Source organism: Qipengyuania sp. YIM B01966, assembly GCF_016461955.1.
Classification (GTDB): domain Bacteria; phylum Pseudomonadota; class Alphaproteobacteria; order Sphingomonadales; family Sphingomonadaceae; genus QFOP01.
In genome coordinates, this window is record NZ_JADMNM010000004.1 from 110,757 (window position 1) to 166,527 (window position 55,771).

Annotated in this window: 55 protein-coding genes and 2 tRNA genes (2 of these 57 only partly in view); 31 read left to right on the top strand and 26 right to left on the bottom strand. The window is 67.1% G+C overall.

Annotated features, from left to right (window positions below):
* The 6 genes in view from ILT46_RS06725 to ILT46_RS06750 are tightly spaced (at most 49 nt apart) and all read right to left on the bottom strand, a layout consistent with a single transcriptional unit that may run on beyond the window.
* Nucleotides 1-598 carry the 5' portion of a dipeptidase gene (locus ILT46_RS06725; protein WP_199503863.1) on the bottom strand. The gene continues 569 nt to the left of window position 1, outside the view, so the window shows 598 of its 1,167 coding nt (coding positions 1-598); its start codon is at nucleotides 596-598; its stop codon lies beyond the left edge, outside the window.
* Complete coding sequence (locus ILT46_RS06730) at nucleotides 595-1,110, bottom strand: dihydrofolate reductase (protein WP_199503864.1); 516 nt, start codon at nucleotides 1,108-1,110, stop codon at nucleotides 595-597. Before ILT46_RS06730 ends, ILT46_RS06725 begins: the two co-directional genes overlap by 4 nt.
* A complete protein-coding gene (locus tag ILT46_RS06735) occupies nucleotides 1,107-2,162 on the bottom strand; it encodes a 5-(carboxyamino)imidazole ribonucleotide synthase (protein WP_199503865.1) in 1,056 nt (351 codons plus the stop codon). The genes ILT46_RS06730 and ILT46_RS06735 overlap by 4 nt, the downstream gene beginning before the upstream one ends.
* 6 nt (nucleotides 2,163-2,168) lie before the next feature.
* Nucleotides 2,169-2,660, bottom strand: coding sequence for a 5-(carboxyamino)imidazole ribonucleotide mutase (gene purE, locus ILT46_RS06740; protein WP_370592366.1), 492 nt, complete (start codon nucleotides 2,658-2,660; stop codon nucleotides 2,169-2,171).
* Between the two features lies 1 nt (nucleotide 2,661).
* The gene (gene gpmA, locus ILT46_RS06745) at nucleotides 2,662-3,348 is read right to left on the bottom strand and encodes a 2,3-diphosphoglycerate-dependent phosphoglycerate mutase (protein WP_199503960.1); all 687 of its coding nucleotides are present in this window, start codon (nucleotides 3,346-3,348) and stop codon (nucleotides 2,662-2,664) included.
* Nucleotides 3,349-3,397: 49 nt separating this feature from the next.
* A complete protein-coding gene (locus ILT46_RS06750; protein WP_199503866.1) occupies nucleotides 3,398-3,562 on the bottom strand; it encodes a hypothetical protein in 165 nt (54 codons plus the stop codon).
* Between the two features lie 106 nt (nucleotides 3,563-3,668).
* Here ILT46_RS06750 and ILT46_RS06755 point away from each other — a divergent pair.
* Nucleotides 3,669-3,743, top strand: a tRNA-Thr gene (locus ILT46_RS06755).
* A 61-nt stretch (nucleotides 3,744-3,804) separates the two neighbouring features.
* Nucleotides 3,805-4,626, top strand: coding sequence for an FAS1-like dehydratase domain-containing protein (locus tag ILT46_RS06760; RefSeq protein WP_199503867.1), 822 nt, complete (start codon nucleotides 3,805-3,807; stop codon nucleotides 4,624-4,626).
* A 3-nt stretch (nucleotides 4,627-4,629) separates the two neighbouring features.
* Here the strand turns inward: ILT46_RS06760 and ILT46_RS06765 are convergent, their stop codons facing one another.
* Nucleotides 4,630-4,926: a GNAT family N-acetyltransferase gene (locus tag ILT46_RS06765; protein WP_370592367.1), complete on the bottom strand. Its 297-nt coding sequence runs from the start codon at nucleotides 4,924-4,926 to the stop codon at nucleotides 4,630-4,632.
* Nucleotides 4,927-4,975: 49 nt separating this feature from the next.
* On the opposite strand from ILT46_RS06765, the gene ILT46_RS06770 reads away from it, so the two are divergent.
* The gene (locus ILT46_RS06770; RefSeq protein ID WP_199503869.1) at nucleotides 4,976-5,971 is read left to right on the top strand and encodes a threonine aldolase family protein; all 996 of its coding nucleotides are present in this window, start codon (nucleotides 4,976-4,978) and stop codon (nucleotides 5,969-5,971) included.
* Entirely contained in the window at nucleotides 5,968-6,888 is a 921-nt protein-coding gene (locus ILT46_RS06775) for a DMT family transporter (RefSeq protein ID WP_199503870.1), read from the top strand. Before ILT46_RS06770 ends, ILT46_RS06775 begins: the two co-directional genes overlap by 4 nt.
* Here the strand turns inward: ILT46_RS06775 and ILT46_RS06780 are convergent.
* Complete coding sequence (locus ILT46_RS06780; protein WP_199503871.1) at nucleotides 6,885-7,670, bottom strand: SDR family NAD(P)-dependent oxidoreductase; 786 nt, start codon at nucleotides 7,668-7,670, stop codon at nucleotides 6,885-6,887. The two genes, ILT46_RS06775 and ILT46_RS06780, sit on opposite strands and share 4 nt — an antisense overlap.
* Nucleotides 7,671-7,723: 53 nt before the next feature.
* On the opposite strand from ILT46_RS06780, the gene pepN reads away from it, so the two are divergent.
* From pepN to ILT46_RS06830, 10 genes are all read left to right on the top strand, one after another.
* Entirely contained in the window at nucleotides 7,724-10,366 is a 2,643-nt protein-coding gene (gene pepN, locus ILT46_RS06785) for an aminopeptidase N (protein ID WP_199503872.1), read from the top strand.
* Nucleotides 10,359-11,117 (top strand): peptidoglycan editing factor PgeF, encoded by a 759-nt coding sequence (pgeF, locus tag ILT46_RS06790; protein ID WP_233397066.1) that lies wholly within the window; start codon nucleotides 10,359-10,361, stop codon nucleotides 11,115-11,117. The genes pepN and pgeF overlap by 8 nt, the downstream gene beginning before the upstream one ends.
* A 202-nt stretch (nucleotides 11,118-11,319) precedes the next feature.
* Nucleotides 11,320-11,961 (top strand): ubiquinol-cytochrome c reductase iron-sulfur subunit, encoded by a 642-nt coding sequence (gene petA, locus ILT46_RS06795; protein ID WP_199503873.1) that lies wholly within the window; start codon nucleotides 11,320-11,322, stop codon nucleotides 11,959-11,961.
* Between the two features lie 17 nt (nucleotides 11,962-11,978).
* A complete protein-coding gene (locus ILT46_RS06800; protein WP_199503874.1) occupies nucleotides 11,979-13,298 on the top strand; it encodes a cytochrome b in 1,320 nt (439 codons plus the stop codon).
* Between the two features lie 28 nt (nucleotides 13,299-13,326).
* Nucleotides 13,327-14,190: a cytochrome c1 gene (locus tag ILT46_RS06805; RefSeq protein ID WP_199503875.1), complete on the top strand. Its 864-nt coding sequence runs from the start codon at nucleotides 13,327-13,329 to the stop codon at nucleotides 14,188-14,190.
* Between the two features lie 39 nt (nucleotides 14,191-14,229).
* A complete protein-coding gene (locus tag ILT46_RS06810; RefSeq protein ID WP_199503876.1) occupies nucleotides 14,230-14,766 on the top strand; it encodes an adenine phosphoribosyltransferase in 537 nt (178 codons plus the stop codon).
* A gap of 90 nt (nucleotides 14,767-14,856) precedes the next feature.
* A tRNA-Gly gene (locus ILT46_RS06815) sits at nucleotides 14,857-14,930 on the top strand.
* Between the two features lie 28 nt (nucleotides 14,931-14,958).
* Entirely contained in the window at nucleotides 14,959-17,874 is a 2,916-nt protein-coding gene (gene ileS / locus ILT46_RS06820) for an isoleucine--tRNA ligase (protein WP_199503877.1), read from the top strand.
* Nucleotides 17,871-18,404, top strand: a complete 534-nt coding sequence (lspA, locus tag ILT46_RS06825; protein ID WP_199503878.1) for a signal peptidase II — start codon at nucleotides 17,871-17,873, stop codon at nucleotides 18,402-18,404. Before ileS ends, lspA begins: the two co-directional genes overlap by 4 nt.
* A gap of 3 nt (nucleotides 18,405-18,407) precedes the next feature.
* A complete protein-coding gene (locus tag ILT46_RS06830) occupies nucleotides 18,408-18,812 on the top strand; it encodes a DUF3035 domain-containing protein (protein ID WP_199503879.1) in 405 nt (134 codons plus the stop codon).
* Nucleotides 18,813-18,842: 30 nt separating this feature from the next.
* Here the strand turns inward: ILT46_RS06830 and ILT46_RS06835 are convergent, their stop codons facing one another.
* Nucleotides 18,843-20,147, bottom strand: coding sequence for a hemolysin family protein (locus ILT46_RS06835; RefSeq protein ID WP_199503880.1), 1,305 nt, complete (start codon nucleotides 20,145-20,147; stop codon nucleotides 18,843-18,845).
* 173 nt (nucleotides 20,148-20,320) lie between these two features.
* Between ILT46_RS06835 and ILT46_RS06840 the strand changes: the two genes are divergently transcribed.
* On the top strand, nucleotides 20,321-21,004 hold the full coding sequence (locus tag ILT46_RS06840; RefSeq protein ID WP_199503881.1) for an OmpA family protein: 684 nt from the start codon (nucleotides 20,321-20,323) through the stop codon (nucleotides 21,002-21,004).
* Between the two features lie 79 nt (nucleotides 21,005-21,083).
* On the opposite strand, the gene ILT46_RS06845 is transcribed toward ILT46_RS06840, so the two are convergent.
* On the bottom strand, nucleotides 21,084-21,863 hold the full coding sequence (locus ILT46_RS06845) for a 3'(2'),5'-bisphosphate nucleotidase CysQ (protein ID WP_199503882.1): 780 nt from the start codon (nucleotides 21,861-21,863) through the stop codon (nucleotides 21,084-21,086).
* Between ILT46_RS06845 and sucC the strand changes: the two genes are divergently transcribed.
* From sucC to ILT46_RS06865, 4 genes are all read left to right on the top strand, one after another.
* A complete protein-coding gene (gene sucC, locus ILT46_RS06850; protein WP_255528359.1) occupies nucleotides 21,783-23,162 on the top strand; it encodes an ADP-forming succinate--CoA ligase subunit beta in 1,380 nt (459 codons plus the stop codon). The two genes, ILT46_RS06845 and sucC, sit on opposite strands and share 81 nt — an antisense overlap.
* A gap of 62 nt (nucleotides 23,163-23,224) precedes the next feature.
* Nucleotides 23,225-23,983 (top strand): electron transfer flavoprotein subunit beta/FixA family protein, encoded by a 759-nt coding sequence (locus ILT46_RS06855; RefSeq protein ID WP_199503884.1) that lies wholly within the window; start codon nucleotides 23,225-23,227, stop codon nucleotides 23,981-23,983.
* 29 nt (nucleotides 23,984-24,012) lie between these two features.
* A complete protein-coding gene (locus ILT46_RS06860) occupies nucleotides 24,013-24,942 on the top strand; it encodes an electron transfer flavoprotein subunit alpha/FixB family protein (protein ID WP_199503885.1) in 930 nt (309 codons plus the stop codon).
* A 95-nt stretch (nucleotides 24,943-25,037) separates the two neighbouring features.
* Complete coding sequence (locus tag ILT46_RS06865) at nucleotides 25,038-25,952, top strand: energy transducer TonB (protein ID WP_199503886.1); 915 nt, start codon at nucleotides 25,038-25,040, stop codon at nucleotides 25,950-25,952.
* A gap of 17 nt (nucleotides 25,953-25,969) precedes the next feature.
* On the opposite strand, the gene ILT46_RS06870 is transcribed toward ILT46_RS06865, so the two are convergent.
* The 5 genes from ILT46_RS06870 to ILT46_RS06890 form a co-directional block, all read right to left on the bottom strand.
* A complete protein-coding gene (locus ILT46_RS06870) occupies nucleotides 25,970-27,340 on the bottom strand; it encodes a sugar transferase (RefSeq protein WP_370592368.1) in 1,371 nt (456 codons plus the stop codon).
* Nucleotides 27,341-27,404: 64 nt separating this feature from the next.
* A complete protein-coding gene (gene holA, locus ILT46_RS06875) occupies nucleotides 27,405-28,460 on the bottom strand; it encodes a DNA polymerase III subunit delta (protein ID WP_199503887.1) in 1,056 nt (351 codons plus the stop codon).
* On the bottom strand, nucleotides 28,457-28,981 hold the full coding sequence (lptE, locus tag ILT46_RS06880) for an LPS assembly lipoprotein LptE (protein WP_199503888.1): 525 nt from the start codon (nucleotides 28,979-28,981) through the stop codon (nucleotides 28,457-28,459). The genes holA and lptE overlap by 4 nt, the downstream gene beginning before the upstream one ends.
* The gene (leuS, locus tag ILT46_RS06885; RefSeq protein WP_199503889.1) at nucleotides 28,978-31,491 is read right to left on the bottom strand and encodes a leucine--tRNA ligase; all 2,514 of its coding nucleotides are present in this window, start codon (nucleotides 31,489-31,491) and stop codon (nucleotides 28,978-28,980) included. Before leuS ends, lptE begins: the two co-directional genes overlap by 4 nt.
* A gap of 27 nt (nucleotides 31,492-31,518) precedes the next feature.
* A complete protein-coding gene (locus ILT46_RS06890; protein ID WP_199503890.1) occupies nucleotides 31,519-31,974 on the bottom strand; it encodes a DUF3576 domain-containing protein in 456 nt (151 codons plus the stop codon).
* Between the two features lie 253 nt (nucleotides 31,975-32,227).
* Here ILT46_RS06890 and ILT46_RS06895 point away from each other — a divergent pair, with 253 nt between their 5' ends.
* The 3 genes from ILT46_RS06895 to fumC all read left to right on the top strand — a co-directional run bounded on the left by ILT46_RS06895 (nucleotide 32,228) and on the right by fumC (nucleotide 35,447).
* A complete protein-coding gene (locus ILT46_RS06895; protein ID WP_233397068.1) occupies nucleotides 32,228-33,001 on the top strand; it encodes a hypothetical protein in 774 nt (257 codons plus the stop codon).
* Nucleotides 33,002-33,123: 122 nt separating this feature from the next.
* A complete protein-coding gene (gene phbB, locus ILT46_RS06900) occupies nucleotides 33,124-33,846 on the top strand; it encodes an acetoacetyl-CoA reductase (protein ID WP_199503891.1) in 723 nt (240 codons plus the stop codon).
* Between the two features lie 209 nt (nucleotides 33,847-34,055).
* Entirely contained in the window at nucleotides 34,056-35,447 is a 1,392-nt protein-coding gene (gene fumC / locus ILT46_RS06905) for a class II fumarate hydratase (protein WP_199503892.1), read from the top strand.
* A gap of 11 nt (nucleotides 35,448-35,458) precedes the next feature.
* Here the strand turns inward: fumC and ILT46_RS12385 are convergent, their stop codons facing one another.
* A complete protein-coding gene (locus ILT46_RS12385; RefSeq protein WP_370592374.1) occupies nucleotides 35,459-36,181 on the bottom strand; it encodes a helix-turn-helix domain-containing protein in 723 nt (240 codons plus the stop codon).
* Between the two features lie 71 nt (nucleotides 36,182-36,252).
* Between ILT46_RS12385 and ILT46_RS06915 the strand changes: the two genes are divergently transcribed.
* Nucleotides 36,253-36,504 (top strand): ribbon-helix-helix domain-containing protein, encoded by a 252-nt coding sequence (locus ILT46_RS06915; protein ID WP_199503894.1) that lies wholly within the window; start codon nucleotides 36,253-36,255, stop codon nucleotides 36,502-36,504.
* Here ILT46_RS06915 and ILT46_RS06920 read toward each other — a convergent pair.
* Nucleotides 36,498-36,728 (bottom strand): hypothetical protein, encoded by a 231-nt coding sequence (locus ILT46_RS06920; RefSeq protein ID WP_199503895.1) that lies wholly within the window; start codon nucleotides 36,726-36,728, stop codon nucleotides 36,498-36,500. The two genes, ILT46_RS06915 and ILT46_RS06920, sit on opposite strands and share 7 nt — an antisense overlap.
* A gap of 67 nt (nucleotides 36,729-36,795) precedes the next feature.
* Nucleotides 36,796-38,079 carry a UDP-N-acetylglucosamine 1-carboxyvinyltransferase gene (gene murA, locus ILT46_RS06925; protein ID WP_199503896.1) on the bottom strand — a complete coding sequence of 428 codons (1,284 nt, stop codon included), beginning with the start codon at nucleotides 38,077-38,079 and terminating at the stop codon, nucleotides 36,796-36,798.
* Between the two features lie 110 nt (nucleotides 38,080-38,189).
* Here murA and galU point away from each other — a divergent pair, with 110 nt between their 5' ends.
* Nucleotides 38,190-39,065 carry a UTP--glucose-1-phosphate uridylyltransferase GalU gene (gene galU / locus ILT46_RS06930; protein WP_199503897.1) on the top strand — a complete coding sequence of 292 codons (876 nt, stop codon included), beginning with the start codon at nucleotides 38,190-38,192 and terminating at the stop codon, nucleotides 39,063-39,065.
* Here galU and ILT46_RS06935 read toward each other — a convergent pair.
* The 6 genes from ILT46_RS06935 to ILT46_RS06960 form a co-directional block, all read right to left on the bottom strand.
* Entirely contained in the window at nucleotides 39,062-40,348 is a 1,287-nt protein-coding gene (locus ILT46_RS06935) for a cytochrome P450 (RefSeq protein WP_199503898.1), read from the bottom strand. The two genes, galU and ILT46_RS06935, sit on opposite strands and share 4 nt — an antisense overlap.
* Nucleotides 40,348-41,895: an acyl-CoA synthetase gene (locus tag ILT46_RS06940; RefSeq protein ID WP_199503899.1), complete on the bottom strand. Its 1,548-nt coding sequence runs from the start codon at nucleotides 41,893-41,895 to the stop codon at nucleotides 40,348-40,350. The genes ILT46_RS06935 and ILT46_RS06940 overlap by 1 nt, the downstream gene beginning before the upstream one ends.
* Nucleotides 41,896-42,061: 166 nt before the next feature.
* Nucleotides 42,062-42,835 (bottom strand): M23 family metallopeptidase, encoded by a 774-nt coding sequence (locus ILT46_RS06945; protein WP_199503900.1) that lies wholly within the window; start codon nucleotides 42,833-42,835, stop codon nucleotides 42,062-42,064.
* A gap of 93 nt (nucleotides 42,836-42,928) precedes the next feature.
* Nucleotides 42,929-43,732 carry a ferritin-like domain-containing protein gene (locus ILT46_RS06950; RefSeq protein WP_199503901.1) on the bottom strand — a complete coding sequence of 268 codons (804 nt, stop codon included), beginning with the start codon at nucleotides 43,730-43,732 and terminating at the stop codon, nucleotides 42,929-42,931.
* Complete coding sequence (locus tag ILT46_RS06955) at nucleotides 43,729-44,193, bottom strand: peroxiredoxin (RefSeq protein ID WP_199503902.1); 465 nt, start codon at nucleotides 44,191-44,193, stop codon at nucleotides 43,729-43,731. The genes ILT46_RS06950 and ILT46_RS06955 overlap by 4 nt, the downstream gene beginning before the upstream one ends.
* Nucleotides 44,193-46,886, bottom strand: coding sequence for a bifunctional [glutamine synthetase] adenylyltransferase/[glutamine synthetase]-adenylyl-L-tyrosine phosphorylase (locus tag ILT46_RS06960; protein ID WP_199503903.1), 2,694 nt, complete (start codon nucleotides 46,884-46,886; stop codon nucleotides 44,193-44,195). The genes ILT46_RS06955 and ILT46_RS06960 overlap by 1 nt, the downstream gene beginning before the upstream one ends.
* A 108-nt stretch (nucleotides 46,887-46,994) precedes the next feature.
* On the opposite strand from ILT46_RS06960, the gene ILT46_RS06965 reads away from it, so the two are divergent.
* Genes ILT46_RS06965 through ILT46_RS12295 form a run of 3 tightly spaced genes read left to right on the top strand, consistent with a single transcriptional unit; the run spans nucleotide 46,995 to nucleotide 49,830 of the window.
* Nucleotides 46,995-48,662: a M28 family metallopeptidase gene (locus tag ILT46_RS06965; protein ID WP_199503904.1), complete on the top strand. Its 1,668-nt coding sequence runs from the start codon at nucleotides 46,995-46,997 to the stop codon at nucleotides 48,660-48,662.
* 8 nt (nucleotides 48,663-48,670) lie between these two features.
* Entirely contained in the window at nucleotides 48,671-49,663 is a 993-nt protein-coding gene (locus tag ILT46_RS06970; RefSeq protein ID WP_199503905.1) for an agmatine deiminase family protein, read from the top strand.
* A 35-nt stretch (nucleotides 49,664-49,698) separates the two neighbouring features.
* Nucleotides 49,699-49,830: a hypothetical protein gene (locus ILT46_RS12295; RefSeq protein ID WP_255528360.1), complete on the top strand. Its 132-nt coding sequence runs from the start codon at nucleotides 49,699-49,701 to the stop codon at nucleotides 49,828-49,830.
* A 7-nt stretch (nucleotides 49,831-49,837) separates the two neighbouring features.
* Here ILT46_RS12295 and copM read toward each other — a convergent pair whose 3' ends face one another.
* Together copM and thrS are read right to left on the bottom strand one after the other, a co-directional pair.
* A complete protein-coding gene (gene copM, locus ILT46_RS06975; RefSeq protein WP_199503906.1) occupies nucleotides 49,838-50,110 on the bottom strand; it encodes a CopM family metallochaperone in 273 nt (90 codons plus the stop codon).
* Between the two features lie 153 nt (nucleotides 50,111-50,263).
* On the bottom strand, nucleotides 50,264-52,279 hold the full coding sequence (gene thrS / locus ILT46_RS06980; protein WP_199503907.1) for a threonine--tRNA ligase: 2,016 nt from the start codon (nucleotides 52,277-52,279) through the stop codon (nucleotides 50,264-50,266).
* Between the two features lie 81 nt (nucleotides 52,280-52,360).
* On the opposite strand from thrS, the gene ILT46_RS06985 reads away from it, so the two are divergent.
* The 4 genes from ILT46_RS06985 to ILT46_RS07000 all read left to right on the top strand — a co-directional run.
* Nucleotides 52,361-53,116, top strand: a complete 756-nt coding sequence (locus ILT46_RS06985; protein WP_199503908.1) for an alpha/beta fold hydrolase — start codon at nucleotides 52,361-52,363, stop codon at nucleotides 53,114-53,116.
* Complete coding sequence (locus tag ILT46_RS06990) at nucleotides 53,113-53,949, top strand: hypothetical protein (RefSeq protein WP_199503909.1); 837 nt, start codon at nucleotides 53,113-53,115, stop codon at nucleotides 53,947-53,949. The genes ILT46_RS06985 and ILT46_RS06990 overlap by 4 nt, the downstream gene beginning before the upstream one ends.
* 7 nt (nucleotides 53,950-53,956) lie before the next feature.
* Nucleotides 53,957-54,952: an LLM class flavin-dependent oxidoreductase gene (locus tag ILT46_RS06995; RefSeq protein WP_199503910.1), complete on the top strand. Its 996-nt coding sequence runs from the start codon at nucleotides 53,957-53,959 to the stop codon at nucleotides 54,950-54,952.
* Nucleotides 54,953-55,089: 137 nt separating this feature from the next.
* Nucleotides 55,090-55,771 carry the start of an NAD-glutamate dehydrogenase gene (locus ILT46_RS07000; protein WP_199503911.1) on the top strand. Its footprint extends 4,076 nt past the window's final position, so only the first 682 of its 4,758 coding nucleotides appear in the window; the start codon lies at nucleotides 55,090-55,092; the stop codon falls past the right edge of the window.

Sequence of the window (55,771 nt, forward strand, 5' to 3'; positions counted from 1 at the left end):
GCAGCCGGTCGAGATTGGCCGGATCGCCCTCGAGATTGTGCAGCCCCTCGATGCTTAGCAGCGCGCCGATCCCATTGCCCTTGATCGCCCGCCGACCCGCCAGGGCGTCGATGTCGTCCGGCTTGACGACCGGCAGCAACTGGTTGTTCGAGCCGGCCATCGCCCGGCGCAACTTCTCGGCGTGCCACAGCGAGCGTTCGAGCAGCGAGGTCCAGGTGCGCGGCGGCTGCAACTGGCCGATCACCAGCGGGGTGATGTTGTCGGTATCGCCGCTATTGCCGTCATAATTCATGCCCCTCGGGGTCTTGGTCACGCTGGAGAACACCTGCAGCGTGACATTGCCATCCTTCAGACGCGGCAGGTCCATATGGCCGCTCACCCGGTCGGACAGCAGGCTGCGCTGCCACATCAGCGTATCGGAATGGAGGTCGACGATGGTCAGCGTGGCGTGAAGCGCCCTCGCCCGCTCGCTGACCGGGATCAGAGGCAGCCCGTCGATCCTGTTCATTGGGTGCTCGGCAATGCGGGGGCCGAATGCGAAGAACCCGGCCAATGCGGCGAGCAGCAAGCCGAGGATGATCCATGCCGCGCGCTTCATCGCCGCACCAGCGTGACGAAGGAAAACGCGGGCTGCGCCCCCCTGGCGGGACGATCCGCGCGCGCCGTTTCCTGCCATTGAGCGCCCAGTGCGGGCATGGTCACATCGCCAATGTAGTCGCGGTGGATCTCAGTCAGTTCGACCCGCTCGGCCAGGGGCAGGGCGGCGGTGAACACGCCTGCCCCGCCGATCACCGCAATCGGGCCATCAGCCGCATGGCCGGCGGCAAGCGCCAGCGCGGCGGGCAGGCTGGCGGCCGTCTCGACCCCCTCGGCCTGCCACTCGGGATCGCGGGTCAATACGATATGTGGCCGGCCCGGCAACAGGCCGGGAAGCGATTCGAAGGTGCGGCGGCCCATCACCATCGGGTGGCCCATCGTCAGCCGCTTGAAATGGGCGAGGTCGGCCGGGATATGCCACGGCAGCGTGCCATCGGCGCCGATCACACCATTGGCGGCGCGGGCATAGATCAGGAACACACCACGCGGCGCGTTGGCGGCGGGGGCACTCATGCCAGCGTGATCCGCGTCACATGGCCCATCTTGCGCCCCTCGCGCGCCTCGTGCTTGCCGTAGAGATGCAGATGCGCGCCCGGCTCTGCCAGCACGACTTGCGCGTCAAGGGCGGCCGGGCCGATCAGATTGGTCATCACGACGGCGCGCGCGGTGGTTGTCGTATCACCCAGCGGCAGGCCGCAGATCGCGCGGATGTGGTTTTCGAACTGGCTGGTGACCGCACCCTCGATCGTCCAGTGCCCCGAATTGTGCACCCGCGGGGCCATTTCGTTGAACACCGGCCCGTAATCGGTGGCAAAGAACTCGAGCGTCAGCACCCCGACATAGCCGAGCGCGGCGGCAACCTTGGCCGCCAGCTCGCGCGCAGCGGGCACCTGCTCGACGATCAGCGGCGCCGCCGGCAGGCGCGAGGTGGCAAGGATGCCGTCCTGATGGTGGTTCTCGGCGCTGTCCCAGAACCGCACCGCGCCATCGCGCCCGCGCACCAGAATGACCGAAAATTCATGCGCGAACCGGACCAGGCCTTCATAGATCGCCGGCTGATCGGGCAGGCGCAATCCGTCTGCCTCATGCGCGCTGGCGATGCGCCATTGCCCCTTGCCGTCATAGCCCTCGCGCCGGGTCTTGAGGATGCCCGGCGCGCCGATCCGCTCGAGCGCGGCGGCAAGATCCTCGGCATCGTCGACCGCCGCCCACGGCGCGGGCTGGCCGCCCAGATCGGCGACGAACGCTTTTTCGTTCAGCCGGTCCTGCGCCACGGTCAGCGCGCGGGGATGCGGGGCGAGCTTGGCCTCAAACGGCGCGAGCGGCGCGGCGGGCACATTCTCGAATTCCAGCGTGATGATTTCGCACTCGGCCGCAAACGCCGCCAGCTTTTCGCAGTCGTCCCACGGTGCCACGGTGCAGCTTGCGGCCACTTCGGCGGCGACGCTATCGCCCTCGGGCGTATAGATATGGCAGCGATAGCCGAGCGGCGCGGCGGCCAGCGCCAGCATCCGGCCAAGCTGCCCGCCGCCCAGGATGCCGATCGTGCTGCCGGGTGAGAGCATCGCGGGTCAGGCTGGCCGTTCGGCTACCGCGCCCGTCTGCGCCGCGCGCCAGGCCTTCAGCCGCCCAGCCAGCGCCGGATCGCCGAGCGCCAGGATCGCGGCGGCAAACAGCCCCGCATTGGCCGCCCCCGCTTCGCCAATGGCGAAGGTCGCGGTGGGCACACCGGCGGGCATCTGGACGATCGAGAGCAGGCTGTCCTGCCCCGACAAAGCCTTGGACTGCACCGGCACGCCCAGCACCGGCAGATGGGTCAGCGCCGAGAGCATTCCCGGCAGATGCGCCGCCCCGCCCGCACCGGCGATGATGACCGCAAGGCCCGCGCCTTCCGCCTCGCGCGCAAAGGCATACATCCGGTCAGGCGTGCGGTGGGCCGAGACGATCCGCGCCTCGTAAGCCACCCCCAGCGCGTCGAGCATGGCGCCAGCGCGCTGCATGGTCGGCCAGTCGGACTGGCTGCCCATGACGATAGCGACCTTGGGCGCGGGCTGGGGCGGCACGTCAGAGATCCTTGAGATAGACCCGCTCGCCCGGCACCAGCGCCGCGTCGAACCGGTAGAGGATCGGCTGCCCGGTAGGGATTTCCAGCTCGGCAATCGCTTCGTCCGAAATGCCCGACAGATGCTTCACCAGCGCGCGCAGCGAATTGCCGTGGGCCGAGACGATCACCGTGCGCCCTTCGCCCAATGCCGGGCGGATCGCCGCCTCCCAATAAGGCAGCACGCGCTCGATCGTCAGCTTGAGGCTTTCAGCCGCAGGTACCGCCACCCCGGCATAGCGCGGATCGGCGCTGAGATCATACGCGCTGCCCGCTTCCAGCGCGGGCGGCGGGGTGTCGAAACTGCGGCGCCAGATATGCACCTGGTCATCGCCATGCCGGTCGCGGGTCTGCTGCTTGTCGAGCCCGGTCAGCCCGCCATAATGGCGTTCATTCAGCCGCCAGTCCTTGATTTCGGGAATCCACAGACGGCCGCATTCTTCCAGCGCATAATGCAGCGTCTTAATCGCGCGGGTCTGGAGCGAGGTGAAGGCGATATCGGGCAGCACGCCCTTATCCTTCAGCAATTGACCAGCAGCCTTCGCCTCGGCCACGCCCTTGTCGGTCAGATCGACATCCCACCAGCCGGTAAAGCGGTTTTCCAGGTTCCAGGCACTCTGGCCGTGGCGGACGAGGATCAGGTCGGGCAAGGTCAAGGCTCCGTCTATGGCCGGCCGTTCGAGGCGGGAGCACGCGCGGTTAGCTGTCCGGCGCGGCTTTGGGAAGGGCGGTGGCGGGATCGGCGGGCGCCCCTACGCCGGCTTCTTCCCCAGTTGCATCAAACGCGCGGGCCTGCGCCTTGCGGCGGCGCAGGTTCTCGCGCAGCTTGGCCGCCAGCCGTTCCTCGCGTGTCGCATTGCTCATGGGGGGATGTTTGGCGCACGCCCGGCAGCGGTGCAAGCGGCTTGACTTTACGCGGCCCCGCGCCAATAGCGCGCCCGCCCTCGCGCAGATTGGCGCGCGGCACGCTGCTGCTGTAGCTCAGTGGTAGAGCGCACCCTTGGTAAGGGTGAGGTCGGGAGTTCAATCCTCCCCAGCAGCACCATTTCTCCGCTTTGCCCCGACTGTCTTTGTGCCTAGGCCGCGTTGGCGAGGAGGCGGCGCATATGGCGGGCGAATGGGATCGGTGGATCGGCGGTGAGGCCGAGGGGTCGGACCTGTTGACGCAGGGACTGATCGACGGGTTTTGTGCCACGCTCGATCTCGACCATAGCGGCACGGTGGCTCCGCCCGGCCTCCACTGGTGCCTCGCCCCTGGTGCGGTGCCAACGGCGGCACTCGGGCCCGATGGCCACCCGCCCAAGGGCGATCTGCTGCCGCCGATCCCGCTACCCCGGCGGATGTGGGCGGCGAGCCGGCTCGAGTTTCTCGCCCCCCTGACCGCCGGCGCGCCGATCACCCGGCTGACGCGCGTCGTGTCGGCCAGCGGCAAGGAAGGGCGCAGCGGGCCGCTGGGATTTGTCGAACTCGCCATGGAAACACGCGCTGACGGCGTGCCGGCCGTGCGCGAGGTCCAGACGCTGGTCTATCGCGCAGCGGGCAGCGCGATGACGCCGCTACCCGGCGCGGACACGCCCGATCTGTCCGGCTGGGACGCGGTCCGCACGCTGACCCCCAACGAACCGATGCTCCTGCGTTTCTCGGCGCTGACCTTCAACGCTCACCGCATCCATTACGACCTGCCCTACACGCGCGAGGTCGAGCTCTATCCCGCGCTGCTGGTGCACGGCCCGCTGGTCGCCAGCCTGCTGCTCAATCACGCGGCGGCTGCCTTCGGTCCGCTGGCCAGCGCCAGCGTCCGCGCCATGGCCCCGGCCTTTTGCGGCCAGCCATTGCACCTCGCGGCAAGCAGTGCCGACGGCGAGATTACCCTGCGCGCCATTGGTGGCGACGGGCGCACCATTATGGAGGGCTTGGCGCGGCTCTAGCCGTCAGGCGCGCAGATCTGCCCACTCGGGATGCCGGCGGAACTGCGCCTCGACATAGGAGCATTGCGGGACAACCTTGAACCCTTCGGCCCGCGCATCCGCGATCAGCGCCTCGACCAGCGCCGCCGCCACGCCGCGCCCGCCGATTTCCGGCGGGACCAGCGTGTGATCCGCCACCCGCGCGCCGCCCCGATCTTTCCACGTCAGGCGGCCGACCGCATCCGATCCAGGCACCGCCGCGCGATATTCGCCGGTGGCGCCGTTATCATGATGAGTGATCTCGAAACTCTTGTCGGTCACGCGCTTTCTCCTTCTTGCAACCAACGCGCCGCCCGCTACGGGCGTTCCGATGCTTTTCCTGTCGGATAATGCCGCGCCGGTCCATCCGCGCATCTGGGACGCGCTGCGCGCTGCTGACGCGGCCGATGCGCCCTATGATGGCGATGGATTGTCGCAGCGGCTCGATGCGGCATTCTCGCAGCTGTTCGGGCGCGAATGCGCGGTCCTGTGGGCGGCCACCGGCACGGCCGCCAACTGCCTCGCGCTTGCCACGCTGGTCCCTCCGCATGGCGCCGTGATCTGCCACCGCGAAGCGCATATCGAGGTCGATGAAGGCGGCGCGCCGGGCTTCTACCTCCACGGCGCCAAGCTGTTGCTGGCCGATGGCGAAGGCGCGCTGCTGACGCCCGCCGCGATTGCGGCAGTGGCCGATCCGATCCGCGACGATGTCCACCAGGTGCAGCCGCACGCCGTCTCGATCACGCAGGCGAGCGAATATGGCCGCGCCTATCGCCCGGCCGAACTGGCCGCCATCGCCGCCGAATGCCGCCAGCGCGGGCTGGCGCTGCATATGGACGGGGCACGCTTTGCCAATGCCGCCGCCTTCCTCGGCTGCACGGCGGGCGAAGCGGCCGGCCCGGTCGATACGCTGGCTTTCGGCTGCATCAAGAACGGCGCGATGAGCTCCGAGGCGGTGCTGTTCTTCGACCCCGAACGCGCGGCGCTCGCCCGCTATCGCCGCAAGCGCGCCGGGCATCTCCAGTCCAAGGGCCGCTTTCTCGCCGCGCAATTGCTGGCGATGGTCGAAGGCGATCTGTGGCTTGCCAATGCGCGCGCCGCCAATGGCGCGGCGGCGGAGATCGCGGCGGGATGCGCCGACCGGCTGCTCCACCCGGTCGAAGCGAACGAGCTGTTCGTGCGCCTGACCCCGGCAGAGCGCGCCGCGCTGCGCGGGGCCGGTTTCGCCTTCTACGATTGGGGGCCGGAGGCGGCGCGATTTGTCACCGCCTGGAACACCACGCCCGAGGCCGCCGCCGCGCTCGCCCGCGCCATCGCCGGATTATGACCCCGCCGCCCGCGCGCGCCGGATTGTGGACGCCGCGCATCATCTTGCCGTTCCTGCTGACCGCGATGATCTGGGGCTCGACCTGGTATATCATTCGCGGGCAGATCGACGGGGTGCCGGCAATGTGGTCGATCGCCTGGCGCTTTGCGTTGGCCGCCCCGGCGATGGCGCTGCTGGCGATCGCAACCGGGAAGGGCCTGGCGATGCCGGCGCGCGCGCACCGGCTGGCGCTGGCGATGGGGCTGTTCCAGTTCTGTGGCAATTACGCCTTTGTCTATCATAGCGAGCATCATCTGACCTCGGGCATCGTCGCGCTGGTGATCGGGGTGATGTTCGTCCCCAACGCCCTGTTCGCGCAGTGGCTGCTGGGCGAGCGGGTGACGCGGCAATTCCTGCTCGGCAGCGGGGTGGCGCTGGCCGGCATCGCGCTGTTGCTGGTTAATGAAGCGCGCGCCGCGCCGCTCGGGGGCACAGTGTGGCTGGGCGGGCTGCTGGCGCTTGCGGGGATGCTGTCGGCCTCGCTCGCCAATGTCATCCAGGCCGGGCCCGCGGGGCGCGGGGTGCCGCTGATCAGCCTGCTCGCCTGGGCCATGGCCTATGGCGCGCTGATCGATATCGCCGCTGCCTGGGCCATCGCCGGGCCGCCGGTGGCGCCGGCCGCGCCGGAATACTGGCTCGGCACGGCGTGGCTGGCGCTGGCGGGCAGCGTGGTCACCTTCCCGCTATACTACAATCTGGTCCGCGAACTGGGTGCCGGGCGGGCGGCCTATAATGGCGTGCTGGTGGTGGTCATCGCCATGGCCGTTTCGACGCTGCTGGAAGGCTATCGTTGGTCATCCTTGGCCATGTTTGGCGCGCTGCTGTCTATCATTGGCATGGTTCTGGCGCTGCGTGCGCGGCAAATACGCACGGATTAGCCACCCGCTGCAAGGATCGCCGCAAGCCCTTCCCGATAAGTCGGAAAGGCCGGACGCCAGCCGAGCACCCGCCGCGCCTTGCCATTCGCCACCCGGCGGTTTTCGGCATAAAACCCTCGCGCCATCGGGGAAAGCTGCGCCTCTTCAAGCGTTCGCAGCGGCGGCAACGGCGCGCCGAGAAGGCGGCAGGCTTCCTCGACCACCGCATTCTGGCTCGCCGGTAGCTCGTCCGCGAAATTATAGGCCCCAGCCGGCCCGGTCAGGCCCGCGACCACGCCCGCGGCAAGATCATCGACATGGATACGGCTGAAGATTTGATGCGGCATATCAATGCGATGCGCGCTTCCCAACCGCACCCGGTCGAGCGCGCTGCGACCCGGCCCGTAAATGCCCGGCAGGCGAAACACTCTTCCCCCGCGCGCCAGCCAGGCAGCGTCGGCGGCGCTGCGATCGGCCCGGCGGCCATGCCCGGTCGGGGCGCTCTCATCGACCCAAGCGCCGCCCGTATCGCCATAGACGCCGGTCGAGGAGAGGTAGCCCAGCCATTCCACGCTACCCAGCTCCTCGCCGTAGCGGGCGAGCACGGGATCGCCCCCGTCAGCGGGCGGCACACTCGACAGGACATGGCTCGCCCCCTCCAGCGCCGCCCGCACCGCTGCCTCGTCGCCGAACGCCAGATCGCCCGCGCTGCCCGTGGCGCGTACCTCCCAGCCGCTGGCGGTGAGCAGCGCCGCAATCCGCTGCGCGCTGTAGCCGAGCCCGAAAATCACCATCCGCCCCATCACGCCCTCTCTAGCCGATGGACCGGCCGTGCAAAGACGCTAGAACAATCGCCATGGATATCGCCCGCACCCCTTCGACCCCGTCTGGCAACCCCGAAATGGCCGACGCCGCCGCCGAGCCGCAGGCGCCCGCGGTGATCCACCGCAAGGATTACCGCCCCTTCGCCTGGCTCGTGCCGCAAACCCGGCTCCACTTCGACCTGGGCCTCGCGCAGACCCGCGTCACCGCCGAGCTGACCGTGGCGCCCAATCCGGCGGTCGAGGCCGAGCCGCATATCCGCCTCAACGGCGATGGCCTGACGCCCCTGTCGGTCGAGGTCGATGGCGCAACCGTGAGCGATTGGTCGGTGACCGGCAGTGACCTGCTGGTGCCCTTGAGTGCCGGTGATCATACCGTGCGCATCGTCACCGAAATTGCCCCCGACCAGAACAGCCAGCTGATGGGGCTCTATGCCTCGAACGGGATGCTGTGCACCCAGTGCGAGGCGGAAGGCTTCCGGCGCATCACCTTCTTTCCCGACCGGCCGGACGTGCTCAGCACCTATACTGTGCGGATGACAGGGCCGAAAGCGGCGTTTCCGGTGCTGCTGTCGAATGGTAATCGCGTGGCAGGGGGAGAAGGCAGCGACGGCACGCATTGGGCCGAATGGCACGATCCCTGGCCCAAGCCGTCCTATCTGTTCGCTCTGGTCGCCGGCGATCTCGTCGCCCGCCGCGACAGCTTCACGACCATGACCGGCCGCGAGGTGGCGCTCGCCATCTGGGTCCGCGCGGGCGACCTCGACCGCACGCAGCACGCGATGGACAGCCTCAAGGCGAGCATGACATGGGACGAGGAGGTGTTCGGCCGCGAATATGATCTCGACTGCTACAACATCGTCGCGGTCAGCGATTTCAACATGGGGGCGATGGAAAACAAGGGGCTCAACGTCTTCAACACCAAATATGTGCTGGCCGATACCGCGACCGCGACCGATGGCGATTATGACGGCGTCGAAGGGGTCATCGCGCACGAATATTTCCACAATTGGTCGGGCAACCGCGTCACCTGCCGCGACTGGTTCCAGCTAAGCCTCAAGGAAGGCTTCACCGTGCTGCGCGATCAGCTGTTCAGCCAGGATATGCAGGGCGAGGCGGTGAAACGGATCGAGGACGTGCGGCTGCTCCGCAGTGTCCAGTTCCCCGAGGATTCGGGCCCGCTGGCGCACCCCATCCGCCCCGACAGCTTCCGCGAGATCAGCAATTTCTACACCTCGACCATCTACAACAAGGGGGCCGAGGTGATCCGCATGATGCGGACCATGGCGGGCGCGGAGGCGTTCCGGCGCGGCTGCGACCTCTATTTCGAGCGCCACGATGGCCAGGCCGCCACTTGCGAGGATTTCATCCGCGCGATCGAGGAGGGCGCCGGGATCGACCTCACCCAGTTCCGGCTGTGGTACGAACAGGCCGGCACCCCGCAGGTGCGCGCCCGGCTCAGCCATCAGGGCGATACCGCCACCCTCACCCTGACGCAGAGGGTGCCGCCAACACCGGGCCAGCCCGACAAGCAGCCAATGCCGATCCCGCTCCTCGTGGCGCTGTTCGACCGCGATACTGGCCGCCACCGGGGCGAGGAACTGATCGTATTGACGGGCGAGCAGGCGAGGTTTGAATGGTCCGGATTCGCCAGTCCGCCAGTGCTGTCGATCAACCGCCGCTTCACGGCGCCGATCACGCTCGAGCGCGAGGTCAGCACTGCGGATCTGGTGTTCCTCGCCGCGCATGATGACGACGCCTTTGCCCGTTACGAGGCGATGCAGGAACTGGTTGTCGGCTATCTCATCGCCGCGGTCGCGGGCAAGGCCGACGACGAGGTGCGCGCGGCCATCGGCGAGGCAATGCGCGCCGTGCTGGGCGACGAGCGGCTGGATGATCTGATGCGCGGCGAATTGCTGATCCTGCCCAGCCAGACCTATCTTGCCGAGCAATTCGATGCGGCCGATCCGGCGGCGATCCACGCGGCGCGCGAATCGCTGAAGGGCTGGCTGGGCCAGACGCTGGAGGCTGATTTCATCGCCGCGCACCAGCGCGCCAGCGGCGTGCCCTATTCGCTCAGCCCCGAGGCACGCGGCGCGCGCAAATTGAAGACGCAGGCGCTGGTCTATCTCGCCGCCGGCAACCCGGACCGCGCGGCCGACATGGCCGCAGCGCAATATGATGCCGCCGACAACATGACCGACCGGCAAGGCGCGCTGATGGTGCTGACGGGTCTGCGCAGCGCAGCACGGACCGACCGGCTGATCGATTTCTATCGCCGCTTCGAAGGCGATGCGCTGGTGATCGACAAATGGTTTTCGCTTCAGGCGAGCTCGCTGCATCCTGCGGTTCTCGAACACGTCAAGGCGCTGGCCAAGCACCCCGATTTCACACTGCGCAATCCCAACCGCGTGCGCAGCCTCTACATGGCCTTTGCCGGCAATCCGCATGGCTTTCATCAGGCCGATGGCGCCGGCTATCGGATTATTGCCGACCTGATTCTCGAACTCGATCCGCTGAACCCGCAGACTGCGGCGCGCTTCGTTCCTGCGCTCGGCCGCTGGCGGCGGATAGAGCCCGGCCGGGCGGCGCTAATGCGGGAGGAGCTCGAGCGGATCGCGGCCGCGCCCGGCCTGTCGCGCGACACGCAGGAACAGGTGCTGCGCAGCCTTGGTTGAGGTGCTGCGCTCGGCCGCGCTGGCAGGCATCGCGCACGGCTTCTGCACACGGCAGGGCGGCGTCTCGCGCGGCGCGGTGGCCGGACTCAATGCCGGCCTTGGCTCGGACGACGATCCGGCGGCGGTGGCGGAAAACCGTGCGCGCGCGCTGGCCGCGATCGCGCCAGGCGCAGTGATGGTCGCGCCCTATCAGGTCCACTCGCCCGACGTGCTGATGGTGACTGAACCCTGGCCCGACAGCGCGCGCCCGCCGGCCGATGCACTGGTGACCGACCGGCCCGGCATCGCGCTTTCGATCCTGACCGCCGATTGCGCGCCGGTGCTCTTGGCCGACTGCGAGGCAGGCGTGATCGGCGCCGCTCATGCCGGCTGGCGGGGGGCGCATGGCGGGGTGCTCGAGAACACCGTCGCCGCGATGGTCCGCCTTGGCGCGCGGCCCGCCCACATCGTCGCCGCCATCGGCCCGACCATCGCTCAGGTCAGTTACGAGGTCGATGACAGCTTCCGCGCCGGTTTCACCCCGGCGGACGCGCGCTTCTTCGCGCGTAGAGCACCGGGAAAATGGCAATTCGACCTGCCCGCCTATGTCGCGCAGCGGCTCCGCATGGCCGGGGTCGACGAAATCGACGATCTGGCCCTCGACACCTATACCGACGAGGCGCGGTTCTATTCCTTTCGCCGGGCCACCCATCGCGGCGAGGCAAGCTACGGCCGGTTGCTCTGTGTCATCGCCTTGCCACAAACCCCCTGAGCCGGCCAAAAACCCGGTTGGCAGGCGGCCGTTTCGCGGTTAGAGGCCGGCCAAACCGGCACCGGGAGGCAGGCGCATCGTGCCCGCCGCACACCCGATGATAAAGCGCGGATTGGGGGCAACTCGGTTCAAGCAACGGTTGCAGTATTTCTGAGCTTCGTCTGTCGCTGACGCGCGGGACGGAACTGAACAAGGCGGGATCATGGTGAACACCACTGGCAGCGTTACCCCCGGGGGAATCGAGGGCGATGCCCTGCCGGGCGACCAGCACGGCGTATCGCACATCACTCCGGTCGGGGAACCGGGCGATGGTGATGGTGCCGACGGCGTCCGCCGCCGTGACTTCATCAATATCGCTGCCACCAGCGCGGCCGCGATGGGCGGCATCGCGGTGCTCTATCCGCTGATCAGCCAGATGGCCCCGTCGGCCGACGTGCTGGCCGAAAGCACCACTGAAGTCGATGTCAGCGCCATTCAGGCCGGGCAGGCGATCAAGGCGGTGTTTCGCAAGCAGCCGCTGTTCATCCGCCGGCTGACGCCGGCCGAAATCGCTGCCGCCAATGCGGTCGATGTCGGCTCGCTGCGCGATCCCGCGACGCTCGCCGAACGGACCAAGGAAGGGCACGGCGACGTGCTCGTCACGATGGGCGTGTGCACCCATCTGGGCTGCGTCCCGCTGGGCGCGGCCGAAGGCGAGAACAAGGGCGAGTTCGGCGGCTATTTCTGCCCCTGCCATGGCTCGCACTACGACACCGCAGCGCGCATCCGCAAAGGTCCGGCGCCGCTCAATCTCGAAGTGCCCGAATATGAATTCACGTCCGACACCGTGATCCGGGTTGGCTGAGGAATAGAGACCGCATCATGAGCTTTCCCTGGGCCAAGCAATACGAACCGCAGACGGGTATTACCCGGTTTCTCGACGAGAAGCTGCCCCTCCCGCGCCTCGTCTACAACGCGATCGGCGGCGGTTATCCGGTGCCGCGCAACCTCAACTACATGTGGAATTTCGGCGTTCTCGCCGGGTTCTGTCTGGTGTTGCAGATCGTTACCGGCGTCGTCCTGGCGATGCATTATGCCGCCAATGCGCAGGTCGCCTTTGCCACCACCGAACACATCATGCGCGATGTGAACTGGGGCTGGTTGATGCGCTACGGCCATGCGAACGGCGCCAGCTTCTTCTTCGTGGTGGTCTACCTCCACATCTTCCGCGGCTTCTTCTACTCGTCTTACAAGGCCCCGCGCGAGATGATCTGGCTCCTGGGCGTGGTCATCTTCCTCTTGATGATGGCGACGGCCTTCATGGGCTACGTGCTGCCCTGGGGCCAGATGAGCTTCTGGGGTGCCAAGGTGATTACCGGCCTGTTCGGCGCGATCCCGCTGATCGGCGAGCCGTTGCAGGTGTGGCTGCTGGGCGGCTTTGCCCCCGACAATGCGGCGCTCAACCGGTTCTTCTCGCTGCACTTCCTGCTGCCCTTCGTGATTGCTGCGGTCGTCATCCTGCACATCTGGGCGCTGCATATTCCGGGCTCGTCGAATCCCACCGGGGTCGAGGTGAAGCAGGAATCGGACACGGTCCCGTTCCACCCCTATTACACGGCCAAGGACGGCTTCGGGCTGGGCGTGTTCCTGCTGCTTTATGGGCTGATGGTGTTCTTCCTGCCCAACGCGCTCGGTCACCCGGACAATTATATCGAGGCGAACCCCCTTTCGACGCCGGCGCATATCGTGCCCGAATGGTATTTCTGGCCGTTCTACGCGATCCTGCGCGCCTTCACCGCCGACTTCTTCTTCATTCCGGCCAAGCTGCTCGGCGTGCTGGCGATGTTCGCGGCGATCCTGGTGTGGTTCTTCCTGCCCTGGCTCGACAAGTCGCCGGTGCGTTCAGGCCATTATCGCCCGCTGTTCCGCAAGTTCTTCTGGTTCGGGCTGATCCCGGCGATGGCGGTGCTGTTCTGGTGCGGCGGCGCCCCGGCGGAAGAGCCCTATGTGATGCTCAGCCAGATCGCGACCGCCTATTACTTCCTGCACTTCCTCGTGATTCTGCCGATCGTCTCGTCGATCGAACGGCCCGAACCGCTGCCGACCTCGATCACTGCGGCCGTACTGGGCGATAGCGAGGATGCGCCGATGGATCGCGACCAGCGCCCTGACCTGCCTGCCACCCCGGCTCCGGCCCTCTGACGAATTTGCGAATTGGAAAGCGCCTGACATGATCCGCCTCTTCGGTATCCTCGCCGGCCTGTTCTTCGCGCTCGCATCGCTGTGGGCGTTCGTCTTCGGGGCGGGCACCGTCATCAGCCAGGGCCATCTGGTGGAGCCGACGGCCGAACACGAGTTTCATCTGTTGCCGCGCGATGCGAATCTTCCGACAGATGGCGCGTTCGGCAAATGGGACGTCGCGCAGCTGCAACGCGGCATGCAGGTCTACAAGGAAGTCTGCGCCGCCTGTCATGGGTTGAAATATGTCGCCTTCCGTGACCTCGAGGCGCTCGGCTATAACGAAGCCGAAGTGAAGGCGATCGCGGCCGGCTTCCAAGTGCCGGGCGTCGATCCCAACACTGGCGAGGCGGCGCTACGCCCCGGCCTGCCGACCGACAAGTTCCCCTCGCCCTATCCCAACGCGATCGCGGCGGCGGCGGCGAACAACAATGCCATCCCGCCCGACCTGTCGCTGATCACCAAGGCGCGGCATGACGGGCCCAATTACGTTTATTCGTTGCTGACCGGTTACGGGCAGATTCCGGGTGAGCTGAAGCGCGAATTCCCTGCCTTCTCGACCCCGGGCGGGTTGCATTTCAATCGGTATTTCCCGACGCTCAACCTCGCCATGGCCCCGCCGCTGACGGCGGATGGGCAGGTGACCTATGCCGAAGGCCAGCCCAAGCCGACGGTCGACCAGATGGCGCGCGATGTTGCCGCGTTCCTGACCTGGACCGCCGAACCCAAGCTGGTCGAACGCAAGCAGACTGGCTGGCCGGTGCTGGGCTTCCTGCTGTTCGCTACGGTGCTCGCTTTCCTGGCCAAGAAGCAGATCTGGGCGCGGCTGAAGCGTCCCGGTCACCACGGCGCCTGATCCGGCCCGCGCCGGCCCGACCTGGCGCGCGGCGGATTGATGACGAGGGCTGATCTCACTGGACTCGTGAGGACCGTGCCGGATTTTCCGGCCCCGGGCGTGTTGTTCCGCGATATCACCACGCTGCTTGCCGATGGGCCTGGCTTTGCCGCCGCCTGCGGCGCACTGGCCGCACTGGCGACCCCGCTTCGCCCTTCGCTGATTGCGGGGATCGAGGCGCGCGGGTTCGTTTTCGGCGCGGCGCTGGCGAGCCGTCTGGGGCTCGGCTTCATCCCGATCCGCAAGCCAGGCAAGCTCCCGGTGCCGACCCTCCACCGCGACTATGCGCTCGAATATGGCACCGGTCGGCTCGAACTCGACCCAACCAGCATCCCGCCGGGCGCGCGCGTACTGTTGGTTGACGACCTGCTGGCGACCGGCGGCACCGCGCTCGCCGCGGCCGCGTTGCTGCGCGAAGCGGGCGCGGTGGTGACCGATGCCCTGTTCGTCATCGATCTGCCCGATCTCGGCGGCACAGCGCGGCTTGCGGCAGAAGGCGTGCAGATGCAGGCGCTGATGACATTTCCTGGCCAATGACCAGCGAACCACCCCGCGGCGCGGCAGGGAATGGCTTGACGCGGGCTGCGCGGCGGTGGCAATCGCGCAAGGCACGCCGCAAGGCTGCGCGCGGGTATAGCATAGTGGTAATGCTCTAGCCTTCCAAGCTAGCTAGGCGGGTTCGATTCCCGCTACCCGCTCCAGCCCTTTGCCGCTAAGGCGCGCGCCAGTATGAGCGCGCCCGAGAACACCGACACGCCCGATTGGCGGAATACCGTCTTCCTGCCGAAAACCGACTTCCCGATGAAGGCGGGTCTGCCGCAGAAGGAACCGGGCATTCTCGCGCGCTGGCAGGCCGAGGGGCTCTATCGTCAGCTCCGCGAAGCGCGCGCCGGGCGCGAGAAGTTCATCCTCCACGATGGCCCGCCTTACGCCAATGGCGAAATCCATATCGGCCATGCGCTCAACCACGTGCTCAAGGACATGGTTGTGCGCACGCAGAGCCTGCTCGGCAAGGACGCGCCCTATGTTCCCGGCTGGGACTGCCACGGCCTGCCAATCGAATGGAAGGTCGAGGAACAGTACCGCAAGAGGAAGCTGAACAAGGACGAGGTGCCGGCCGACGAATTCCGCGCCGAATGCCGCGCCTATGCCGCGCAATGGGTCGATGTGCAGCGCGAGCAGCTCAAGCGGCTCGGGATCGGCGGCGATTGGGACAATCCGTACCTCACGATGGATTTCGCCGCCGAGGCGGTCATCGTGCGCGAATTGCTCAAATTCGCCGAGACCGGCCAGCTCTATCGCGGCGCCAAGCCGGTGATGTGGAGCCCGGTCGAAAAGACCGCGCTGGCCGAGGCGGAGGTTGAATACGAAGATATCACCTCGACCCAGATCGACGTGGCGTTCGAAATCACCGAGAGTCCTATTGCGGAGCTGGTCGGCGCGCACGCGGTGGTATGGACGACGACGCCGTGGACGATCCCGGTCAATCAGGCTTTGGCCTATGGGCCGGAGGTTGAGTACGTGATTGTTAGCTTTCCGAGCGCCCGTTTCTTGGTGGCGCGGGAACTCGCTGCCGAATTTGTCAGCCGTATCACCAGCAGTCCAGTGGACGCACCGTTTCGGCCCTGGGAAGAAGCAAATGACTGGAGCGAACAATTAAAGCCGGTCAAAGGTTCAGACCTCGCCGGAACCCTGGCCCGCCACCCGATGCACCATCTCGGCGGGTTCTTCGCCAAGCCGCGCCCGTTCCTGCCGGGCGATTTCGTCACCACCGACAGCGGTACGGGCCTCGTCCACATGGCCCCCGACCATGGCGAGGACGATTTCCTGCTCTGCCGCGAACACGGGATCGAGCCGGTCTTCGCGGTCGAGGGGGATGGCAGATATCGCGCCGACTGGGGCTGGCTCGGCGGGCAGGGGAGCGTCATCAACCCCAAGTTCAACGCGCCTGACGGGCCGATCTGCGCCGATCTGGCCGAGGCCGGAGCGCTGCTGGCGGCGAGCGCGGATTATCGCCATTCCTACCCCCATTCGTGGCGGTCCAAGGCGAAGGTCATCTTCCGTGCTACGGCGCAATGGTTCGTGCCGATGGACAAGGTGCTGACTCACCTGCCTGCCAAGACCCGCGCCGAGAAGAAGTGGGAAAACGAAGGCGGCGCGATCAATCCGGCGGATGAGGGCCTGTGCGCTTCGCCCACCTTGCGCGAAGCGGCGCTGGGCGAGATCGAGCGGGTGCGCTTCTATCCCGAAAAGGGCCGCAACCGGATCGGCAGCATGGTCGCCGGCCGGCCCGACTGGGTGCTCAGCCGCCAGCGCGCCTGGGGCGTGCCGATCACCTTATTCGTCGACCGCAAGAGCGGCGAATATCTGGTCGACGGCGCGGTCAATGCGCGGATCGTTGCCGCCATCCATCAGGGCGGGGTCGATGCGTGGAGCGACGCCAATGCGGCAGAGTTCCTCGGCCCGGAACGGGACCCGGCGGATTACGAGCGGGTCACCGACATTCTCGACGTGTGGTTCGATTCCGGGTGCACGCACGCCTTTGTGCTTGAGAGCGGGCGCTGGCCAGACCTGACCTGGCCGGCCGATCTGTATCTCGAGGGCAGCGACCAGCATCGCGGCTGGTTCCAATCGAGCTTGCTCGAAAGCTGCGGCACCCGCGGCCGCGCCCCTTACGATGCGGTGCTGACGCACGGCTTCACCATGGCCAGCGACGGGCGCAAGATGTCGAAGAGCCTCGGCAATACCGTCGATCCAAACAAGGTCATGGAAACCTACGGTGCGGACATCATCCGCCTGTGGGCGCTGTCGGTCGATTTCACCGAGGACCACCGGATCGGCGACGAAATCCTCAAGGGCGTGGCCGACCAGTATCGCAAGCTTCGCAACACCTTCCGCTATCTGCTCGGCGCGCTCGACGGGTTCGACGAAGGCGAGCGCGTCGCGCCCGAAGCGATGCCCGAATTGGAGCGCTACGTGCTGGCGCTGCTTGCCACGCTGGACCAGACCTTGCGCAATGCGGCGGAAGGATACGATTTCAACACCTATGTCCGCGCGCTGGCCGAGTTCTGCAACGAGGATCTGTCGGCGTTCTTCTTCGATATCCGCAAAGACAGCCTCTATTGCGATGCGCCCGACGACCCGCGCCGCCGCGCATGTCGGACGGTGCTCGACACGCTGTTTCACGCGCTGGTCCGCTATGCCGCGCCGGTGCTGGTGTTCACTGCCGAAGAGGTGTGGGGCAGCCGCTATCAGCAAGGGGGCAGCGTCCATCTGCTTGAATGGCCCGACCTGCCGGTGGTGCCGGCCGATGATATGCTGTTCGCCCGCTGGAACGCTATCCGCGGCCTGCGCACCGAAGCCTATGAAGCGATCGAGCCGCTGCGGCGCGACAAGGTGCTGGGCTCCGGCCTCGAAGCCGAAGTCAGCCTGCCCGCCGATGCGGCCGGCACTGCAGACGATCTCGACCTTGCCGAATTGTTCATCACCGCGTCAGTGGCGATCAGTGATGGCGACGCGGTGCAGGTAACCCGGACCGATCATCACAAATGCGGCCGCTGCTGGCGCCATCTGCCCGAAGTGGCCGAAACCGGCGCGCTGTGCGGCCGCTGCGCCGATGTGGTCAGCGAAGGGCACACGGAATGAACCCGGTCAAGCGAAACCGCCTGACCGGATTGGCGCTGGCGCTCCTGATCTTTGCCGTCGATCAATGGAGCAAATGGTGGGTCACCGGCCCGCTCGGCATCAACCAGATTGGCGATTACCGCGAGATCCTGCCATTCTTCGACCTGCGCTATGTTCGCAATTACGGTGTTTCGCTGGGGATGTTCGAGGCGACCTCGCCCGAGATGCGCTGGGCGCTGGTGGCGGTCACCGGGTTTATCGCGCTGATCGTGACGGTGTGGATGCTGCGCGAGAGAAGCTGGAGCGAAATTCTCGGCCTGTCGCTGATCCTCGGCGGGGCACTGGGCAATATCCGCGACCGCTATCGCGACGGCTTCGTCACCGATTTTGCCGATCTGCACATTGGCGAATTCCGCCCATTCATGATCTTTAACGTCGCCGATGCGGCGATCACCATCGGGGTTCTGATAATCCTTGCCCGTTCGTTCTTCGTGCGCGACAAGGATGACGACAAGACCCGACAATCGGCGCCCGGCGCCGCGGAGAGCTGATAGATGCGTAAGACCCTTCCCGCCCTGATCCTTGGCACCGCGCTGCTTGGCGGCTGTGCCAGCGGCGGCCTGTTCAACCGCAACGCGCCTGACGAATTTGCCGTCCAGCGCCAGGCGCCGCTGGTGGTGCCGCCCGATTTCAACCTCGCCCCGCCCGCCCCCGGCGCCCCGCGCCCGGCCGAAGGCACCGCCGCCGATCAGGCGCTCGAGGCGCTGTTTGGCGGCCCCGCGCCGCGCAGCCAGGTTGAAACCAGCCTGCTCGAACGCGCCGGGACGGTGGCCCCGTCGATCCGCTCGACCGTGGGCGATCCCGATACGCATACCGTCGCCAAAGGGCGGGTGACGCGCGACATCCTCGCCGCGCCCGAAGGCGATGGTGGCGCGGCGCAGGCGGTTATTCCGTCCTGAGCCAGCCCTGTTTGAGACTGGCGGGCCGGGTCAGTCCTGCGGGATGATCCGGCTGACCAGCAGCTTGTCGATCTTGCGGCCGTCCATGTCGACGACCTCGAACCGCCAGTTCTGATCGACGAAGCTTTCGCCTTCTTCGGGAAGTTTTTTGACCACCCACAGCGCGTAGCCGGCGGCGGTGGCAAATTCGTGTCCTTCGGGAAAATCGAGGCCCAGCCGCTCGGCCAGCACATCGACCGGCACCGCGCCTGAAATCAGCAGCGATCCGTCCTCGCGCTCGACGATTGATGGCAGTTCGCCCTGATCCTGATCCGAGACAAAATCGCCGACCAGTGCGGTCAATAGGTCGGCCGGGGTAACGATCCCGTCGAGATGGCCATATTCGTCGTGAACCATGGCCATCGCCACGTCGGACGCCTGGAGGATGCGCAGCGCGTCCATCGCATCGAGCTGGTCGGGGATGATCGCGGGCTTGCGCATCAGCCGGGCAAAGTCGATCTTGCGGCCCGTCACCAGCTCGGCCAGCACTTCGCGCACCTTGACCACGCCGACGACCTTGTCGGGCGAACCATCGGCCACGGGCAGCAGCGAATGTGGGCTCTGTTCGATGGTTTCGCGAATGGCGAATTCATTGGCCCCGATATCGATCCAGTCGATCTCGGGGCGCGGGGTCATCAGGCTACGCACAGGTCGTTCGGCGAGGCGCACCACGCCCGCAAGGATCGCGTGCTGTTCGTGCTCGATCACGCCCGACCGGGTCGCGTCGGCAAAGATCATCTGGAGCTCTTCGGCGGTCACCGCGGGCTCGCCGCCGCCGCCGATACCGAGGAGCCGGATCAAAAGGGCCGAGCTTTTGTCGAGCAACCACACGAGGGGCGCGGCCACCCGGGCGATCAGTGCCATCGGGCGCGACATGACTGTGGCGATCGGCAGCGCGGCCCGCAGCGCGACCTGCTTGGGCACCAGTTCGCCCACCACCAGGCTGAAATAGGTGGTGAGGCCGATCACCACCGCAAAGCCGACTTGCGGGGCATAGGCCGCCGGCACGCCGGCTGCGGCCAGCCGCTCGCCTACCGGGCCGCCGAGGCTGGCACCCGAATAGGCGCCGGCGATGATGCCGACCAGCGTGATGCCGATCTGCACGGTCGACAGGAATTTGCCCGGATCGGCCGCCAGTTCGAGCGCGGTCTGTGCACCGGTGCTGCCGTCATCGGCGGCGGTCCGCAAATGCGCGGTCCGCGCCGATACGATGGCCAGTTCCGACATGGCAAAGACGCCATTCAGCACGATGAGCCCGGCGATGATGGCAAGGTCGGTCCAGGGAAACGGTGTCACCATGCCGCGCTAGCACAAAAGCCGTTTGGTGCCAGCATTCGCTGATCCACCCGGAGCGGGAACATAAACGCCGGGAAGAGGGTTTGGCGGGTCAAGGCGCGCGTGGGCGTATTCACAGCGGCGGGGTGGTCCTCGCTAAGATAACTAAGATAACAAGGAAAAGGGACCAAGCGATGAAGAAATCCCGGATGTTTACCGCCAGCCTCGCAGCCGTGTCGCTGCTGGGCGTTTCGGCGTGCGTGACCGACCCGAATACCGGCGAACAGAAGATTTCCCGTGCGGCCATTGGCGGCGCAGGCGGCACCGCACTTGGCTATTTGCTGGGCGGCGTCATCGGCGGCAAGACTGCGCGGATTATCGGCGCGGGCCTTGGCGGCGTGGCCGGTGGAGTGGTCGGTTACCGGATGGACCAGCAGATTCGTGAACTGCGTGAAACCACCGCTGGTTCGGGCGTTGATGTCACCGAAATCAACAACGGTCAGGCGATCCTGGTCAACCTGCCCGACGGCGTGACCTTCGGGACGGGTTCGTATTCGATCAGCCCGACCTTCCAGACTACGCTGAACCAGGTCGCGCAGAGCCTGCAGCAATACCCCAGCAGCTTGGTTGACGTTTATGGTCACACCGATACGGTCGGTTCGGCCACGTCGAACCAGCGCCTGTCGGAACAGCGCGCTCAGGCCGTCGCCGACTATCTGTCGAATCAGGGCGTCAACCGCACGCGTATCCGCTGGCAGGGTTATGGTGAAACGCAGCTGCGCGTGCGCACCGGCGACAATGTTGCCGAACCGCTCAACCGCCGCGTCGAAATCGTCATCACGCCGATCACGCAGGCGGACGTGAACGCCGCCCGCTAATCGGCTGCATTACGCAAACCTTCCGCCCAATCCCGCGGAGAGAGGCCGGGGCCATTCGCCCCGGCCTTTTTGCGTGGCGCTATCGGCTCAAGCGCGCCGCGCGGGCCGCGAGATGCTCGACCGCGGCGGCGTGAATGCCCGGCGCGCTGACCAGCAGGCCGAACGCGCGCGGGTCGCGTTTGTTGTAATTGAGCGGGCGGCCGAACGCATCGGTTACTGCTGCGCCTGCCTCGCGCGCGATCAGCGCGGCGGCGGCGATGTCCCATTCAAACCCCCAGCGCACCGTCGCCACCAGATCGGCGGCGCCGGCGGCGACCATGGCGATCCGCAGCGCGATCGAATTGGGCTTGGCGACCAGCGCCAGATCGCGGTCCTCACGGGCGAGCGAATCGGCGGGGACGCGCGCACCGGCAAACAGCGTGCGCTCCTTAACGGCAAGCTGCGTCCCGTTACGCTCCGCGCCCTGCCCCGATATACCGACCCATTCCTCGCCCCGCGCGGGTGCCACCAGGATACCGATCAGCGGCCGGTTATTGCTGATCAGCGCCACCGACACCGCCCAGCCTGGTCGGCCACGGATGAAATCGCGCGTCCCGTCGATCGGATCGACCAGCCAGATGAGATCCCTCCCCAGCCGCGCCGGATCGTCAGCGGTTTCCTCCGACAGCCAGCCCGCCGCCGGAAGCAGCGCCCCCAATTCGCGGCGCAGGAAGCCATCGACTGCGAGATCGGCGGCACACACCGGGTTGCCGGGGCTCTTCTCCCACACTTCGGGCGCATGGCCTGCACCGGGCCATTGATCATACGCAATCCGCCCGGCCTCGCGGGCAATCTCCATCAGGCGCTGGCGGTCGATCATGGCGGGCGCGTGGTGGCCCTCCACGCGGCACTTTTCAAGCGCGGCGTCCTATGCAAAGGCCGGGGCGACTCCCCACGCAGCAAGGTGAAAAGAGCGCGCGCGATGAACATTCACGAATATCAGGCCAAGGAATTGCTGGCGCAGCACGGTATCCCCGTCCCCGCGGGCCACGCCGCGCTGACGGTCGAGGAAGCAGTCGAGGCCGCCCGCCAGCTGCCCGGGCCGCTGTACGTGGTGAAGGCGCAGATCCATGCCGGCGGGCGCGGCAAGGGCAAGTTCACGGAACTTGGGCCCGAGGCCAAGGGCGGCGTGCGGCTGGCCAGGACGATCGAAGAGGTCGAGGCCAATGCCCGCGAGATGCTCGGCAATACGCTCGTCACGATCCAGACGGGCGATGCCGGCAAGCAGGTCAACCGCCTCTACATCACTGACGGGGTCGATATCGGCAAGGAATACTACCTGTCGCTGGTGGTTGACCGGGCGACCGGCTGGATCGCGATGATCGCCAGCACCGAAGGCGGGATGAGCATCGAGGACGTGGCGCACGACACGCCCGAAAAGATCACCACCATAACCATCGACCCGGCACAGGGCTTCATGCCGCATCACGGCCGCGCGCTCGCCTTCGGTCTCAAGCTGACAGGCGACCTCAACAAGCAGGCGCAGAAGCTCGGCAAGCAGCTTTATGACGCCTTCGTCGCGCTCGACTGTTCGATGATCGAAATCAACCCGCTCGCTGAAACCGAAGGCAAGCTGATGGTTCTCGACGCCAAGATGAGCTTCGATTCGAACGCGCTCTATCGCCACCCCGAGATCGAGGCGCTGCGCGACGAGACCGAGGAAGACCCGGCCGAGGTCGAGGCGAGCAAGTACGACCTCGCCTACATCAAGCTAGACGGGAATATCGGCTGCATGGTCAATGGCGCGGGCCTCGCCATGGCGACGATGGATATCATCAAGCTGAACGGCGCCTTCCCGGCAAACTTCCTCGATGTCGGCGGCGGCGCTTCGAAGGAAAAGGTCACCGAAGCGTTCAAGATCATCCTGTCCGACCCGGCGGTCGAGGGAATTCTGGTCAATATCTTCGGCGGCATCATGAAGTGCGACATCATCGCCGACGGGATCGTCGCCGCGGCCAAGGAGGTGAACCTCTCGGTGCCGCTGGTCGTCCGGCTCGAAGGGACCAATGTCGAGAAAGGCAAGGAGATCCTTGCCAACTCCGGCCTCGCCATCGTGCCGGCCGACGATCTGGGCGACGCCGCCCGCAAGATCGTCGCCGAGGTGAAGCAGGCCGCCTGAGGGCTGGTTGACGCTTACGTAAAGGTTAGATAGACGCTGCGCAGAGCAAAGGAGCGCGAGACATGAAGATCCTCGTCCCCGTCAAGCGGGTGATCGATTACAATGTGAAGCCCCGGGTCAAGGCCGACGGCTCGGGTGTCGATCTTGCCAACGTCAAGATGAGCATGAACCCGTTCGACGAAATCGCCGTCGAAGAGGCGATCCGGCTCAAGGAAAAGGGCCACGCGACCGAGATCGTCGCGGTCAGCATCGGCCCGGCCAAGGCGCAGGAAACGCTGCGCACTGCGCTCGCCATGGGCGCCGACCGGGCGATCCTGGTCGATACCGGCGAAGAAGGCGCCTCGGCGCTGGAGCCGCTGGCGGTGGCCAAGATTTTGAAGGCGATTGCCGATGCCGAACAGCCTGGCCTGGTGCTGCTGGGCAAGCAGGCGATTGACGATGATTCCAACCAGACCGGCCAGATGCTCGCTGCGCTGATGGGCCGGCCGCAGGGCACCTTTGCCAATACGGTCGAAATCGACGGCGATCACGTGACGGTCAAGCGCGAGGTTGATGGCGGGCTCGAAACCGTGAAGCTGGCCCTCCCGGCGATCGTCACCACCGACCTCCGCCTCAACGAACCGCGCTATGCTAGCCTCCCCAACATCATGAAGGCCAAGCAGAAGCCGCTCGAGACCAAGAGCCCGGCCGATTACGGTGTGGACACCACGCCCCGGTTGAAGACGCTGCACGTCGCCGAACCGCCGGTTCGGCAGGCCGGGATCAAGGTTGCCGATGTCGACGAACTCGTCGCCAAGATGAAGGCGCTGGGGATCGCCTGAGCGGCGCCTGAGCGAAAAGGACAGTGGATATGAAAACTCTCGTCTGGGTCGAACACGACAATAGCAGCATCAAGGATGCGACGCTGAGCGCCGTCACCGCCGCTGCAAAGCTCGGCGAAGTGCACCTGCTGGTGGCCGGGCACAATGCCGCAGGCGTTGCCGACGAAGCCGCGAAGATCGCCGGCGTCAGCAAGGTCCATCTGGCAGACGATGCAGCGTATGATCACGCGCTGCCGGAAAATGTCGCACCGCTGGTGGCCGAGCTGATGGGCCATCACGATGCCTTCGTCGCGCCCGCCACCACCACCGGCAAGAACATCGCCCCGCGCGTCGCCGCGTTGCTCGACGTGATGCAGATTTCCGAAGTGCTGTCGGTCGAAGGTGAGCGGACCTTCACCCGCCCGATCTATGCCGGCAACGCCATCGCCACGGTCGAATCGAGCGATCCCAAGCTGGTCCTGACCGTGCGCGGCACCGCCTTCGACAAGGCCGCGCGCGAGGGTGGCAGCGGCACGGTCGAGGCGGTGAGCGGGGCGGGCAATGCCGGCACCGCGCAGTTCGTCGGACAGGAAATTGCCAAGAGCGAACGGCCCGAACTGACCAGCGCCAAGGTGATCGTTTCGGGCGGTCGCGCGCTCAAGGATGCCGACACCTTCCAGCAGATCATCATCCCGCTGGCCGACAAGCTGGGTGCCGGCGTCGGCGCCAGCCGTGCGGCGGTCGATGCGGGCTATGTCCCCAACGATTACCAGGTCGGCCAGACGGGCAAGATCGTCGCCCCGGAAGTCTATATCGCGGTCGGCATTTCCGGCGCCATCCAGCACCTTGCGGGGATGAAGGATTCCAAGACCATCATCGCCATCAACAAGGACGAGGACGCCCCGATCTTCCAGGTCGCCGATATCGGCCTCGTCGGCGATCTCTATAAGCTGGTTCCGGAACTGACCGAAAAGCTCTGATCTTTCGGGCAATTGTAAGGCTGCAGGCCGGCGGCGGGGCTTCCCGACGCCGGCCCTTTCTTGTACTCTCGAGGCAGGTTGAGGGGATGGGAACGATGCGCAAGCCGCTGAATGCAATCGTGATCGCCGGGATGGCCGGCAGCCTTATGGCGCAAAGCACGCTTGCCCAGGCCGCAGACAATCCCCCCGCGCCGTACACACGGGTCGGGCCGTGGGTGGTCGACTATGATGCGGATTTTTGCCGCCTCATCGCCGTGTTTGCTCAGGGCGAACGCCGCATTTCGCTGCAACTCGTTCAGGCGGGCCCATCATCGACATACGAAATGTTGTTAAGCAGCCCGGAGATCGATGTCCGAAGGCAGTCCTATACGACGCGATGGGATCCGGCCAAGAGCACAACACACACCAACTTCTTCTATGGTCAGGCCGATAGTGGGATGCGGACCGTCCAGTTGAGCACCAGTTTGCTGGACCGCCCCTTCGAGGCGCAAGCGGACCCGGCTTTGGACAGGGCTGCAGCATGGCGCGCCTATCGGACCGAGCAGCGCGCCTTTGCGCGCACGGTCACGAGTCTCACCTTCGAAGGCGGGCCGCGAATCGGCGAACACGCCAGTACGCTCGTTACCGGGCCGATGGACCGGGTCCTTGCCGCGCTTGATACGTGCGGGGAAAATCTGGTGCAAAGCTGGGGCTTCGACCCGGAGCAGCAACTCGCGCTCCGGCAGGGCCCAGAACCGATTGGCAACCCCGGACGCTGGGTTACGCCGGATGATTACCCACCCAGCGCAATCCAGCGCGGCATCGGAGGGTTGCTCAAATTCCGCCTGAGCGTCGAAATCGACGGCTCAGTATCGAGTTGTCACATCCCCCGCTCGCTGACGGATGCCGAGTTCAGTGAGGTGGCGTGCAACGCGCTGAGCAGGCGGGCCCGCTTCCATCCCGCGATTGACGCTTCTGGCAAGCCCGTCCGCGCACTCTATCTGGGCACAATCCGGTTTCAGGTCGGCTGAGTTCTGCACGCAACGCGTCAATACGCATTCCGGTGCGTCATCACCAGCAGCGTCCGCGCGAGGATCAGCGCGTCGCGCCAGAGCGACCAGGTCTCGATATATTCGAGATCGGCGGCGAGGCGCTGGGTCAAATCGTGTTCGGTCTCGGTTGTGCCGCGCCAGCCGCGGACCTGCGCGAGGCCCGTCATCCCCGGCCTAAGCCGGTGGCGGCGCCAATAGAGCGGGTCCACCTCCCAGAACAGACGCTTGCCCGCCTGTGAGCCCAACGCATGGGGGCGCGGGCCGACCAGGCTCATCGACCCGCCCAGCACGTTCAGCAATTGCGGCAACTCGTCCAGGCTGGTGCGGCGCAGAAACCGGCCGACGCGGGTGACGCGCCCATCGCTGCGGCCCGCCGAGCGCTGCCCTTCGCCATCCGCCGCCTCGCTGCGCATGGTGCGAAACTTGAGCATCCGGAACAGCCGGTTATGCCGCCCCATTCGCCGCTGAACGAACAGCGCCGGACCGCCGTCTTCGAGCCGGATCGCCAGCGCAACCAACAGCAGAAGCGGGCTGAGCAAAACCAGCGCGCCGCCAGCTAAGATGAGATCAAAGGCGCGCTTGGCCGCCCGCGCGCGCAAGCCCAGCGGCCCGGTCGAAACGACCAGCGATACGACCTCGCCATAGCGCGCAAGACCGACGGGTTGAAGCGCGGCAAGCGGGCCGGACACCAGTTCGCCGCGCACACCGGCCGCGCGCAGCACCTGCGCCCAGTCGGGGCGGGCCGCCTGCTCGCAGGTGACAACCACCCGGTCCATATTCGCCAGCGCCCGACCCAGCCGATCGAGCGCGGCCGGATCGTCAGGCACCGCCGACAGCCCGGCCTCCGCCGCGTTGAGGGCGAACGCACCCGGAATGCTGACCGCCGGGCCGCCCGCATCGATCAGCAGGATATTGGTCACCTGCCCGCTCGCCCGACGCTGCACCCAGCGCACGGCAGCGGCGCGGCCAGCTGTCATGATCAGCGCGCTCAGCACAATGGCAGCGCCGAACCGAGCCCCGGCAAACGGCTCGCTGCCGAGCAGCACGAAGGCGATGAACAGCAACAGTCCCGTCGCCAGCGCCAGCGCCAGCAGCGCTCGGCCGATCGCCGCCCCAAGATGTTCGAGCGCGCGCTGGGCATAGACCGCCCGGGGGAGCGCGATCGTCCAATACAGCGGAACCAGCAGATGCGCGGGGAGCAGGGCGACCCCGCGCCCGCCGGACAACCACCCGATTACCGCAAAGCCGGCATAAAGCGCGGCTGCGTCGATCAGCATGAGCGCGAGATAGAGCCGCAGCCGGAACCGTTCGCGCGACGGGGCGAGCGGCTTGTCGAGCTTGAGCAGGTTACCGGCAGGGGCGTTCACGTCAGCGGGAGCCTATCGCCCCCGCGCATAGGGATAAACCCTTATGCGCCGCCGCATCCCCGGTTCAGCGGCGCGGGCGGGCGGCGGTCGCGGCGAAGCGGGCGATCTGGGTGATTTCCTGCGCCAGCAGCGTCTCGCCCGGATTGCTGGACGCCAGCAAAGCCTGATGCAGCGCAAGCAGCCGCGCGTTAAGCCGTCCGATCCGCGCGCCGCGCCAACGCTGCAATTGCACGGTGATGTCGCGCCGGTCCTTCCAGAAAATGCGCCGCGCCTTGCTTTCGGCCTCGACGAACCGCTCGACATTGCCCGCCGGCCCCAGACGCGTGGCCAGCCCGGCCAATTGCGCTGCGCGCCGCTCGATCGCCAGCAGTACCGCGACCGGGCTCATCGACATTTCCCGCATCCTTCGCAATTCGGCCGGCAGCCGGGCAGTATCGCCCGACAGCACGGCGTTGACCAGCGGGGCGAAGCCGTCATCCTCGGTGCGGGCGCAGATAGCCTCGAATGCCTCGGGCGTGGCGGTGACGGGCGCTGCGGGCGCCGCGCCGAGATACAGCGCCAGCTTGTCCACCTCGGACTGAGCGAGCCGCACGTCGAGCCCGGCGGCGCGCGCCAGCCTTTCGGCAAGGTCGCCATTGAGGCGGATGCCCGCCTTGTCGGCCATGGTCCGCACTGCTCCGGTCACCTGGCCCAGGTCGGGGGGATAGAACATCGCCACCAGCGCATCGCCGCGTTTTTCGAGCAGCTTGGCGATGCGCGATTTGTCGGTTGCGGCGGTGGCAATGATCAGCACCGGGCATATCCCGCCTTCGCCGGCGTCGATCTGGCCGACGAGGTTTTCGACGGCGGCCGCGCTTTCATCACCCTGCGTGCGGACCCACAGGTGTCGCGCCCCGGCAAACAGCGAGGTCGAGCGCGCCTCGTCGGCCAACGCCACCTGATCGCGCCTAAGGTCAGCCCCCGACAGCTCCACTCGCTCGCCCGCGTCGGGCAGCATGGCCGCGATCCTTGCCGCAGCAACCGACGCCCCGCCCTCGTCCGGGCCGCAGAAATAGAAGATCCGGCAGTCGCGCACCGCGCGCGGGGCGGCGGCGGCGAAATCCTTTTGGCTGGCCTTCACGGCTGTGCGCGCAGGCGCAGCGACAGGCGGGTCACAATCCGCTGGGCCAGATCCTGCGCGAGATTTTCCAGCGCGCGCTCTTCGGCAGCGATGGTGGCATATTCGCTCGACACGACGTCGATCCCGGCATCGGTGCCGTCAGTCGCGTCAATCACGATCGCCCCGGTGGCGAGGTCAACCAGCTGATATCGCGCCCGCAAGGTCCGCCGTTCGCGCCCGGTTGTGTCGTCGCTAAGCAGGCCGAGGCCCTGCAACTGGTCGTCCAGCCGCACATCGAGCCGGTAACGCGCGCTGCCTTCGTCGATCGCCGCACCGCCGCGGGTGAAAGACAGGCGATCATTGAGCGCATTGCGGACCAGCCAGCCGCCGCGACCCGGTATCGCCGAGACCCGCACCTGCGCCAGCTCGCCGGCGACCGGATTGGCCCGGCCCGAGGCGTAAAGCGGTTGCAGCCCGCAGCCCCCCAGCGCAGTGCTCCCGAGTGCCAGCAGCAGCGCAGCGAGGGGCGCAGCACGCGTCATGCGACGATGTTGACCAGCCGGTCGGGAATCACGATCACCTTGCGAATTTCCGCGCCATCGAGGCTACGCTGCACCTTGTCGCTGGCCAGCGCAAGCGCCTCCAGCTCGGCCTGCGGCAGGCCCTTGGGGGCTGTCAGCGTTTCGCGCAGCTTGCCCTTGATCTGCACCGCGATAGTCACCTGGTCCTCGACCAGCAGCGCCGGATCGACCTCGGGCCAGACGGCTTCGGCGACCAGACCGCGCTCGCCCCGGCGGGCCCAGGCCTCTTCGGCGAGATGCGGCATCATCGGCGCGACCAGCAGGATCAGCGTCCGCACCGCCGCATCGCGGCTGGCCGATGGCGCGGCCTTTTCGGTCGACCCGGCGAGTTCGTAAATCCGCGCCACCGCCTTGTTGAACGACAGCGCCTCGATATCGGCGGCGACCGCGGCGATGGTCTGATGGGTCTTGCGCTCGAGAGCGGCGTCCTGGTCGCCCGAGCCCGACAGCGGCGCGGCAAACAGCCGCCACAGGCGCTGGACGAAGCGGCTGCACCCTTCGATGCCCGCCTCGCTCCACGGCAGATCGCGCTCGGGCGGGCTGTCCGACAACATGAACCAGCGCACCGCATCCGCCCCGTGGCGGGCGATGATCGTGTCGGGGTCGACGACATTCTTCTTCGACTTCGACATCTTGACCACGCGGCCGGTGGTGACGGGCGCGCCATTGGCGACCTCCACCCAATCCGCCCCCTCGCGGCGAACCTCGTCAGGCGACAGCCAGCTGCCATCACCCGCCTGATAGGTCTCGTGCGTCACCATCCCTTGCGTGAACAGGCTGGCGAAAGGTTCGGCCACATCGATCAGCCCGATGCGGTTGAGCGCGCGGGTCCAGAAGCGGGCGTAGAGGAGGTGCAGGATCGCGTGCTCGATCCCGCCAATATATTGTTCGACCGGCAGCCACTTGGCCAGTTCCTCGCGGTCGAACGGTTTATCTGCCGGCTGGCTGGCAAAGCGCAGGAAATACCACGAGGAATCGACGAAGGTGTCGAGCGTGTCGGTCTCGCGCCGGGCGGCTGCGCCGCATTGGGGGCAGGTGGTGCGCTGCCAGGTCGGGTGCCGTTCGAGCGGATTGCCCGGCGCGGAGAAGTCGACATCCTCGGGCAGCACCACGGGCAGCTGGCCCTTGGGCACCGGCACGATTCCGCAGTCATCGCAATGAATGAACGGGATCGGTGTCCCCCAATAGCGTTGGCGCGACACGCCCCAATCGCGCAGCCGCCAGACGGTCTTGCCGTGGCCCCAGCCTTCCGCCTCGGCCCGGTCGATTACCGCGCGAATGGCGAGCGGCACGTCCATCCCGTCAAGGAAATCCGAATTGACCAGCACGCCGTCGCCCGGCTCGGCCTCGCCCGCCAGCGGCAGGCCCGCGTCATCGACGGAAGGGGCGACCACGCGCGGGATCGGCAGGCCGTATTTGCTGGCGAAATCATAGTCGCGCTGATCGTGGCCGGGCACGCCCATCACCGCGCCGGTGCCATATTCCATGAGCACGAAATTGGCGATGAACACCGGCAGCTGCACGCCGGTGAACGGATGCACCGCGCCAATGCCGGTATCGAAGCCGAGCTTTTCGGCGGTTTCCAGCTCGGCCGCGGTGGTGCCGCCCTGCTTGCAGCGGTCGATGAATTTGGCCGCCTCGCAATTGGTCATCGCCACGCCCTGTGCCACGGGGTGGTCAGGCGCGACGGCGACGAAGCTGGCCCCAAAGATCGTGTCGGGCCGGGTAGAATAGACCGCCAGCCGCTCGCCGTTCGACAGGGCGAAGCTGAATTCGAGCCCCTGGCTCTTGCCGATCCAGTTTTCCTGCATCAGCCGGACCTTGTCGGGCCATTGGTCGAGGCTGGCGAGACCGTCGAGCAGTTCCTCGGCAAAGTCGGTAATCTTGAGGAACCACTGCGCCAGCTTGCGCTTCTCGACCAGCGCGCCCGAACGCCAGCCGCGCCCGTCGATTACCTGTTCATTGGCCAGCACGGTCTGGTCGACCGGGTCCCAATTGACCTCGCTCTCCTTGCGATAGACGAGACCGGCGGCATAGAGGCCGAGGAACAGCGCCTGTTCGTGGCCGTAATATTCGGGCTCGCACGTGGCCAGTTCGCGGCTCCAGTCGAGCGCGAAGCCGATCCGCTGCAACTGCGCCTTCATGTTGGCGATATTGTCGCGGGTCCAGCTGCCGGGGTGGACGCCCTTTTCCATCGCCGCGTTTTCCGCCGGCATCCCAAAGGCATCCCACCCCATCGGGTGCAGCACCTCGAAGCCGCGCATCCGCTTGTAGCGGGCGAGCACGTCGCCCATCGTGTAATTGCGGACATGGCCGATATGGATGCGCCCGGAGGGGTAAGGGAACATCTCGAGCACGTAGCTCTTGGGCTTGGCGCTGGCGCTGTCGGCGCGGAATATCTGCGCCTCGTCCCAGACGCGCTGCCACTTGCCGTCAGAAATGGCGGGATCGAAGCGCTCTGGCGCGGTCATGGCAATCGGGCCTTCGCTGTGTGCGGCTTAGCCGGCCACGGCTTCGCGGCGAAGCTGGCGCGCCTTGGTCAGGATGATATCCTCGAGCCGCTGGACGGTCGCCGCCTGCACCGGCGCATCGACCCACATCCCGTTCTGCGCGACCTGCCGGCCGGCGGCGACCCGAATCGCATCGGCGCGCAAATCCTGGTCGAGGATGGTGACCGTCAGCTTGACCCGTTCGCCCGGATTGCGCGGATTGGCATACCAGTCGGTGACGATCACCCCGCCGGCGCTGTCGGCCTGGGTGATCTGCGCGAAACTGACCGTTTCGAGCGCGGCGCGCCAGAGATAGGAATTGACCCCGATGGTCGTCACATTGCTGGCGGCAAGGTCGGCACGCGGCAGATCGCGGCCACCGGCGCAAGCCGTGAGCGCCAGCGCGGCGACGGCAGGTGCGCCGAGCAGCGCGATACGGCGAAACGAGGGGGCAAAACCGGTCATGTTCGTCCTGTCAGAAACGGGTTACCGTCTCTATACCTGCCCACGCGGGGGCGGCAAGCGCCACGCGCGCATGGGCCTTGTACCGGTCCAATTGTGGGGTGTGTGCAACAGTCAGAACCAGGAGCGCCAAAGCGACGCGAAAGGTTTTGAAATCCGGGAAACGAGTCCTATTCTGCCCGTTGAAGCAACGGATTTATGCGGAGTCGCATCCCTCGAAAGTCTCCGTTTGCAGGTTGAGGAGCTTAAAGACCCGATGTCCAGGCCCCGTTTCAGCACCGGATTGCGCGCTGCCGCGCCGCTGATGCTGTCGGCGGCCGCACTGGCGTTGCTGGTCGCTCCGGGGGCCAATGCCGCGTTGCCGGCGCTCGGCAAATCCTTTGTCAGCGGCAAGGGCCTGGCGACCTTTACCCCGGCCAATGTCGATCCCGGCCTCGCCGCGCGGGTCGCCCGCGATCTCGCGGCCAAGGGTCAGACGATGCGCTTTACCCCGTCAGGCGGCGTGACGCGGCGCGACGAATCGGTGACTGTGGCGGTCCGGGTGGATCGCGCCACGGCGCAGGCGATTGCGGTCCGCAATGCCGGCCGCACGCTGGCCACCCTTCCGGGCACGGGCGCACGCATGGCCGCCACTGGTGCCGAACCGGCCGTGGCGATTGCCCCCACGCGCTACAATCTCGGCGCCGCACGCGGCTATAACAGCTTTGCCCGGCGGCCTGTTACGCTTGCCGGCGTGAACGATGCCAAGCTGCCTGATCTTGCCCGCCTGGCGCCCAGCACCGAAGACCGGCCGAGCCGGCTCCAGCCGCGCATTGCGATCGAAGATGTGCGGGAAGTGGGCCGTGCGCCGCGCACGCTGCAAGGTGCTGGCGAACCGACGATGGATGTCGGCGGCGCGTACCGCGTGACCCGCAATCTCGACGTCACCGCCGGGGTTCGCGTTTCGCAGGACCGTGACCGGCTCGCTCCGCTGACCGACGCGGCGGCGGACAATCAGGCTGTCTATGTCGGGACGCAGTTCCGCTTCTGACCTCCCGATCCGGCCGGACGTTACGGAAAAGCCGCGACAGGCCCCGCTTCGGCGGGGTTTTTTGTTGCCAAGCGATGGCGGCGGCATAATCCTCTCCGGCGGGAGACACAAAGGAGAGGATCATGGCCCGCGTTGCAATCGTCACCGGGGGAACCCGCGGAATCGGGCGCGCCATCTGCGAAAGGCTGCGCGATTCCGGCTTCACCGTGGTCGCCAATTACGCCGGCAACGATGATGCCGCGCGGGCGTTCAGCGACGAAACCGGCATCGCGACCTACAAGTGGGATGTGGGCGACCATCAATCGTGCCTCAATGGCTGCGCGCGCGTGGCGGACGAGGTCGGGCCGATCGACGTGGTGGTCAACAATGCCGGCATCACCCGGGACGGCACGCTGCACAAGATGAGCTATGACGATTGGCACGAGGTGATGCGGATCAATCTGGGCGGCTGCTTCAACATGGCCAAGGCGTGCTTTCCCGGAATGCGCGAGCGGGGCTGGGGGCGGATCGTCAATATCGGTTCGATCAACGGGCAGGCCGGGCAATACGGTCAGGTGAACTACGCTGCGGCGAAGTCCGGCATTCATGGCTTCACCAAGGCGCTGGCGCAGGAAGGGGCCAAGGCGGGCGTCACCGTCAACGCCATCGCGCCGGGCTATATCGATACCGACATGGTCGCCGCGGTGCCGCCTCCGGTGCTGGAGAAGATCGTCGCCAAGATTCCCGTCGGCCGGCTCGGTCAGGCCGATGAAATCGCCCGCGGCGTCGCCTTCCTGTGTTCGGAAGATGCCGGTTTCGTGACCGGCTCGACGATGAGTATCAATGGCGGCCAGCATATGTATTGATGGCCCGTGTCCTACAGCGCAGCGCGCGGCTAGCATGGCAGCGCGCGCCTGTTGGATCGTGTTGGATTGGCGGGCCGCGCCCTTGGGGCTGCCGGCTGTCGCCCGTCCAGCAACGGGTTCAGATGATTGTTATTACTGATTTTTCTGATTTCGGATCAGGGTGACACAGGTGTCGCCTTTGTCACCCTGACGAGTGCGAGGGTAAAGGGATGGAAACGCGGATCGAACGCGACACGATGGGCGAAGTGGCCGTCCCCGCCGAGCGGATGTGGGGCGCGCAGACCCAGCGCAGCCGCGAGAATTTCCGCATCGGCACCGAATTGATGCCGCGCGAGATCGTCCACGCGCTCGGCCTCGTCAAACAGGCCGCCGCGCGGGTCAATGCCCGCATGGGGGTGCTCGATCCGGCTCTGGCAGAAGCAATCGCGTATGCCGCCGGCGAGGTCGCCTCCGGCGCGCTCGACGCGGAATTTCCGCTGGTGGTGTGGCAGACCGGCTCGGGCACGCAGAGCAACATGAACGCCAATGAGGTGATCGCACACCGCGCCAACCGGGCGCTCGGCGGCGATCCGGCAGCCAAACAGCCGGTCCACCCCAATGACCATGTCAATGCCAGCCAGTCGTCGAACGACACCTTCCCCAGTGCGGTACACATCGCCGCTGCCACCGCGCTGACCCGCGACCTGCTGCCGGCCTTGCGGGCGATGCACGCTGACCTCGCGGCCAAGGCGCAGGCGTGGGATCACATCATCAAGATCGGCCGCACGCACACGCAGGACGCGACCCCGCTGACGCTGGGGCAGGAATTTTCGGGTTATGCTGCGCAGGTCGAAGCGGGCATCGCGCGGATCGAACTGACGCTCCCGGGGCTGTTCGCGCTGGCGCAGGGGGGCACCGCGGTCGGCACCGGGCTGAACGCGCCGACAGGTTTCGGCGCGGCGGTCGCGGCCGAGATTGCCGCGCTAACCGGCTTCCCGTTCACCAGCGCGCCCAACCGGTTCGAAGCGCTTGCCGCCGATGATGCGTTGGTCTTCGCCCATGGCGCACTGGCCGCGCTGGCGGGCGGACTGTACAAGATTGCCAGCGACATCCGCCTGCTCGGCTCCGGCCCGCGCTCTGGCCTTGGCGAACTGGCGCTGCCCGCCAACGAGCCGGGCTCATCGATCATGCCGGGCAAGGTCAATCCGACCCAGGTCGAGGCGCTGACGCAGGTTTGCGCGCAGGTGTTCGGCAATCAGGCGACGATCGGTTTTGCCGGCAGTCAGGGCCAGTTCGAGCTCAACACCTATCGCCCGGTGATGGGCTACGCCTTTCTACAGTCGGTGCGGCTGCTGGCGGGCGCGGTGGACAGCTTCACGCGGCACCTGCTCGTTGGGCTCGCCCCGCGCGAGGGCAATATCGCCCGCGGCCTCGCCAATTCGCTGATGCTGGTCACCGCGCTCGCCCCGGCGATCGGCTATGATGCCGCCGCCGCCATCGCCAAGCACGCGCACGAGGCGGGGCTGTCTTTACGCGAGGCGGCGCTCGCCAGCGGCAAGGTGGACGAGGCCCAGTACGACCGGTTGGTCCGGCCCGAGAACATGCTGGGGCCGGACCGGTGAGCCCGGACAGGTCAGTAGATATAATAGCCGGCGACCTGGCCGCCCTGCGCGCCGCGTTCGAGTGTGACCGTCTCTACCGCGCCGGCGCGGTGGGCGAAGCTGGTGCGGAACACTACCATTTCATAGCCATTGGGCGGCGCCGGGACCGAGCGGATTTTGGTGACCTCCCGGTCCTGTACGGCGCCCAGCGGGGTGCGCGCACCGGCAATCGCAGCTGCGAACTGCGCCGCGCTGTTGGCGGCGGGGATGGCCGGAGAGGCATCGCGCGCTTCGTCTGTGCGGCCCCCATCGACCAGCGCCAGCCATTCCTGGGCCGCTTGCACCTTGGCGGCGTCGACCGCCGGTTGCTCCACTGTCGGCGTGTCATTGGCGCTGCCAGCCTGCATGAACATCAGCGCCGCTCCGGCGATAAAAGTCAAACCCATGATCCATACTCCAGCTGTGCGCGGCAGCGAGAAGCCTGCCGACGGCGCTGGTTCCTGCGCGGCAGCGCTGGGGGGATGGACCCCGATTTTCTGGTCCGCACGATTTTCGCGGGTGGCGGCCCCTTCATGCGCGAGCAGCATACGTGCCGCCGCACGGCCGCTTGGCGCGGCGGTCTTGCGGCGGGCCGAACGCAGCCGATCGTTGATCGTATGCACCGACAGGCCGAGCGTCGCAGCGATCGATTTGGCATCGTGCCCGGCCAGCATCAGCCGCAGCGTCTCGCGTTCCTTGTCACTGAGCTGATCGATCCCGCTGGTCGCAGTGCCAGGCCTATCGCCGCAGTTGCGCCTGCGCCAACCCCCAGAAACTCGGGTGTGGCATGACGGCGCGCTATCATCCGCCGGTCAAGCATTCGGTAGAGATTGCCGGGCACAAGACCTCGATCAGTCTCGAGCCACTATTTTGGGAAGCGCTGCATCAGTCCGCGCGCGAGGAGGGCGTTCCACTCAGCGCGGTGATCGCGCGGATTGATGCCGAACGGCTGAAGGCGCAGCGGCCGCCGGGGCTTGCCGGGGCGCTGCGCCTTTATCTGTTCGCTCGCCTGGTGGAGCGAAGCGATAGCAGTCAGTAATTGGTCGGCGGGTCGCTCGCCGGGAAGCTCTGATCGCTTTCGAAATCGGGCTTTTCCCAGCTGCCCGGCTTGTCACCGACGGCTTCGGCACCGGCATCGCGGACGAAATGGTCGCGGTCCTTGCCGGCATAGGCAAAACCCTTGCCGTTGGACTGGTTGTTCTGGAGATAGCGGTAGCCGGCATAGCCGAGCGCACCAAGGGTTGCGAGACGCAGGATCGACATTTTGAGTTCCTTTCGCCCTCCCAACGCAGAGCGGCCCCTCGGGGTCCGGCGATGGCGAAAGAATCCGCTATTCGTCGCTCACCCGTTCGATATCGGCGCCGACCAGCGCGAGCTTTTCTTCCAGCCGTTCATAGCCGCGGTCAAGATGATAGATCCGCCGGACCACGCTTTCGCCCTCGGCCGCTAGCGCGGCAATGATCAGACTCATTGAAGCGCGTAGATCGGTGGCCATCACTTCGGCCCCGGTCAACCGCTCGACCCCGTGGACGATCGCCGTGCGCCCCGCCGTTTCGATATGCGCCCCCATCCGCGCCAGTTCGGGCACGTGCATGTAACGGTTCTCGAAAATCGTCTCGTTGAGGACGCTGGTGCCTTCGGCCCGGCACAGGAGCGCCATCAATTGCGCCTGCATATCAGTGGCCAGGCCCGGATAGGGCGCGGTCGAGAGATTGACCGCCTTCAGCGGTCCGTTAGCCGCTACCCGCACGCCGCCGGCGACCTCCTCGCAGGTCACCCCGATGGCCTGGAGTGCATGGAGCGTCGCGCTCATGTCCCGCGCCACGGCCCCCGCAAGAGTCACCTCGCCGCCGGTAATCGCCGCGGCGCAGGCATAGGACCCTGCCTCGATCCGGTCGGGCATGACCTTGTAGGTCGCGCCGGTCAGCCGGTTGACACCGTGGATCGTCAGGTCGCTGGTGCCGATGCCCTCGATCTGGGCGCCCATCGCGACGAGCAGATTGCACAGATCGACGATTTCCGGCTCGCGCGCGGCGTTGAACAGCCGGCTGGTGCCGTTGGCGAGCACGGCGGCCATCAGCGCGTTCTCCGTCGCGCCGACCGAAACGACCGGGAAATCAAAGTCGCCGCCCGGAAGGCCGCCATCGGGCGCCACCGCGCGGACATAGCCGGCGGCGAGCTCGATTTCGGCGCCGAACGCTTCGAGCGCCTTCAGATGAAGGTCGATCGGACGGTTGCCGATCGCACAGCCGCCGGGGAGCGAAACAGTCGCCTCGCCCGCCCGCGCCAGCATCGGGCCGAGGACGAGGATCGAGGCGCGCATCTTGCGGACCAGATCATAGGGCGCGACCGTGCTGGTCAGGCGCGGGGCCTGAAAGGTCACCACTCGCCCGAAATCTTCCGGCCGGTGGCCAGCAATCGACGCCGAAACGCCGAACTGGGTCATCAGGTGCTGGAACCCGTCAATATCCGCCAGCCGCGGCAAATTGCGCAGCGTCAACGGCTCTTCGGTCAGCAGCGCGCAGGGGATCAGCGTAAGGGCCGAATTCTTCGCGCCGGAAATGGGAATGGTGCCCGACAGGCGGTTGCCGCCGCGAATGACAATCTTGTCCATGGCCGGGCTTTAGCGCGATTCGCATGTCCGGCAAGCGGCGGCTGTAACGCCTGTGTAACACAGGCTTTTTCAATTGACCGGCATGGTGCCGGTGCTCATAGGCAAGCGCTATGACATCCCATCGACCCGTCCGCAAAGCCGTGTTTCCTGTCGCCGGACTTGGCACCCGCTTCCTGCCTGCGACCAAGGCGATCCCGAAGGAATTGCTCCCGATCGTCGATCGTCCGCTGATCCAGTATGCCGTGGACGAAGCGCGCGAGGCCGGGATCGAGCAGATGATCTTTGTCACCGGGCGCGGCAAGACCGCCATCGTCGATCATTTCGACATCGCGTTCGAACTCGAAACCACGATGGAGGAACGCGGCAAGGACCTGTCCGCGCTCGATCCGACGCGGTTCGTGCCGGGCGATCTTATCACCGTGCGCCAGCAGGTGCCGCTCGGCCTCGGCCATGCTATCTGGTGCGCCCGCGCGGTGATCGGCGATGAACCCTTCGCGATCCTGCTGCCCGACGAGCTGATGATCGGTGAGCCCGGTTGTCTGAAGCAGATGGTCGAGGCCTATGACCAGGTCGGCGGCAATCTGATCAGCGTGCTCGAGGTGCCGCGCGAACAGGTGTCGAGTTACGGCGTCATCGACCCTGGCCCAGCCAGCGGCGCGCTGACCGAGGTGCGCGGGCTGGTCGAGAAGCCGCCGGTTAACGAGGCGCCCTCGAACAAGATCGTGTCGGGCCGCTATATCCTCCAGCCCGAGGTGATGCGTGTGCTCGAAGGGCAGGAGAAGGGCGCCGGCGGCGAAATTCAGCTGACCGACGCGATGGCGCGGATGATCGGCCAGCAGCCGTTCCACGCGGTCACCTTTGCCGGCCGGCGGTTCGATTGCGGCAGCAAGACAGGCTTCGTGGAAGCCACGCTGTCCCTGGCGCTCGAACGGCCCGACATGGGCGCCGAAGTGCGTGCCATCGCCGAAGGGTTGCTCGCCCGCTAGGCGGCGGTGAAGCGGATCGGCAGCGTCTTCAATCCGCCGACAAAAGTCGATTTGGCGCGCCGGGGCTCGCCAGCCAGTTCGATCGTCTCGATCCGGTCGAGCAAGGTCTCGAACAGGACGCGCATTTCCAGCCGCGCGAGATGGAGGCCAAGGCACTTGTGCGCGCCGGCCCCAAAGGCGAGGTGCCGATTGTCGGCCCGGGCGGCATCGAATCGGCGTGGTTCCTCAAATTGCGCGGGATCGTGATTGGCCGCGACATAATTCAGCATCAGCCAGTCCCCCGCCGCGATCTGTTGGCCGCCCAGTTCGACATCGCGGGCGGCAGTACGCATGAAATGCTGGACCGGGGTGGTCCAGCGGATCGCTTCCTCGACGATGCCGGGCAGCAGCGAGCGATCGGCCCGCACCCGCGCCCATTGTTCGGGATCGCGCGCCAGCGCCAGCATCGCCCCGGCCGTGCTGGCGCTGGTCGTGTCGTGCCCGGCAGCGGCAACGATGATGTAATAGCCCATCATGTCGCGGTCGTTCAGCGGCTCCCCATCGACCGTCGCAATGGCGATGGTGCTGGCGACATCATCGGTCGGGTTCGCGTGCTTCTGCGCCGTCAGCCTGGCAAAATAAGCCTCGAAATCCTTGACCGCGCCGACGATAATCTGGGTGATCGCCTCGGGCGGGAGATCCTTGAGGCCGGACTGGTTGAGGTCCTCGTCCTGCCCGCCAAACATCTGCTGCGTCAGCATCAGCATCCGCGGCTCGTCCTCTTCCGGAACGCCGAGGATCTGCATCACCACGTGCAGCGGATAGGGCGCGGCGACCAGCTTGCAGAAATCCGCTTCCGGGCCCTCGGCGATCAGGCGGTCGACCGTCTTGCCCGCCAGCGCGCGCAGCTCCCCTTCCAGCTGGCGCAGGTTCTTCGGCATGAACCATTCCTGCGTCAGCTTGCGGTATTTCATGTGGATCGGCGCATCGAAGGTAACGAGGCTGGCCACCAGATGGGGGCTGCCACCGGTGACCTGCTGGGCAAAGGCTATCCCGTCATTGAGCGAGAACACCACCGTCTGCGGGTTGTTAAGGAACGTCGCATTGTCCTTCGACACCGTCAGCACATCATCATAGCGGGTGAGCAGCCAGAACGGCGGATGCTGGCCTGACGGCGCCTCCACCCAGCCGACCGGCGTTTCGGCGCGGAGCCGGTCGAACGTATCGAGCAGCCCGTCCCATTCGGCATAGGCGGCGGGGTCGATCACCTGGCGGGCATCGGCGGCGGCGATCATCGGGCGCATCAGGCTACCTCCTCGTGGGCGGCCGCGCGGGCGGCGAATTCGTCGCGCAATTCGCGTTTGTAGAGTTTGCCATTCGCCTCGCGCGGTAATTGGTCGCGAAACTCGATCAGACGCGGCAGCTTGATCTTGGCGAGCTGCCCGGCAAGATAGTCGCGCAATTCCGCCTCGAGCGCGGGGCCCGTATCGGCCATGTCGCCGGGCTGGATCACCGCCACCACCTGTTCGCCCATGTCGGGATCGGGCGCGCCGATCACCGCAGCATCCATCACCTTGGGATGGGTGACCAGCAGGTTCTCGATCTCCTGCGGGTAGATGTTGACCCCGCCCGAAATGATCATGTGGCTCTTGCGGTCGGTCAGCGTCAGATAGCCGTCTGCGTCCAGCCGCCCGATATCGCCCAGCGTCATCCAGCCGCGCGGATGCATCGCGTCGGCGGTCTTCTGAGGGTCGTTATGATAAGCGGGGAGAATGTCGTTCTCGAAATAGATCAGCCCGTCCTGGCCGGCGGGCAGCTCCTCGCCATCAGGGCCGACGACATGGATCGTGCCGTAGATCGATTTGCCGACCGAGCCTGGGTGCGCCAGCCATTCGGCGCTGTTGATCATGGTCATGCCGATCCCTTCGGAGCCGGCATAATATTCGAGGATGATCGGCCCCCACCATTCGATCATCGCTTGCTTGACCGGCACCGGGCACGGCGCGGCGGCGTGAATGGCGCGCCGGTGGGACGACAGATCGTAGCGTTGGCGCACATCGTCCGGCAGTTTAAGCAGGCGGATGAAATGGGTCGGCACCCACTGACTGTCGGTCACGCGGTAGCGCTCGATCGCGGCAAGCGCGGCCTCGGGCTCGAATTTCTCCATCACCACCACCGTGCCGCCAAGCCGGTGGACGATGCTCGACCAGGCCAATGGGGCGGCGTGATAGAGCGGGGCGGGCGACAGATAGACCATCTCGCCATCGGGCGGCATCCCGGCGCCATAAGTGGCAAGCGCTGCCAGCGGGACGGGCGCCTCAACCTCGGGGCTGGCTGGCGGGGCGGGTCGGATACCCTTGGGCTGGCCGGTCGTGCCTGAGGAATAGAGCATCGACAGGCCGGCAGTCGCATCGGCTATCATGGTGTCGGGCTGCGTGGCGAGCGCCGTCGCCAAATCGTCAGCACCGCCACTGCCCAACATCAGCACCGCCAGATCGGGCATTTCGGCGCGCAGCCGGGCGACGGTATCGGCGAAATGCTGCGAACTGAGCAGCAGCCGCGCTTCGCTGTCGCGCAGGATATAGGCGATTTCAGGCGGGGTCAGCCGGGTCGAGATCGGCACCAGCATGGTCCCCGCCCGCTGCGAGCCCCAGACGATCTCGAAATAGCGGGCGTTGTTCTCCATCAGCACGGCGAAGGCATCGCCGGGTTTGAGGCCGTGGCTGCGCAGCAGGTGGGCGACGCGGTTGGCGGCCTCGTCAAGCTGGGCGTAAGTCACCGTCTCGCCGCTGCCGGCCATGATGATCGCCGGCCGGTCGGCGCGGGACTTGGCGTGCTGAATGGGGTGCATATGATTCCTCTCCACCGCCAGCCTAACCGGCACGGTGAAGGCTGCAAGCCCGTTGCGATGGAAAACCTAGATTGTCACTCCCCCCGCTCGCCACGCGGACGGCAGATACGAAAAAGGCGCCGGGATCACTCCCGCCGCCTTGCTCGGTTTAACGGTGCGTTAGGGCTTATTCGCCGCCCATGCCGCCTTCGCCGGGGGCCAGTGCGAGGCGCGCCTGCGCTTCGGTTTCGACCATGTACGGGATCGGGTTCACCGCTTCGCCGTTGACGCGCACCTCATAGTGGAGGTGCGGGCCGGTCGAGCGGCCGGTCGAACCGACATAGCCGAGGATGTCGCCCTTGCGGACGCGCTGGCCGGCAGCGACGGCGATGCGCGACATGTGAGCATAGCGGGTTTCGAGCGCTCCGCCATGATCGAGCTGGACATAAAGGCCGTAGGCGCCGTTGGCCTGCGCCATGTCGACCGTACCGTCCGCCGTGGCGTAGATCGGCGTGCCGGTCGGGCTGGCGAGATCGATACCCTTGTGTGCGCGGCGGCCGCCGATCACGGGGTGGTTGCGCATGCCGAAATCGCTCGACAGGCGGGCGCTGGCGAGCGGCATCCGCGACGGGATCGAGACGCCCATCCGCGGGGCGCCGACGATGCCCGAAACGCCGCCCGAATTGCCGCTGGTCACCACCGTCGAAGGTGCATTCGGCGTGCCCCAGCTGGCGAAGAGCTGCTGGAACTGTTCATCACCGCCGGTCAGCGGGGCAGCTTGCCCTTCACGAACCGGAGCGGCCATTTCGGCGGAGCTGGAATTGGCCAGCGCGGGCTGCGCGGCAATGGCAAGAAAAGCGGCAGTACATGCAGCAAGAATGCGGCGCGCGGCGTGGAAAGCTGGCAAATGACCCGTCCCGTTCTTGTCGGCGCCGAAGCCCCGATGACCCCTTTTCGCCATCCCCCGGCGAACGCCGGCCCCGAGCGAAAATTTTATTCAACCCCTTGGGAACCCCCGCGGGCTTGATGGATTGTGGACTAACCGGTCAAATCCTTACCAATCAATAGCGGCATACCATTCCCGCGATAAACCGGCTGCCGCGCGCGCTGAGTCGTTGAACGGCGGTTTAATCGCCCCCCGAAAGTAAGACTTTACTAACTCTTGCCAGAGGTTTTGCGGCGGTTGGGCGCTATCACCGGCCACCTTCACAAAATGTTTGATGCCAATGGCGACGTGGCGAATTTCGTCGTCAAGGATTCGCTCAAGGATGCGCGCCCCACGCCTGTCGCCATGCTGGCGAACCTTGGCCAGCGTCGCCGGCGTGACGTCGAGGCCGCGTGCCTCCAGTACCATCGGGACGATCGCCAGCCGCGCGGCGACATCATGCCGCGTCTTGGCGGCCGATTGCCACAGCCCGTCATGCGCCGGCAGCGCGCCGTAATAACTGCCGAGCAGCCGCAAATGCCGGTCGAGCAGCGTGAAATGCATCGCCTCGTCGGCGGCAACCGCGAGGAAGTCACTCACGAAACCCTCTCCCGTCGCCCCGCCGAAGCGCCCCGCCATATCGAGCGCGAGATCGATCGCGACGAATTCGATATGCGCCAGCGCGTGCCACAGGGCGATTCGCGCTTCGGGTCCGCCCCCTGCGGCACGTTTGGGCATCTCTCGTGGGGGCAGCAGCACCGGCCGCGCAGGCCAGGCAGGCTGGTCCGGCATCGGGCAGTCAAACACCATGTCGAGCCGCCCGAGCCGCCAGTCGCGCGCGGCGGCGCGGGCGGCCAACACCTTGTCACGCGCGCCTGGCGTCAACAGCGCCGCGCGGATCGCCTGCCCGACGCTGCGACGCGGCGGCGTCACAGCGCGCGGGCCGCCGCCAGCACCTCCTCGGCATGGCCGGCGACCTTGACCTTCGGCCAGACGCGCGCCACGCGGCCGTCCGCATCGGTGAGGATGGTTGTGCGGACGAGCCCCATGAATTCGCGCCCGTAGAGCTTCTTGGTGGTCCAGATGCCGAGCGCATCGGACAGGCCTGCTTCCTCGTGGTCGGTCGCCAGCGGCACGGCGAGGGTGTGTTTGGCGATGAAGTTCCGGTGCTTCGCGAGGCTGTCCTTGCTGATGCCATAGACCGCCACGCCAAGCTCGGCGAAGGCGCCGGCGAGTTCGCTGAAGGCCTTGGCCTCGGTGGTGCAGCCGGGCGTATTGTCCTTGGGGTAGAAGAACAGCACCGCCTTGCCGAGCGATGCGGTGTCGAGCACCCCGCCATCGGCCAGGTTGAGTTCCATCGCGGGCAATCTCGCGCCCGGTTCGATCCCAGCCATCATATATCCTCCACAGGTTCGCCGAAAATCCCCGCCCACGCCGCCGCGACCGTGCCGCGCGCGTGCCCGATCGCCGAAAGGAGCGCCGGATAATCACTGTGACCGCAGGCACGGGCCAGCGCGGCGGCGGCGGGTGGCGAGGGCGCGGCCAGATCGAGCGCGAGCAGGCGCGCGGCGACCAGCACCTTGCCCAGCAGCTGTTCGGCATCGCTGAGCGCCGGGGGCAGCAAGCCAGCCCCGACCAGCAGGCCAACCGCCTGCGGCAGATGCGGATCGAGCCCGGCGCCACCCTGTAATTGGAGGAAATGGACGATGAACTCGAGATCGACCAACCCGCCGCGCAGCAGCTTGACGTCAAGCGGCCCCTTGGGCGCCTTGTGCGCTGCCATCTCGGCGCGCATCGCCAGCACGTCGGCCCTGAGCTGCACAGCATCGCGCGGCCGCGCCAGCACCTCGGCAATCGCCGCCTCGACTTCGGCGCGGGCAGCTGGCGGCCCGGCGATCACCCGCGCGCGGGTCAGCGCCATATGCTCCCACGTCCACGCATCCTCGCGCTGATAGCGGGCGAAACTTTCGATGCTCGCGGCGAGCGGGCCCTGATTGCCCTGCGGCCGCAACCGCGTATCGACCTCGTACAAGGCGCCCTCGGCGGTCGGCACGCTGAGCGCGGCGGTGACCCGCTGGGCCAGCCGGTTGAAATAGAGCGTCGCGCCCAAAGGCCGCGCGCCATCCGATTCGCTCTCGTGCGAACCGCTGAACAGATAGATCAGGTCGAGATCGGAGGCATGGGTCAGCGCCCCGCCGCCCAGCCGGCCAAGGCCAAGCACCAGCAGCGCGCCGCCCGCGATACGCCCATGCGTCGCGGCAAACTCCGCCTCGGTAGCGGACAAAGCCGTGCGGATCGCCGCCTCGGCCGTGCGCGCCAGGGCGGCGGCAATGTCGGCCGGATCCTGCGCGGCGGCGATCAATTGCACACCGAGCGCAAAGCGCGTTTCACCGGTGACCACCCGAATCCGGTCGAGCACCGCCTCGTAATCGTGCGCGCCTTCGACCACCGCCATGCGCGCGGCCAGCGCGCCGGTATCGCCCGGCAGGTCGAAAGCCGAATGGTCGATCAGCGTGTCGAGCAGCGCCGGGCGCCGCGCCAGTTTCTCGGCCAGCGGGGGGGCGAGCGTCAGGATGGTGATCAGCTGGTCGAGCAGCGCGGGCCGCGCTTCGAGCAGGCGGAACAGGTTGATCGCCGAGGGGGCGGCGGCGAGCAGGCGTTCCCAGCGCAGCAGCGCGCCGGGGGGATCAGGCGCGTCTGCCAGCGCCGGCAAGAGCTGCGGCAGCAGCGCGGCAAAGGCGCGCCGGGCGCTTTCGGTGCGCAATGCGCGGTACCGCCCGTCGCTCCACCCCTCGATCCGCGCGGCGAGCTGGGCCTCGTCCGCAAAGCCGAGAGCCGCGGCGAGATCGGGCTGCGCGGCAGGGTGCAGACCACCATCAGCGCCGCCCTCGTCCGCGATCAGCGTATCGAAGCGCCCGCCGACCTGCTCGGTCAGCGCGTCCAGCTCCGCAATCAGCGCCGGCCCGTCCGCCAGCCCGTCAAGCCGGGCGACATTGTCGAGCGCTGGGCCATCCACCGGCAGCTCGTGCGTTTGCTGGTCGGCGACCATCTGCAGCCGGTGTTCGAGCGTGCGCAGCCGGTCATAGGCGGCGCCCATCTCGTCGGCGTCGGTGGCGCTGATGATCGCTGCCGCGGCCAGCGCGTCGAGCGCAGCGCGCGTGCCCCGGCAGCGTAGCGACGCATCGCGACCGCCGTGGATCAGCTGATGCGTCTGGGCGAAGAATTCGATCTCGCGGATGCCGCCGCGCCCATGCTTGAGGCTGAAGCCCGGGCCTGGCGCGGCCGGTCCGCGATGCGCGGTGCGGATGCGGCGGGTGAGCTGGCGGATTTCGTCGATCGCGCCGAAATCGAGGCTCCGCCGCCAGACGAAGGGGCGGATCTGCGCGAGGAAATCCTCGCCCGCCGCAAGATCGCCCGCCGCCGCGCGCGCGCGGATAAAGGCGGCGCGTTCCCACGGCAGCGCCGAACTTTCATAATGGCTCAGCGCGCCTGCCACCGGCAGCGCGGGCGGGCTGATTTCGGAGGCCGGGCGGAGCCGCAGATCGACGCGGAAGACATATCCGTCGGCGGTATTGTCGCCGAGCAGACGGACGATTTCGCGCGCATAACGCTGCGCCGCCTCGCCCGGCTCGTCCCGCTCGCGCCGGGCCATACGGTCGGGATCGTAGAGCAGGATCGGGTCGATATCCGAGCTGTAATTGAGCTCGTCCGCGCCATGTTTGCCCAGTGCCAGCGCGAAGAAGCCGTCGCTGGTGGCACCCGGCACGCGCTTGCCCATCGCCGCTGTGATCGCGCTATCAAGCGCGCGGTCGGCAAAGGCGGACAGCTCGCCCACCACTCTGGCCAAAGGATACGCTCCGGCAAGATCGCCAATCGCCAGCGCGGTGGCCAGCGCCAGCTTCTCGCGCCGGAGCGCAATGCCGGGATCGGCCGCGTCCGCCCCGGCAGCTTTCGCCCAAGCCAGCGCCGCCTCGCCTTCGCCCCCAGCCAACAACGCGGCCAGCTCGGGCTGGCGGGCCAGTGCCTGGGCAAGGAACGGCGCGTGCGCCTGTGCGCGGCTGATCGCGTTCTGCCACTCGCCATCCATGGGCGCTGCCCTGCCCGCTCTGTCGGGCGGGCGCAAGCCGCGCGCTTGAGTGTCGCCCCGCGCTCCGGCAAAGGGGTGTCAGACCACGAAACCATGGGGATGAGGCCGATGAACCGTTTGCTGCTTGCCGGCGCTGCCGCACTGTCGCTGAGCGCCTGCGTGACCACCGCCACGCCGGCCGAACCGGTGCAAGGCGCGCTGAGCGAGGCGACGATCAAGGAGGCCACCCGTATCCTGTCGTCCGACGCCTTCGCCGGCCGCGCGCCGGGCACCGAGGGCGAGGACAAGACGCTAGCTTATCTGGTCGAGCGGTTTGCCGCGGTCGGCCTCAAGCCCGGCAATAATGGTTCGTGGTTTCAGGAGGTGCCGCTGGTCGAGATCACCGGCCGCGATCATGCGCCGCTGGTGGTGCGCGGCGCGGGCGGGAGCGACAGCTTCGCCTTCGCCAGCGACTGGGTCGGCGTGACCTATCGCGAAGGCGCCCGCACCGCGCTGGACAATAGCGAGCTCGTTTTCGTCGGTTACGGCATCGTCGCGCCGGAAAAGGGTTGGAACGATTACGAAGGGATCGACATGCGCGGCAAGACCGCGGTGATCCTGGTCAACGATCCCGATTACATGGCGAGCGACCTCACCGGCCCGTTCGGCGGCAAGGCGATGACCTATTACGGCCGCTGGACCTACAAGTTCGAGGAAGCCGCCCGGCAGGGCGCGGCAGGCGCGCTGATCGTGCACGACACCTACCCGGCGGCTTATGGTTGGAACGTGGTCGAATCGAGCTGGACCGGGCCGCAGGTCTATCCCCGGCGCGCCGATGGCGGGGCCAGCCAGACCGCAATCAATGGCTGGCTGCAAAAGGCTGCGGCCGAACGATTGCTGGCGCGCGCGGCGAAGGGTGATCTGGCGACGCTGTCGGCCGCCGCTGCTCGTCCGGGGTTCCGGGCCGTTCCGCTGGGGGTGACGGCCAGCACCTCGTTCGCCAACGATTTGCGGCGGTTCGCCTCGAAGAACGTCATCGGCGTGCTGCCGGGGCGGTCCCGGCCGGATGAATATGTCCTCCACACCGCGCATTGGGACCATCTCGGGCGCTGCACCCCCGATCCGGACGGCGACGATATCTGCAATGGCGCGGTCGACAATGCCAGCGGCACCGCCGCGCTCATCGCGCTTGCCAAAGCGCATGTGAAGGCCGGCCCGACCGCGCGCAGCCAGGTGTTCCTTGCCGTGACGGGGGAAGAATCGGGTCTGCTTGGCAGTGAATACTATGCCGCCAACCCGGTGTTCCCGCTGGCGCAGACGGCAGGCGGCGTGAACATGGACGCATTGTCGCTCGCCGGGCCGTCGCGCGATGTCGGGGTGATCGGCGGCGGCAAGAGCGCGCTCGACGATTACCTCGCCCGCGCGCTGGCCGAACAGGGCCGCGCGGGCACGCCCGATGCCAATCCGCAGGCGGGCTATTATTACCGCTCCGACCATTTCAGCCTCGCCAAGCGCGGCGTGCCGATGCTCTACGTCAAGGGCGGGCAGGATCTCGTCACGGGAGGGCGTGCGGCGGGCGCAGCGGCCGATGCCGACTACCGCGCCAACCGCTATCACCGGCCGGGCGACGAATTCGATCCCGCCTGGGACTGGAGCGGGGTGATGCAGGATTTGCAGCTCTATTACCGGCTCGGCCGCATGATCGGCAATGACAGCGCCTGGCCCAACTGGCGCGAGGGCGACGAGTTTCGCGGCACGCGCGACCAAAGCTGCGCCGCTGGCACACGCGGCTGCTGAGCGGCGCGATGACGGCGATCATGCCGCCCGAATGGGCGCCGCAGGACTGGCTGTGGATTGGCTTTCCGCATGACGGCGATGAGTGGCCCGGCGTGCTGCCGCGCGCACAGGAACAGATCGCCGCTTTTGCCAATGCGGTCGCCGAAAGCGGGCAAGAGGTGCGGCTTATGGTCCGCGACGCGGCCAACGAGCAGCGCGCGCGGATGCTGGTCAGCGAACAGGTGACGCTCGAACAGCGCGCCTATGGCGATATCTGGCTGCGCGATACCGGGCCGCTGGTGGTCTCCGCGCCCGATGGCACGCGCGCGGCGCGCCGGTTCGGCTTCAATGGCTGGGGCGGCAAATATCTGATGCCGGGCGACGAGACGATCGGCGCCGAGCTGGCAGAGGATGCCGCCCTGCCCGTCACCGCGTATGACTGGGTGCTGGAAGGCGGCGCGATTGACGGGGACGGAACGGGGCTGGTGGTGACCACCGAGCAGTGCCTGCTCAACCCCAACCGCAACCCGCAGATGCGCCGCGCGGAGATCCAGCAGGGCCTCACCGACGCGCTCGGCTTTACCCGCGTTTTGTGGCTCGGCGACGGGCTGCTGAACGATCACACCGATGGCCATGTCGACAACCTCGCTCGCTTCGTCGCGCCGGGCGTGCTGACGCTGCCCCGGGCAACGGGGACGGGCGATCCCAATGCCGCGATCTATGCCGATGCCAAGGCGCGGGCGGAGGCGTTCGGCGTATCCGTGCGCGAGATACCCTCTCCCGGCCTGATCACGCGCGGCGATTTCGTCGAGCCGGCCAGCTACGCCAATTTCGCCATCACGACCCATCTGGTGGTGGTGCCGACCTTCGGCTCGCTGCACGATGCGGATGGGGTCGCGGCGATTGGCGAATTGTTCCCCGACCGCGCGGTGATCGGCCTGCCCGCCGACGCGGTGCTGGCCGGCGGCGGCGGGTTTCACTGTGCGAGCCAGCAGATGCCGACGGCAGGCTGGCGGGCTTAACGCTTTGTTAGCAGGAGAAGGGAGACAAGCGGGCCATGGCCCGCGCAATCGCCCTTGCCCAGCATCATACCGCCCGGCTGCCGCTGCACGATCTGGCGCGCTCGGTGATCATTGCGGGCTGCGCGCTGGCGCTGGCGCTGGCCGGCCCGGCGCTGCCGCACTTCTGATACTGCTCTAGTGGTTTGAATGATCCGTCCCGGGTGCGGGGGTGCCCGGCGCTGCCGATGCTTCTGCCGCGGGTCCACGCGCCGCCAGCCATGCTTCCATTTCGGCAATCTCGCCCTTCTGCGCGGCGATGATCCGCTGGGCAAGGTCGCGCACCTCGGGATCCTTGCCATATTTGAGCGCCACTTCGCTCATCTCGATGGCGCCCTTATGGTGGGCGATCATGCCGCGCATGAAGGCGGTGTCGGGATTGACGTGGATCCGCGCCATCCCCTCGTGCATCCGCTAGTTGACCCGGTCATAGGCGGCCTGCGCCTCGGTCCGGGCCTCGGCCGCGGCGGCATCCACCGTGGCGCCAGCCTCCTGCGCGCTCTGCGGTGCTTGCTGGCACCCGGCCAGCAACATGGCGACGGCCGTGGAGCAATAGACTTCATCTCACTCTCCTTTGAGATCGGGCGGCGTGGCCGCCTCGGTCAGCAGCGCGATCGCTTCGGCCAGTGGCATGACCCGCTGGTGCTCGGCGCCCAGCGTTCGCAGCGCAACGGTGCCTTCGTCGGCCTCGCGCTTGCCGACCACCAGCAGGTGCGGAACCTTAGCGTGGCTGTGTTCGCGCACCTTGTAGTTGATCTTCTCGTTCCTGAGGTCGGTTTCGACCCGGATGCCCGCGCCGCGCAGCTGTTCGGTCACCTGCTGGGCATAGCCATCGGCGTCCGACACGATGGTCGCCACTACCGCCTGCACCGGCGCCAGCCACACGGGCAGCCGCCCGGCGAAATGTTCGATCAATATGCCGATGAAGCGTTCGTAGCTGCCAAAGATCGCGCGGTGGAGCATGACGGGGCGGTGGCGTTCGCCATCCTCGCCGACATAGCTCGCATCGAGCCGTTCAGGCAGCACCCGGTCGCCCTGGATGGTGCCGACCTGCCAGGTGCGACCGATCGCGTCGGTCAGATGCCATTCGAGCTTGGGCGCATAGAACGCGCCTTCGCCGGGCAGTTCTTCCCAGCCATACTGGTCGTTGGCCATGCCCGCTTCGGCCACGGCGTCGCGCATTTCCTGTTCGGCCTTGTCCCAATCGGCATCCGATCCGAACCGCTTTTCAGGGCGCAGCGCCAGCTTGACGTGATAGGTGAAGCCGAAATCGCGATAGACCTCGTCGGCCAGCGCGCAGAAGGCACGCACCTCCTCGACCACCTGCGCTTCGGTGCAGAAGATATGGGCATCGTCCTGCGTGAACTGGCGCACGCGCATCAGGCCGTGCAGCGCGCCGTGCGGTTCGTTGCGGTGGCAGCAGCCCATCTCGCCCAGCCGGATCGGCAGGTCGCGGTACGAGGTGATGCCCTGCTTGAACACCAGCACGTGCGCCGGGCAGTTCATCGGCTTGATCGCCATCCAGTCGGCATCGGGCGCGACTTTCGGTGCGGCCCCGGCGCCTTCGGTGTCCACTTCGGGCACGATATCGGGCACCGCGAACATGTTCTCGGCATATTTGCCCCAGTGACCCGACTGTTCCCACTGGCGGATATCCATCAATTGCGGGGTCTTGATCTCGCGATAGCCCGCACCGTCCATCTTGCGGCGCATATACGCTTCGAGCTCGCGCCAGATGCGATAGCCCTTGGGGTGCCAGAAGACGCTGCCATGCGCTTCGGCCTGGAAATGGAACAGGTCCATTTCCTGCCCCAGCTTGCGGTGATCGCGCTTGGCGGCTTCTTCCAGCCGCGTGAGGTGCGCGTCGAGCTGCTTCTTGTTGAGCCAGCCGGTGCCGTAGATGCGGCTGAGCATCGCGTTCGACTGGTCACCGCGCCAATAGGCGCCCGATACGCGGGTCAGCTTGAAGGCATGGGGGTCGAGCCGCCCGGTGCTGGGCAGATGCGGCCCGCGGCAGAGGTCATACCAGCCGTCACCCGAATGATAGACCGTTATCTCGCTGTCTTCGGGCAGTTCGGCGATCCATTCCGCCTTGTAGGTTTCGCCCTGCGCACGCCATTTGGCGATCAGATCCTCGCGGTCCCACACCTCGCGGCGCAGCGGCTTGTCGGCGGCGATGATGCGGCGCATTTCGGCTTCGATCGCCGGCAGGTCTTCCTCGGTGAACGGGCCGCGCGCCGGATCGGGGGCGAAATCGTAATAGAACCCGTCTTCGGTCGCCGGGCCGAACGTGATCTGCGTGCGCGGGAACAGGTGCTGGACCGCTTCGGCCAGCACATGGGCGTAATCGTGCCGGGCGAGTTCCAGCGCATCGGCCTCGTCGCGGGCTGTCACCAGTGCCAGCGCGGCATCGCCGTCGAATGGGCGGGTGAGATCGCGCAGTTCCCCGTTAACGCGCGCGGCAATCGCCGCCTTGGCGAGGCCGGGGCCGATCGCGGCGGCGACATCGGCAGGCGAGCTGCCGGCGGGCATTTCGCGCAGCGAACCGTCGGGCAGGGAAATTTTGAACATCTCGGACATGGGCGCAGCCCTAGTGCCCGCGGCGCGCGCCTTCAAGGCTGGCGGTTGCGCCGCGCGGCGCGCCGCCGCATGATGGCAGCGATGCACGATGTTTCCTGTCATACGCTGCCCGACGGGCGCCGGATCGCCTATCACCACATTCCGGGCACCGGGCCGCTGCTGGTGTTCCTGCCCGGCTATATGTCGGACATGGCCGGCAGCAAGGCCGAGGCGCTGATGGGCCGGGCGCTGGCCGATGGGCGCGCCTGTCTGCTGCTCGATTATTCGGGCTGCGGGCAGAGCGATGGAGATTTTGCCGAAGGCACGCTCAGCCGCTGGCGCGACGAGGTGCTGGCGCTGATCGATGCGGTCGATACCGGGCCGGTGCTGCTGGTCGGCTCATCGATGGGCGGCTGGCTGATGCTGCTGGTGGGCGAGGCGCTGGGCGCGCGACTCGCCGGCATGATCGGCATCGCCGCCGCGCCTGATTTCACCGAATGGGGCTTCACCTTGCCCGAACAGGGCCTGCTGGCGGCGGGCGAGACGCTCTATGCCGACAACCCCTATGGCCCCGAGCCGACGCCGACCCATGCTCGGTTCTGGGCCGACGGGCAGGCGCAGCGCCGCCTCGCCAGCCCGATCGCGCTGACCTGCCCGGTGACGCTGCTGCACGGCCAGCGCGACGCGGACGTGCCGTGGGCCACCAGCCTGCGGCTCGCCGAAGCGCTGCGTTCGGACGCGGTACAGGTGGTGCTGGTCAAGGATGGCGACCACCGCCTGTCACGCGACGAGGACATCGCGCTGCTACATGACACCGTGGCCGCGATGCTTGGCCGCATTGCCGGAGAGACCGCATGATCGCCCCGCTGCTCTTGATCTTCGCTCAGGTCGGCCCTGCGCCGGGCGGGTTTCCGCTCGAACCGCTGCCGATTCCGCGCGCGCCCGCAGCGCCGGCGTCAGCCCCGGCACCCGCCGTGCCAGCGGACCCGCGCCTCGCCACCTGCCTGCGCAGAATTACCGCCGATGCCGCGGAGGGGGAACAGGCTGCCCGCGGCTGGGTGGCGGAATTGCCCAATTCGGCCGCCGCGCATCATTGCCTCGGCATTGCGCTGGCCGCGCGCGAGCAATGGGCTGCGGCCGGGGCGAGCTTCGTCGAAGGGCGGTCACGGGCCGCCGAGCCTGCCTATCGCGCGCGTCTCGGTATCCTCGCCGCTGCCGCGATCAGCGCCGGCGGCGAGCGCGAGGCAGCGCTGCCGCTGCTGGTCGAGGCCGAGGGCGAGGCGCGGACCGCCGGGGCGACCGAACTGCTGTCCGCCGCTTTGGCCGACCGGGCCGCGCTGCTGGTCGAACTCGAGCGGCTGGCCGAGGCGCGCAGCGTGCTCGCCCGCGCCCGCGCCGATCTGCCGCGCAATGCGCCGCTGTGGCTGCTGTCCGCGACGCTTGAGCGCCGTTTGGGGTCGCTCGACACCGCGCAGGCGTTGATCGTGGAGGCAGCAGGTTTTGCGCCCGGCGATCCTGAAATCGGCCTTGAAGCCGGGGTCATTGCCATGCTCGCCGGTGACGAGAACGCCGCCCGGCTGAGCTGGCAATCCGTCGTCGCCGTCGCGCCCGGAAGCGAGGCGGCGGGCATCGCGCAGGGCTATCTGGCGCAATTGCCGCCCGCTCCCGCCACGCCCGCGCCCGGTCGGTGAGCGGCCGATGACCGCGTTTTCCGTGCTCGATCTGGTTCCCGTGCGCGAAGGCGGCACTGTGGCCGAGGCGCTGGCCGAGGCGGCGCGGTTCGCCCACGCCGCCGAGCGGGCCGGGTGCAAGCGGTTCTGGGTGGCCGAACATCACGCGATGGACGGCATCGCCGGCGGGGCGACCAGCGTGGTGCTTGGCCATATCGGCCAGGCGACGCGCACCATCCGCATCGGCGCGGGCGGGATCATGCTGCCCAATCACAATCCGTTCGTCATTGCCGAACAGTTCGGCACGCTCGATGCGCTGTTTCCGGGGCGGGTCGATCTCGGCCTCGGCCGTGCACCGGGGGCTGATGGGCGGATCGCCGCGGCCTTGCGCAAGGATCCGCGCATTGCCGCCGAACGCTTCCCTCAGGACGTGGTCGAATTGCAGGCCTTGTTCGCCGCCGATCCCCGGCTGACGGTGCAGGCGCCCCCCGGCGCCGGTGCCCAGGTCGAACTGTGGATGCTCGGTTCGAGCCTGTTCGGGGCGCAGCTGGCCGCGCAGCTCGGCCTGCCCTACGCCTTTGCCAGCCATTTCGCGCCCGATCATCTGGACGGCGCGCTCGACCTCTATCGCCGCACATTCCGCCCTTCGGCCGCGCTCGACCGGCCTTATGTGATGGCGGCGATGACGCTGTTCGCCGCTGACACCGACGAGGAAGCCGAATTTCTCGCCTCCTCGCAGCAGCAGAGCTTCGTCCGGCTGCGCACCGGCAATCCGGGCAAATTGCCGCCGCCGGTTGCCGACTATCGCGCCAGCCTGCCGGGACAGGCGCAGGCAATGCTCGACCATCTGGCACAGGCCAGCGCCATCGGCAGCCCTGCGACAGTACAGGAGCGCGTGGCGCGGTTCATCGAACGCACGGGTGCCGACGAGATCCTCTTTTCGGGCGCCGCCTTCGATCCCGCCGCGCGCATTCGCTCGCTCGAGCTGGCGATGGCAACGCTGGGCGCCGCGCCGCCCCACTAGCTGCGCGGTTTTCCGCTACGGCGCTTGCGGCCTTGCGGGGCCGCGCCTATCGCCGGCGGGGCTGCATCGGGCGGCCGATGGCTGATATTCCTTCACCAGTTAGAAGAGCCCGCACGGGCGACGGGACATGACCGACCATGGCTTCGACTACCGGCAAGACGCCGCACAAGACAACCAAGACCAGCACCCCGGCCAAGCCGCGCACGAAGGCCGGCGCTGCCACCGGCGCGATGCTGGACGAACTGGCCGAACGGCTGCGCGAATCGATCCTTCCAGGCGATACCCCGCTGCCTGCCGAACGGGCGCGAGAAGCCGCCGCCTTCCTGCTCGAAACCGCCACCACCCGCACCGCTGACGATGCGGGCATCGCGCTCCAATCGGCCAGCGAGGAACGGCGTTACATGCGGATCGCGCTGGTCAACCGGGATATGCCGTTTCTGGTCGATTCGGTCGCGGCGACGATTGCTGCGCACGGTCTGGCGATTGACCGGCTGATCCACCCCGTCGTCCCGATCGAGCGGTCCGCCGCTGGCGCGCTCACCGCAATCCCGTCGACGGACGAGGATGACGCCGATTACGAATCGATGATCTACATCGAAACCCAGCGCGTCGATGCCCGCACCCGGCGCGATATCGAACAGGCGCTGCGCACCACGCTGGCCGATGTCCGCGCCGCCGTGGCTGACTGGCAGGCGATGCGCGCGGCGATGCGCGACGATGCCGCGCGGATGGCTGATCCCGAACCCGCGCAATTGCTGAGCTGGCTCGAACAGGGGGCGCTGACCTTGCTCGGCCACCTCACCCGCGACCGTGACGGCA

Coding starts and splice junctions, on each gene's coding strand:
- ILT46_RS06735 (WP_199503865.1), bottom strand. CDS start 2,162: ATGCTCTCACCCGGCAGCACGATCGGCATCCTGGGCGGCGGGCAGCTT.
- lspA (WP_199503878.1), top strand. CDS start 17,871: ATGAACCCGGTCAAGCGAAACCGCCTGACCGGATTGGCGCTGGCGCTC.
- thrS (WP_199503907.1), bottom strand. CDS start 52,279: ATGTCCGAGATGTTCAAAATTTCCCTGCCCGACGGTTCGCTGCGCGAA.
- ILT46_RS06840 (WP_199503881.1), top strand. CDS start 20,321: ATGAAGAAATCCCGGATGTTTACCGCCAGCCTCGCAGCCGTGTCGCTG.
- ILT46_RS06955 (WP_199503902.1), bottom strand. CDS start 44,193: ATGGCTGGGATCGAACCGGGCGCGAGATTGCCCGCGATGGAACTCAAC.
- galU (WP_199503897.1), top strand. CDS start 38,190: ATGACATCCCATCGACCCGTCCGCAAAGCCGTGTTTCCTGTCGCCGGA.
- ileS (WP_199503877.1), top strand. CDS start 14,959: ATGAGCGCGCCCGAGAACACCGACACGCCCGATTGGCGGAATACCGTC.
- petA (WP_199503873.1), top strand. CDS start 11,320: ATGGTGAACACCACTGGCAGCGTTACCCCCGGGGGAATCGAGGGCGAT.
- murA (WP_199503896.1), bottom strand. CDS start 38,079: ATGGACAAGATTGTCATTCGCGGCGGCAACCGCCTGTCGGGCACCATT.
- ILT46_RS06855 (WP_199503884.1), top strand. CDS start 23,225: ATGAAGATCCTCGTCCCCGTCAAGCGGGTGATCGATTACAATGTGAAG.
- fumC (WP_199503892.1), top strand. CDS start 34,056: ATGGAAACGCGGATCGAACGCGACACGATGGGCGAAGTGGCCGTCCCC.
- leuS (WP_199503889.1), bottom strand. CDS start 31,491: ATGACCGCGCCAGAGCGCTTCGATCCCGCCATTTCTGACGGCAAGTGG.
- phbB (WP_199503891.1), top strand. CDS start 33,124: ATGGCCCGCGTTGCAATCGTCACCGGGGGAACCCGCGGAATCGGGCGC.
- ILT46_RS06845 (WP_199503882.1), bottom strand. CDS start 21,863: ATGATCGACCGCCAGCGCCTGATGGAGATTGCCCGCGAGGCCGGGCGG.
- ILT46_RS06990 (WP_199503909.1), top strand. CDS start 53,113: ATGATCGCCCCGCTGCTCTTGATCTTCGCTCAGGTCGGCCCTGCGCCG.
- ILT46_RS06945 (WP_199503900.1), bottom strand. CDS start 42,835: ATGGCGAAAAGGGGTCATCGGGGCTTCGGCGCCGACAAGAACGGGACG.
- ILT46_RS06760 (WP_199503867.1), top strand. CDS start 3,805: ATGGCGGGCGAATGGGATCGGTGGATCGGCGGTGAGGCCGAGGGGTCG.
- lptE (WP_199503888.1), bottom strand. CDS start 28,981: ATGACGCGTGCTGCGCCCCTCGCTGCGCTGCTGCTGGCACTCGGGAGC.
- ILT46_RS06770 (WP_199503869.1), top strand. CDS start 4,976: ATGCTTTTCCTGTCGGATAATGCCGCGCCGGTCCATCCGCGCATCTGG.
- ILT46_RS06895 (WP_233397068.1), top strand. CDS start 32,228: ATGTCCAGGCCCCGTTTCAGCACCGGATTGCGCGCTGCCGCGCCGCTG.
- ILT46_RS06965 (WP_199503904.1), top strand. CDS start 46,995: ATGAACCGTTTGCTGCTTGCCGGCGCTGCCGCACTGTCGCTGAGCGCC.
- ILT46_RS12295 (WP_255528360.1), top strand. CDS start 49,699: ATGGCCCGCGCAATCGCCCTTGCCCAGCATCATACCGCCCGGCTGCCG.
- ILT46_RS06730 (WP_199503864.1), bottom strand. CDS start 1,110: ATGAGTGCCCCCGCCGCCAACGCGCCGCGTGGTGTGTTCCTGATCTAT.
- ILT46_RS06780 (WP_199503871.1), bottom strand. CDS start 7,670: ATGGGGCGGATGGTGATTTTCGGGCTCGGCTACAGCGCGCAGCGGATT.
- ILT46_RS06985 (WP_199503908.1), top strand. CDS start 52,361: ATGCACGATGTTTCCTGTCATACGCTGCCCGACGGGCGCCGGATCGCC.
- pepN (WP_199503872.1), top strand. CDS start 7,724: ATGGATATCGCCCGCACCCCTTCGACCCCGTCTGGCAACCCCGAAATG.
- ILT46_RS06775 (WP_199503870.1), top strand. CDS start 5,968: ATGACCCCGCCGCCCGCGCGCGCCGGATTGTGGACGCCGCGCATCATC.
- copM (WP_199503906.1), bottom strand. CDS start 50,110: ATGCACGAGGGGATGGCGCGGATCCACGTCAATCCCGACACCGCCTTC.
- ILT46_RS06865 (WP_199503886.1), top strand. CDS start 25,038: ATGCGCAAGCCGCTGAATGCAATCGTGATCGCCGGGATGGCCGGCAGC.
- ILT46_RS06750 (WP_199503866.1), bottom strand. CDS start 3,562: ATGAGCAATGCGACACGCGAGGAACGGCTGGCGGCCAAGCTGCGCGAG.
- ILT46_RS06805 (WP_199503875.1), top strand. CDS start 13,327: ATGATCCGCCTCTTCGGTATCCTCGCCGGCCTGTTCTTCGCGCTCGCA.
- ILT46_RS06800 (WP_199503874.1), top strand. CDS start 11,979: ATGAGCTTTCCCTGGGCCAAGCAATACGAACCGCAGACGGGTATTACC.
- ILT46_RS06915 (WP_199503894.1), top strand. CDS start 36,253: ATGACGGCGCGCTATCATCCGCCGGTCAAGCATTCGGTAGAGATTGCC.
- ILT46_RS06940 (WP_199503899.1), bottom strand. CDS start 41,895: ATGCACCCCATTCAGCACGCCAAGTCCCGCGCCGACCGGCCGGCGATC.
- ILT46_RS06960 (WP_199503903.1), bottom strand. CDS start 46,886: ATGGATGGCGAGTGGCAGAACGCGATCAGCCGCGCACAGGCGCACGCG.
- ILT46_RS06860 (WP_199503885.1), top strand. CDS start 24,013: ATGAAAACTCTCGTCTGGGTCGAACACGACAATAGCAGCATCAAGGAT.
- ILT46_RS06920 (WP_199503895.1), bottom strand. CDS start 36,728: ATGTCGATCCTGCGTCTCGCAACCCTTGGTGCGCTCGGCTATGCCGGC.
- ILT46_RS06830 (WP_199503879.1), top strand. CDS start 18,408: ATGCGTAAGACCCTTCCCGCCCTGATCCTTGGCACCGCGCTGCTTGGC.
- ILT46_RS06935 (WP_199503898.1), bottom strand. CDS start 40,348: ATGCGCCCGATGATCGCCGCCGCCGATGCCCGCCAGGTGATCGACCCC.
- ILT46_RS06890 (WP_199503890.1), bottom strand. CDS start 31,974: ATGACCGGTTTTGCCCCCTCGTTTCGCCGTATCGCGCTGCTCGGCGCA.
- ILT46_RS06810 (WP_199503876.1), top strand. CDS start 14,230: ATGACGAGGGCTGATCTCACTGGACTCGTGAGGACCGTGCCGGATTTT.
- sucC (WP_255528359.1), top strand. CDS start 21,783: ATGGCCTGCACCGGGCCATTGATCATACGCAATCCGCCCGGCCTCGCG.
- ILT46_RS06970 (WP_199503905.1), top strand. CDS start 48,671: ATGACGGCGATCATGCCGCCCGAATGGGCGCCGCAGGACTGGCTGTGG.
- ILT46_RS06995 (WP_199503910.1), top strand. CDS start 53,957: ATGACCGCGTTTTCCGTGCTCGATCTGGTTCCCGTGCGCGAAGGCGGC.